Consider the following 57,443-nt stretch of genomic DNA (forward strand, 5'->3'; position numbering starts at 1 on the left):
TAGCTGCAAGTGGGGAGAGGTATTTTGATACGATGAAATAAAGGAGGATGATGCTAATAGATATCATAACAATTAAGGCTATAACTTGTATATATGCTGCTTTAAATATAGGTTTATTTATAATATCAGCACTTTCGGTAATACAAGCTGTATAAGCAAAGACTTTAGTACAAGCTCCAAGTCTTTCTTCATTATTTAACTTATAAGAGAAGAAGTTGTTATCACCATGAGCTTTATATGCATTTAGAACAGGAGAATGGTCTACCGAAGGATCTAATAAAGCTTCGTTGGTGGCTGCAAAAATTTTATCTTTATTATCAAAAACAAAGGTATTGCCTGGAGTTCTAGCGATTTGATCTTGTAAACTAGTTAATAAAATATCAATTCCTAAAACACCAATAAATTTACCATCCTTATAAAGAGCTTTAGAGTAAGTAATGCAGTATTCATTACTAATAGCATCAATATAAGCTGGGGTTATATAGATTTGATTACTATTTCTAGCTTCTTTATACCATTCCCTAGTAGTTGCATTATAGTTGTTGGCTTTTCCATTTATAGTTATATTAGTATTTTTTTTCTCGCTTAGATCACTACTCATGATATTTTCACCATTATCTAAACCAATATAAACAGCAAGCAAATTTCCACTATTGCGGTAGTATTTTAATATGGCCCCTACATTATTAACTATGTTATCTTGAGAATTTAGTGCTTCATAGGGTAATTTTAATATATCTTTTTCAAGAGTATTAAGCAAAGATATATTTCTGGATCTAAAATCCTCTATAGAAATTTGTGTTGCTTTAAGAAGTTCTGTTTCAGTATAAAGCGTACTTTGATACAAAGAATCTTTTGTAAAGTAAAAGCTAATGATGCTCAAAATACTTAAAGCAAAAATTGCAATTGAATTTGCAATAACAGAAAGTTTTATTTTGATATTATTCATATTTTTCCTTTTAAATTTAATTAATTTTTGTAAAAGAACTTTTAACATTAATTTTATAAAATATAAAATAATGCTAAATTTTCTTAAGAATTATAAATTAAAAAATCTAAATTTTTACTTAAATATAAAAGTGATAAAAAATTTCATTTAATAAATATTAAATTAATTTATATTTATTATTTTTATTTAAATAAATATCGCTTCGAAAATTCTATGTATTAAGCTTAATATCGTTATAATTTAAAAAATTTATATCGAAGGAAATATTTTGAAAAAAATTCTATTATTTATTTTATCTTTAGGGATATTTTATACTTTCACACAAGCTAAAAATTTAGAGCAAGAACAAAATACTAGTAGCAATTTAGTTAGTGTCAGTATAGCACCTCAAGCATTTTTTGTTAAAAAAATAGCTGCAAATACTCTAGATGTCAATGTTATTTTGCCCCCAAATAGCAATGAGCATAATTTTGAATTTAAACCAAGTACTATGAAAAAACTTGAAAAAAGTGATATTTATTTCACTATAGGCTTAGAATTTGAAAAAGTTTTTACGGATAAATTTAAACAAAATTTTTCAAAACTTCAAGTTGTAAATATGCAAAAAAACATAGCTTTGATTCAAACTCATGATACACACGAACACTCTCATGAGCATGAACACCACGAACATGAGCATTTTGATCCTCATACTTGGCTAGATCCTATTTTAGTCCAAACTATGGCTTTAAATATTTATGACACCTTGATTCAAAAATATCCACAAAATGAAAATTTATATAAAGAAAATTTAGATAAATTTTTAGCAGAATTAGATAGTTTAAATTTACAAATTGCCTCAAAATTAGAAAAATTAAAAAATAGAGAATTTGTAGTTTATCATCCTTCTTGGACATATTTTGCAAAACGCTATAATCTTACGCAAATTCCTGTAGAAATTTTAGGCAAGGAACCAAAAAGCAAAGATTTGCAAAAACTTATCACTCTAATGAAAAATAAAAATTTAAAAATCATTTTTGTTCAAAATGGTTTCCCTGAAAATGCAGCAAAAACACTTGCTAAAGAATGTGATGCAAAAATTTACAAAATAGATCATTTATCTTATGATTGGGAAAATGAGCTTTTAAAAACTGCTGATGCCTTTTCTCATAATTTATAATCAGGTTTTTTGATGCTTTTTTTTGAAATTTCTAATCTAAACTACGCTTATGATAATGAAATCATCTTAAAAAACATCAATCTTAGCTATGACAATAAAGACTTTCTCTCTATCATAGGTCCAAATGGTGCAGGAAAATCAACACTCGTAAAACTTATCTTAGGACTTTTAAAATCCAAAAACGAAATCCATTTCAAAGCTCTTCAAAGAAAAGAAATAGGCTATGTTCCTCAACACACTCTAGCCAATCCTAATTTTTGCCCAAGAGTACTTGAAATCGTTCTTATGGGACTTGTAAGTAAAAAAATTTTTGGTTTTTATGGGAAAAAAGATAAAGAAAAAGCTATGCAAGCTTTAAAAAGTGTAGGAATGGAAAAATTTTGGAACAAAACCATTGATTCTCTAAGCGGAGGACAAAGGCAACGTGTTTTTATCGCAAGAGCCTTAGCTAGTGAATGCAAAATGCTTATTTTAGATGAACCTACCGCAAGCGTTGATAACAAATCTGCTATACAAATTTTTGAACTTCTAAGCTCCTTGCACCAAAAAGGCATGGGAATTTTACTCATTTGTCACGATATCAACCTTGTATTAGCTTATAGCGATAAAATTGCACATTTAAACAAAGAACTTTTCTTGCATACCAACACTAAAGAAAAAGAAAAAAGTTCATTTTTAAAACATTTATACGAAAACCACTCTCATTTTTGTGATGTAGAAATGAGTTTAAATACTTGTTTTTGCGATGAAGAAAATTGCGATAGTAAAAAACTATGCGAACAAGAATTTACAAGAAGAAATTTGAAAAAAACAGAATTTAAAAAAGAAAATTTTTGTTTAAAATTTTCAAAGGAAAATAATGCTTGAAATTTTAAATTTCACCTTTTTTCAAAACGCTTTACTAGGAGCGATTTTAGTCAGTATAGCTTGTGGGATCATAGGCACTTTGGTGATGATAAATCGCCTTTTTTCTATGGCTGGAGGTATAACACATGGGGCTTTTGGTGGTATAGGTATAGCTTTTTATTTCTCTTTGCCTATTTTATTAAGCACGGGAATATTTACTTTATTTTTGGCTTTTTTAGTAGCTTTTTTAGCTAAACACTATGAACACAGAAGTGATAGTATTATCGCTGTAATATGGGCTTTTGGAATGGCTGTTGGGATTATTTTAATCGATTTAAGCCCTAGTTATAACACAGATTTAATGGCTTATCTTTTTGGGAGCATTTTGGCTGTAGGAACACAAGATTTATGGCTTATGGCTTTGGTTGATAGCGTGGTGGTACTTTTGATCTTTTTATTTTATAGACAATTTGAAGCATTAAGCTTTGATGCGGAATTTGCAAAAGTTCGTGGTATCAATACAAGTTTTTTTCATTATCTTTTAATCGCCCTTATGGCTTTTTGTATAGTTATTTCTATACGCCTTGTAGGGCTTATTTTAGTTATGGCTTTACTTAGTATCCCAAGCTTTATTGCTGAAAATTTTACTAAAAGACTTGGCTTTATCATGATTTTGGCAAGTTTTTTAAGTATGATTTTTTGTGTTTTAGGACTTATACTTAGCTATTATCTTAATCTCTCAAGCGGTGCTTGCATCATAGCTGTAGCTTGTTTTGGTTTTTTAGTGCATTTGATAGGCAAATTTTTAAAAAGGTAAGGGTGCGAAAAACACTTGCACTTTTATATCTTTTTGCCCTTGTTCTTTAAAATACAAATGTTCGCTTGCCTTAAAAACAAAAAATTTTTCTGCGATTTTTCTTTGTAAATCTTGAGTTTTTTCACATAAAGGATACACAAGTTTAATATCATAAATTTTAAATTTGCAAGCATAAGCAAACATTTGATACAAATCGCTTTGTTCTATACCCTGTTTTTTCTCATCTTCACTATCATTTGGAATTTTCCATTTGGTATCTAGGATCATTTTATTTTCTATATATAAATCAGGCTTTAACATGAAACAATTTTCATCATTTTTTGAGATTAAATACTTTCCATTGTTTTGAACTTTAATATCTTGAGCTGGATTTACTTTTTTTAGCATATAAGCTACATAATCTTCAAAAATTTTCTCCATAGGAAAAAGCAAAGCAAAAGCTTCATTTTTACCATGATAAGGCATAAAACTTTCATTTTTTAAGAAAATTTTACACCACAAAAGCAAGTTTTCATAATAATCAAAATGTCTTGAAATTTTATAACTAAAATCTTTTTCATAATTTTTAGAAAATTCTACCTCATCGAGAATTTGCATAGATTTTATAAGTCTAAATTTATTCAAACTTGTTTTTGATTTTAAAAAATTTAGCGTTGATTTTATCAAACGATTGGGTGCTATATCTAAAACAAACTCATCATTGCTTGTAAAAAATCTTTCTTTGTGTATCAAATTTCGCTTGATATGCTCGTTAAATAGTAATTTTCCCTTTAAAAAAGCCCTATTTTCTTCGCAACTTAGATAAGATCTCATCAAGCCTTTTTTATATACGCTATCAAATTCATCTAAAAACATAGTGATAAACACTTCAAATAAAGGAATTTTAGAACTTTGCAAAGATGAAATTTGTGATTTTTTAAAGGGGGAGTTTTTTAAGGTTTTTAGCATATTTATCAAAAGATTTTTAGGATTAAATTTAAAATCTTTTTCATAAAAATCATTATTTTTAGAAATATTGTCTAATTCATAACATCTTCTTAGTTTTTCTTTGTCATGATTTGAAGAACTATCTTCTTTTTTATAACTATCTAAATTCGTGCATTTTGGCAAAATCTCCAAAACCCCGCTTTTAGTCTGTATAATGCCGACATAATTTTTAGCTTTTAAGGAATTTTTGTTTTTAAAGCCTAGAAGATTTTCATTATTTTTTGCAAAGTCTTCTAGCTCTTTATAAAACCCTTCGGCCTTTTCTTTGAAAATTTCTTTTAAATCTTCTTTAGAAAAAGCTTGGTATTCGATGATGGAAAAAGTATTACTTGTTTTCATTATTCATATATTTTTATAAAAGTATCTTTACTCCAATTATTACTATCACTAAATTTATAAACAATCTTATCGCTTTCTATAAATTCTGTCATATTTTTTAAATAATCTTTATTTTCAACACTAATTTCCAACATACCATTTTTATTTAAAACTGCGTCAATCAAAGCATAGTCATTGTAAAAATACTCTTGCAAAAGTGGGATGATTTTATTTTTAAAAACCTTTTTTAAATCTTCTAAATTTTCAACACTTATAAAAAATGCATGACCTATGGTTTTTTCTCTATCTAGTAAATATTCTATACGAGTGTTTATAGCTTTTAATAATTCTTGTAAATTAATACCTTCACAATCCATAGATAATTTGCTCACATCAGGCATCATCTCAATAAATTCAAATCTTCTTCTTAAAGCTGTATCAAGAGAAGTTATGCTTCTATCGGCTGTATTCATAGTGCCTATGATATAAACATTTTTAGGTACTCCAAATTCTTTGCCACTATAAGGCAAAGTCACTTTTAACTCTTCTTTTTCACCTATCCTTTTGCTAGCTTCTATCAAGGTTATAAGCTCACCAAAAATCTTACTTACATTACCACGATTGATTTCATCGATGATGATTATATAAGGTAAATTTACTTTTTCATCTTTTTCTTTGTAATCTTCTAAACCCTGCAATTTTAAATAATTTAATATAGCTCTAACATATGCTGAATTATATATTTCATCTATATTAGAAGTTTTATATAATTTTTCTATATTATCTATACTTACTGGATAATCTTTATGATTTTTACTCATATCATCAAATTTAATTCTAAATGTTTTTCCATTTCTATATTGAATAGAATATTTAGTATTTGGTAATTCAAAATATTTTTCTGGATTATTATCATCTATTTTTACTTTTTCTTTTAATTTATCTATATAAAAATTAAAATTTTTTATACTATCCCTATTTTCTAAAGCTTTTTCGCAAAGTTCTTTAAAAATTCCATCTTTTATTTCATATTTTATTTCTTTAGAATTTTCTTCGCTATCTATGTGAGGCTTTATACCTTCTACAAATTCTTCATATCCATAGCTTTGATGAAAAGTAGTAAATACTATTTGTCCATTTTTTACATACTCATCAAATTTAGCTTTTTTCTCATCTCTACTTTCTAAATTTTCACCCAAGATTTCCAAAGCCTTATCTATAGTATGATAAGTTTTTCCTGTCCCTGGAGACCCATAAAGAATTTGGTTTAAGGATATATTATTATTTATATTATCCTTTATAATTTTAAAATCATCTTTAGAAAATGTATTTTTTGGTATAGCAAAAAATTTGCAATTTTTATAATATCTATAAAATATTTCTCCATCTTTACTCATAGTTTTTAAATAATTAAGAATAGAAGAAGTCCATTTATCACCTTGACTTTTTGTGTGAAATTCATCTATAAATTTACCTTCTTGATAAACATACACACTCATACCGCCATTTTTTACAACTGCTTCTTTAAATTCATCTTCATCTTTTGGAAAATAATAATACACATTACCATTTTGATCTGCCTTACTTATTTTCCAATCACATTTATTTTCTAACATTGCATGCCTTTTGATTTTTTGTTTTTATTTTAATTATATAAAAAAATCTAAATTTTTACCATTGTATGAAGGTTCTAGCTTTTTTTATATCATTAAAATTTATAGTAGTTTTTTCTTTATTTTCTAAATTTTCTAAAGTGATATTTTCATCATCTACAGCAATGATTTTTGCTTCGAATTTTTCTTTTTCATTGGTTGTGATCTTCACAAGTTCACCTATACTTTTAGCAAAGTGTTCTATCTTGCTAAGTTTTCTTTCAAGTCCTGGTGAAGATACTTCTAAAAAATACTCCCCATTTACAGGTGGCTCTACATCAAAAATAGGCGATAAAATTTCACTAAGCCTTGCACAATCATCAAGATTTACCCCGCCTTCTTTTTGCACATAAATTCTATAAATTTTTCTGCCATTTTCACTTACTAGCTCATCATCATAAAAGCTAAGCTCTGCTTCTTTGCAAAGGGCTTCAAGATTCATTTTTATCCTTTTTTATTTTTTCAAAAAGTGCATCCATATGGTTTTGATACTCAAGCCTATCATCAAATTTAAAATGAAAATTCGGACACCTATACCAACCCTGCTCACTCATGCAGTAATTTTGCAAAGCTCTACTTGCCTTTTTTAAAGAAGATAAAATTTTTTCTTGCTCATGAACATTAAAAAACATCTTATCAAGATACACAAAAGCATCATATCTGCCTTTTTTACACTCTACATCCACTACACACAAATTTTTCAAATTTTCATCATCTAAATTTGCTAAAGCTTCAGGGATTAGCTCTTTTAAGATACTTTCAGTGCGTAGTTTTTTAATCTCACTTGGGTTCATAGACTTGCTTGTTCCTCTACTTCTTTATAGCTTTCTATATAATCACCCACTCTCATATCATCACACCCTTCTATACCTACGCCACACTCATAGCCTTTTGCCACTTCTTTAGCATCATCTTTAAAACGTTTAAGCGAGCTTACATTTCCTTCATAAACCACAACTCCATCACGGATAAGGCGAATTTTAGCTCCACGGTTAATCACCCCTTCAGTTACTATACAACCTGCGATTTGTCCGATTTTTGGCACATTGATCACTTGTCTAATCTCTGCTTGTCCTAATTGCTCTTCAGAAATAATCGGACTCATCATACCACCAAGCAAGGCTTTTACATCATCTAAAAGATTATAAATCACATTATAGGTTTTAATTTCTACGCCTTTATCCTTAGCACGCTCTTTAACTTCCCCTGTTGGGCGTATGTTAAAACCTAGTACCATAGAGTTTTCACTCGCACTTGCAAGCTCTATATCACTTTGTGTGATCCCTCCTACCCCGCTATGAATGATATTCACTTTAATCTCATCATTTCTAAGTTTTTCTAAACTTGCTTTTAAGGCTTCTAAAGATCCTTGCACATCAGCTTTTAAAATAACAGGCAAGGCTTTTAGATTGCCTTCTTTGATCTTAGCTCCAAGCTCATCAATGCTAACTTTAGTGGATTTGCTAAGTTCTTTTTGGCGGTTGTATTCGTGGCGTTTATTAGCATATTCTCTTGCTTCTTTATCGGTTTTTACTGCGATTAAAATTTCACCTGCATCTGCTACTTCACTAAGCCCTACGATAACCCCACATTCGCCTGGTTTAATTTCTTTTAAGGCTTTACCTTGATCATCGCTCATCGCACGCACTTTTCCATAAGCCTCGCCTGCAACCACGGTACTTCCTACAGTAAGTGTTCCATTTTGCACGATGATAGTAGCCACCGCACCACGCCCTTTTTGCACAGAACTTTCTATAATGCTTGCTTTAGCAAAACTTTTTGGATTGGCTTTAAGTTCTAAAATATCAGCTTGTAAAAGCACGATTTCAAGCAAATCTTCAATCCCCATTCCTGTTTTAGCCGAAACTCCTACAAATTCATAAGATCCGCCCCATTCTACTGGCATGATTTCCATTTCTGCGAGTTGAGTTTTTACCATATCGGGATTTGCTGCTTCTTTATCCATTTTATTAATAGCAATAATAATAGGCACACCTGCTGCTTTAGCATGATTTATCGCTTCTTTGGTTTGTGGTTTTACCCCATCATCTGCGGCTACAACGATGATTACAATATCAGTGATACTTGCACCCCTTGCACGCATAGCAGTAAAAGCTTCGTGACCTGGAGTATCGATAAAAGTAATTTTACGCCCGTTTTTTTCTACCATATAAGCACCCACGTGCTGAGTAATACCCCCTGCTTCACCACTTGCAACGCGTGATTTTCTAATATAATCTAACAAAGAAGTTTTACCATGATCAACATGCCCCATGATGGTAATCACAGGTGCTCTAGTCACTAAATCTTTTTCATCAGTCTCTTCTTCATAGTCTTTTACATAATCAAACTCATCAGCCTCGTTAATGATATTGATCTCTATACCAAATTCAGCAGCCAAAATTTCAATCGCATCTTCATCTAAGAAATCATTTTTTGTTGTCATCATTCCAAGCATGAAAAGTTTTGAAATCACTTCACTAGTGCTTTTTCCTATCTTATCAGCGAATTCATACACACGAATTTCTTTAGAAATAGCAACGCTACCTACTTCTTCTACTTCCTTTTTTTCAATCTTTTTAGATGGTTTTTTACGACTTCTTCTTTGAATTCCACCTTCAAACCCAAAACCCGCAGAATTTCCAACAGCTTGTCTTATAAAATTAGGTTGTTTTTTATTGATATTTTGTGGTTTTTCTTGTTCTTTTACACTAAAATCAGGTAATACTACCTCATCTTCATCATCTAAAGAAATATCACCAAAATCATGTTCATCTAAAAAATTCATTTTTTCGGTACTTTCTTTTTTACTCGCAACAAAAGATTTTTTTTCTTTTTTCTTTTTCTTTAAACTCTCATCAGCATTTGAAAACATAGTTTTTAAACTTAAGCGCTCTTCATTATTGATAGATATATCATTTGAATTTTTTACTTCTTCTTTTTTAACTTGAATTTCTTCTTCGTCTTTTTTCTTTTTAACAATAACAAGTCCGCGTCTTTTGGCTAAAGTTGCACTAGCAAGGCTTTGTGGCTTATGAGCATCAATAATTTCTTGTTTTTCTTCCTCTTTTGCATTTTCTTTTTCAATTTTTAATTCTTCTTTTTTAACTTCTTGTTTAAGCTTTTCTTCTTTTTTAGGTTCTTTTTTTTCAGATTCATTTAGCTTTTCTTGTTCTTTTATATTTTCTTTTTTAGGCTTTTTTGCTGTAGGAGTTTTGATATTTTTCTTAAAAGCTTCTGGAATTTCTCTTGTTTGTATATACTCATAAATAGCTGCCGCAATCTCAGGTTCTACAGCATTTGATGCTGTTTTAATTCCAAGTCCTAATTCATTTGCCTTTTCAATAATTTCCTTACTATCATAACCTAATTCTTTTGCGATTTCATGAATTCTAATCTTTGCCATTTAAAAATATCTCCTTAAGTCCTTGCTGAGTAATTTTAGTATTTAAATTTTTACATATTTTAGAAAATGCTTTTTGTAAGACTTTATCTTCTCTCTCAATACAATTTTGACATAAATATCCGCTTCTTCCATGTTCTGCTTTAGGCACAATATCTCCTAAAACAACTTTAAATCTAAATAACATATTTTGCTCAAAGCGGTTTTTACACACTATGCACATTCTAATTGGTATATGTTTTTTCAAAATTATATCTTTTTTTTATATTTTTTAGCAAATTTCAAAGCCATTATCATCAAATTCTAAATATTGCACACGAAAATCTTTAAATTTTGTTTGTATTTTCTTTGCCAAAGCTAAAGCGTCATCTTTAAAAGCTAAAGAAAAAAAGCTCGATCCCGAACCTGAAAGTGTGCTCATTAAAGCTTTATTTTCTAAGGCAAATTTTTGCACTTCAAAAAGCTCGGGTAAGTTTTTCATACGATTGATTTCATGGAGCTTATCTTGACTTGCAAATTTTAAAAATTCATATTTTTTCTCCAAAAAACAAGCGGTTAAAAATGAAGCATGAGAAAGGTTGAAAACCGCATCATTAAAACTTAAATTTTTGGCCAAAGCTTGGCGTGATTGTTCCGTGCTCATTGCCAAATTTGGGATCACAACCACAGCAGCTAAATCTTTATCAATCTCTTTTTTGATACTATAAACTTTATTTTTTTCAACCAAAGAACACACAAAACCACCAAGAGTAGCTGGAGCGATATTATCTGGATGGTTTTCATAAATTAAAGCTTCATCTAAAATACATTCTTTTTCTACCTTAAATCCACTCATATAATAAGCACTGGCAATAGCTCCAACAATCACAGCTGAAGAGCTTCCTAATCCTCTTGAAAGAGGAATGTTATTTTGAAAAATAAAACGAAAATTATCTTTTTTTCCGCTTAGTTTTTCATAAATTTCATAAAAAATATTTACAAATATATTGTTTTTTTTAAGAAAAATATTATCACTTCCCTCGCCTCCAATACTAATGCTAAAAACACCTGATTTTTGGATTTGAGTTTCATTAAAAAGCTTTAAACTAAGTCCTAAACAATCAAAACCTGGCCCTAAATTCGCACTCGTAGCTGGAACTAAAATTTTCAAATTTCATCCTAAATTGCATCTAAAAAATAAAAGGGAAGATTATCATTATTTAGTTTAAGCTCTTGTAAATTTTTTGGTAAAAAAAACTCTACTGGGATATTTTGCTCTAAACAAATTTCACCTTCCTTATATACAAAACAAAAATTTTTATTTGCACTTATGGGTTTATAGCCATTTAATTCAAAAGCACTCACCGCAAATAAAGGAATATTTTTTACTATACTTAAAGTACTCAAACTTACATAAGAAATTTTAATCCCCATATAAGAACCTGGACCATTAGCATAGATTAAACTTGTAAAATCATATTCTTTAAGCAATTCATCTAAAATTTTTGGTAAAAATTCGCTTGCTTTTTCTTCACTTTTATAAGTTTTTATAAGTTTATCATCTTGATAAATTCCGATCATTAAAGGCTTAGATAAAGTATTAAGTAAAAGAGAAGTTTTTATGCAAATACCTTTTCATAAGCTTTTTGGGTTGTTTTTTCAAGGCTTACAATTTCATAAGCATCTTTATCTTTTAAAACTTCTTTAGTAAGTAAATGATTTAAATGATGACTCCCAGCATATGAAGTATAATCCCCAAAAACACGATATCCAAGTAAGGTTAAATCTCCAATTGCATCTAAAATTTTATGTCTTACAAACTCATCTTTGAAACGCAAACCTTCAGGATTTAAAATACGATTTTCATCTACCACTATAGTATTTTCTAAACTTCCACCTAGTGCTAAATTCATACTCCTAAGAGCTTGAACATCTTTTAAAAAACCAAAAGTCCTAGCCCTTGCTATGTTTTCTATATAATTTTTTTTGCTGAATTCAAAATTGTAACTTTGTTCACCTATAACAGCATTGTCAAATTTAATCGTATAGTTAATACGGGGTTCTTTAGTAGGAGTTAAACGCACAAATTTATTACCATCTCTTACTTCTATAGGCTTTTTAATTACCATAATTTTTTTAGGTGCATCAAGTTCTTTTACCCCTGCTTCATCAAGCATCATACAAAAGCTAATACTTGATCCATCCATAACAGGAGCTTCATTTGCATTTAAAACTATGCGTACATTATCGATTCCATAAGCATTAATCGCACTCATTAAATGCTCTATTGTAGAAATAAACCCTCTTTCATCTCCTAAAACAGTTGCCATTTGAGTATTGATCACATTTTCAGGACTTGCCTTATAGCTTGCATTAAGATCACTTCTAAAAAATACTATACCACTATTTGCTTCTAAAGGCTCTAAAGTAATTTCTATGGGTTCACCCTTATGAAGTCCTATACCTACGCCTTTGACAGTTTTTGCTAAAGTTAATTGTTTCATTAATTTTTTCCTAAAATTATCTTTTTACCATCATTTAAAACATTGTAAATATTATTTTCTATCCATTTTTTATCTTGCCATTGTTCAGGACGCGTTTCAACCCCTTGAACCAAAACTCCAAAATGCAAATGATCGCCTAAGGCTAAACCACTTGTTCCTGTTTTGCCTATAATGCTTTGTTTATTAATCATTTCATCTAAATCAACATTTTTAGAAGAACAGTGCCCATAAAGACTATATACTCCAAAACCATGATAAACAATTAAATTTAAACCATAAATTCCATTTTCAGCAGCAAAAACAACCTTGCCTGCGTTATTACTTATGATAGGAGCTTGTGCTACGCTTGCTAGATCAAGCCCCATATGATAAGAATCACTCACAAATTGCCCATTATAAGAATAATACCTATGATCAGCAAAATCCGCTACTTTCATACCATTTTTAAGAGGTAAAAATAAATTCAAATCAAAATTATCAATTTTTTCCTCAGGTACTTTTGAAGTGATTTCATGGATAAGTTTTTCATTGCTATTTCTTAAAGTTTCATTGACAAACTTAAATTTTTCATAACGATTGAGATTATTATCTTTTGGAGCGTACTGATTTGCTAAATTCTCAATCTTTCCATCTAAAAATTTATCCGTCAGATTGATATTTGAAACACGATATTTACGATTAACAAAATAATACCTTATACGTTCTTTTGAAATATTGCCCGCTTTATCCGTAGCGATAACAAATGCACGAAATTCCTCATCTCTTGCATCCCAAGCAATCAAAGCCGCATAATATCCTTCTTTTACATAAGGTGTGGCTTTAAAGATTTTACCTTTATTTGTTTCTATATACACCTTATCTAAATTAGCATCATCAGCCTTAAAAACAACTGCCCCAGCACCACCTTGCTCGATTTGGTAAGAATTGCTTATGATATTGATTTTTGGAGCCGTATTATCTACTAATACCGCAATTTGTTTTCTTGCTTCATTGCCACTAAAAAAATTCCAAAAACTAGAATCTTTAGCTATCACCTCCAAAACAAAAGATTTTACATTTTCTTTGTAACCAAATTTTGGCAAAGCAACTTGTAAGGTAATATCTTTTAAATTAGAAATCTTTTCATCTGCTATAACCATTGCACTAGTATTGTCGTCTTTATGCAATATAATTTGTACGTTTTTGATAGAACTTTCATCATCTTTAATATGCACTAAAATAGGTTTTTTAAGATCAGTATATACAACATCTGGCATTAAAATTTGAGGAGGATTTTTTTCAAAAATACTTAATCTTGAAATAAAAAAAATCAAAATTGCTATTAAAACTAAAATTAAAACAGATAAATAAGTTTTGCCTTTTCTTTTTGCCATAACCTTCCTTAAAAATTTTCAATGTTTTTGTTGCTTTTAATATAAATTCTATTATATTTTCAGTAAATATCTAGCAAATTTATAAAATTTCTCTTAGGGTATTAGCCTGTTTCATCCATTCTCTTAATTCATCGTTTTTGTCTAATTGTATCATTTGTTTACATCTCTCTAATTCTTGTTGAAAAAAATCAATAGAACTTAATAAGTTATCTTTATTTTGTAAAAAAATACTTTCCCACATTTGTGGCGATGATTTGGCAATTCTGCTCATACCTTTAAAAGATCCTCCGGCTAAATGAACAATATTTCTTTTATCTTCTTCCTTCATTACAAAATTTGCCAAAGAAAAACTTATAACATGAGGCAAATGAGAAATAATAGCAGCATGATGATCATGGGCTTTACTATCCATAAAAACAATTTTCATCCCTAAATGAGAAAAAATTTCTACCGCTCTTTTTTGATGTAAATCATCAGCTATTTCACTATCACAAAGAACACAAACTGCATCTTTATAAAGCTCTTTAAAAGCTGCTTTTGGACCTGAATTTTCAGTTCCTGTCATAGGATGAGCAAAAAGAGTTTGTTTGATTAAATTCTTAGGCAAACTTTCTATAATTTTTCTTTTTGTACTTCCAAGCTCTATAATTGTTACATTAGAAGGCAAATCAACTAACTTTTGCAAAATTTCTATAATAGCATCAACAGGAGTTGCGACAAAAATCATATCACATAAAGCTAAATCTTTAAATTCTATAAGCTCATGAATAAGACCTAATTGCAGGGCATCTTTTTCATTTTCTTTGCTTAAATCCATACCATAAACACAAGAAATAAGCTTATTTTCTTTCAAACAAAGCCCTAAAGATCCACCCATAAGCCCAAGCCCTATAATTGCTATTTTCATACTTTCTACCTTAGTTTTTTTGTTAAATTTTTTTTGCTATTATACAGCTTTTAATAAAGCTTTAGGTAAAAAATCAATGAAAAAACATCTTATTAGTATTTGTGCTTTAGTTGCTATGGCCAATGCAGCAACCATTAAAGATATTAAATTTATTGGATTAAATCATTTATCGAACACAAGCGCTATAAATATCACGGGGCTTAAAATAGGCGAGGAAATAAATCCTGCAAAAATCAACACTGCTATTCTTAATCTTTATAAACAAAATTATTTCGAAAATATTGCAGTAGAAAACAACAATGGAATTTTGGAAATTATAGTTACTGAAAAACCAACTATAGCAAAGGTTACTATCACAGGTATAGCTTCAAATGATAGAAAACAAGTTGAAAGTATTTTAGGGATTAAAAGAGGTACACTACTTGATGAAGGAAGTATAAAAGAAGCTATTGAACGCATTAAAGCTTATTATGAAGCAAAAAGTTATTTTGATACTATTGTAGAATACAAAAAAAAGACTTTAGAAAATACTGATGGACTAGAGCTTGAATTTATAGTAAATCGTGGTGAAAATATCATTATTGATAATGTTCATTTAAGTGGAGCAAAGAAATTTTCATATTCTGATATAGAACCTGCTGTTGTTAACAAAGAAAAAGAATTTATGGGATGGATGTGGGGACGCAATGATGGAAAATTAAAAGTTTTTGAACTTAGTAACGATAGTTCAAGAATTGCTGATGAATATATGAAAAAAGGATATTTAGATGTTCAAGTATCCTCCCCTTATCTTAAAACCTACACAGATACTTATCAAGCAAATTTGACTTATTTTATCAAAGAAGGAAAGCCTTATAAAATTAAAAGTATAAGCATAGAAAATCCTTTATTTGATGATAAGCAAAATGCACAAACCGTAAAAGATTTAAGATCAAGCGCTGGCAAAACTATCAATATCGAAGACATTAGAAAAGATGTTAAAACCATAGAAACACAAAGTGCTGATTTGGGTTATGCGTTTGTAGAAGTCTATCCTGATATTCAAAAAAATGATCAAACTCAAGAAGCCACCGTTGTATTTAAAGTAATCCCTCACGATAAAGTTTATATAAGAAATGTTATTATTTCAGGAAATTCACGCACCGTAGATCGCGTCATACGCCGAGAATTATATATAACAGAAGGTAATTTATACAATAGAACAGACTTAAGCGAGTCAAAAAATGCTTTAAAAAGAACTTCTTATTTTGACGATGTAAATATCAAAGAAGAAAAAGTTGATGATACACATATTGATTTGATTGTTGATGTTAAAGAAGCTTCTACAGGAGCTATTTCTGGAGGCATTGGCTATGGATCAAGCGATGGTATTTTGCTTAACGCTTCTTTATCGGATACAAATATCTTTGGTTCAGGAATAAAAAGCTCTGTAAGCGTAGATAAAAGCGATGATACTTTATCGGGAAGGATTAGTCTCGTAAATCCACGCGTTCTTGATAGTCAATATAGTCTGGGTGGAACACTTTATTCAAATGACTATGAATGGGATAATTATTCAGAAAAAAATTACGGCTTTGATATAACAGTTGGACGCCAATTTGCAAGATACTATAATGTAAGCTTAACTTATAATCTTGAACAAAGCGATATATATCACTTAAGTCCAACTCTTTTAAGAACAGGATATGAACTTGGCAAAAGTATTAAAAGCTCTATAACTCCAGCAATCACCTTTAACAATACAGATGATTATTATCTGCCACGATCAGGTATTATTGCTTCAACTAGTTTAGAATACGCTGGACTTGGCGGAGATCAAGAATTTATTTCATCAAGCTCTAAATTTAACTTTTATCAAGGTTTGCAAGACTATATAGGATATGATCTTATTTATCGCTATAAAGCGAGTTTTTATAAAGTATGGGATGAAGGTTATTTACCAATTAACCAAAGAATTTATTTAGGTGGTATTAGATCGATACGCGGTTTTGAAAGCAGAACAGTAAGTCCTAAAAATCAATGGGGAGATGAAATAGGCGGAACCATAGCTTTTGCCAATTCCGTAGAACTTAGTTTTCCTTTGATTGATAGAATCAAACTTCGTGGTAGCGTGTTTTTTGATTATGGTATGATAGGGCGTAAAAATTTAGATGAAATAAAAAGAATGAGTACAGGTATAGGCATTGAATGGATTACACCTATTGGACCTTTACAACTTGTATTTGCCAAACCTCTTAATGATAAAAAAGGTGATGATACTAATAGTTTTGAATTTAATCTTGGAACACGCTTTTAATGAAAGAATTTTTAGATGCTTGCTTGAATGCAAATTTGCAAATACGCAAGTATCTAAACAATATCCCACAAAATGATCTTAAACTTTGCTCTAAATTAGGCTATGATAAAAATCAAGGCTATGAGCTTGACTTAAAATGTGAACAAATTTTCATAAAATATCTTAGTTGTTTTGGACAAATTTTTTCTGAAGAAAGCGGATTGATCGGAAAAGCTAGCCCAAAACAAATGATTCTTGATCCTTTGGATGGAAGTTCAAATTTTGTTTCTAAAATACCATTTTATGGGACTTCTATAGCTCTTATGGAAAAAGATCAGGCAAAAAGTGCTTTTGTTTGCAATCTTGTCAGTCAAGAAATTTTTGCTTTTAAGAACAATCAAGCTTTTAAATCTAATCTTTCCGATCCAAAATACTCACCCTTAACACCTAATCTATTTCCTAAAATAGGTATAGTTGAAAAAATTTCATTTTATCCAGAACTTCTCGATTTTTTAACAAAAAATCAATTAAAATTTCGCTCTTTGGGTGCAACAGCCTTAAGTCTTGCTTATGCTTCGTATTTTAGTTTTGTATTAATTCTTGGAAAAACACGAATTTTTGATACAGCAGCTGCTTTAGCAATTCATCAAAATTTATATATAGAAAAAAATGAAAATTTCCTTCTCCTAAGCCAAGACAAAAAAATTTTTGATATAATCTTAGAATTTTTAAAAAATAATTAGGTGAATATATGAATTTTGCAGATATTTTTTCAAAAATAAGAAGACAACAACCTAGTATTAAAGAAGCTCCAAATCACTGGGTAAAATGCCAAAGTTGTCATGCTTTGATGTATTATAAAGAAATAGAATCTTGTTTTAATGTTTGTCCTAAATGCAATTATCACATGAGAATTTCAGCTGATGAACGTATTAAACTTTTAAGCGATGAAGGCAGTTTTATTGAGTATGATGCAAATTTAGAAGCTATAGATCCTTTAAAATTTGTTGATAGCAAATCCTATAAAAAACGCCTTAGCGAAGGTGAAAGTAAAACAGGTAGAAAAAGTTCTGTCATCAGTGGAGAATGTGAAATCAATGGTTTAAAAACCCAACTTGTTGTATTTGATTTTTCTTTTATGGGCGGATCTTTAGGTTCTGTTGAAGGAGAAAAAATCGTTAGAGCTATACAAAGAGCCATCACAAGTAAAACCCCTCTTGTCATCGTAAGTGCAAGTGGTGGAGCTAGAATGCAAGAAAGCACTTATTCTTTGATGCAAATGAGCAAAACTAGTGCCGCACTTAAACTTCTTAGCAAAGAAAAACTTCCTTATATTAGCATTTTAACTGATCCTACTATGGGTGGGGTAAGTGCTTCTTTTGCTTGGCTTGGAGATTTAATCATCGCTGAACCTGAAGCTTTGGTAGGTTTTGCTGGTGCAAGAGTTATCAAACAAACTATAGGAGCAGATTTGCCTGAAGGTTTTCAAAAAGCAGAGTTCTTGTTAGAACATGGACTTATAGATGCCATAGTTGAAAGAGGAGAGCAAAAACAATATCTTAGCGATGTACTAAAATTTTTTAGTGGAAAATAATTTGCAAGTTAATATCTTTTGTATTCAAAAAAATGATGAATTTAAAACTTGTAGTGAGAAATACTCTAAACTCATCTCCAAATACGCCACTTTAAAAGAAATAAATGTTTTTAATAAAAAAATAGCCTTAGCTCAAAATTTAAATGCCATAGAAGCAAAAAAAAGCTATGAAGAAGCTTTTATGCCTTATAAAAAAGGCTATTGTATCGCTCTTGATGAAAAAGGGAAAGATCTTACAAGTATAGAATTTGCAAAACTCATCCAAGATAAAAATGAATTAAGTTTTTTTATAGGAGGTGCTTATGGTTTAAGAGAAGAATTTAATCAAAGTTTGGATTTTAGACTATCATTAAGCAAACTTACTTTAGCACATCAATTTGTTAAAACCTTACTTTTAGAACAAATTTATCGTGCATTTTGCATCAACAACAATCACCCTTATCACAAATAGAAAGTTTTAAAATGAAAAAAAATGAAATACAAAATTTCAAAAATATTTTAGAAGAAAGAAAAAAAGCTATCTTAGAAAATTTGCAAAGCAATTCAAATGAAATCGAAGCTCTTCACAATAGCGTCCCAAGCGATAGTGTAGATTTTTCTGTCATAGAAACAGGCTCTCAAATTGACTTTGCTATCAGCACCAATCTCAAAGAAGAACTTATAGAAATCGAAGATTCTTTAGATAAAATCAAAAACGGCACTTATGGAATTTGCGAATCTTGCGATGATGAAATCGACTCTCAAAGACTAAAAGTCAAACCTCACGCAAGATATTGTATCACTTGCCGTCAAATTGCAGAACAAGGAAAAAAACATGAAAATTAAACTCTTCTTACTTGCAAGTTTTATTTATATAGCACTTATTTTTGCCTTTGCTTGGCATCTAGAACTAGGAAGCTATACTCTAAATATCAGCACTTATACCTTTGAACTACCTATTATGATATGGCTTGTTATTCCTTTATTTATTTATATGATTTTAGCCGTTTTACACATAGCATTTTATGGATTTTTGCGTTATTTAAAATTTAAGCATTTTTTTAAAGATGCAGCTAAATTTGAAGCTTATACTCAAGATTTACTCCTTGAAAAAGATCTTAAAACCACTTTTCAAACAAAAGAATTTAGATCTGTAGCACAACTTTTTAAAACCATAAAAACACATGAAAAAATTCCACACTCAAATAAAATCAATGAAATTTTAGATCTTATTGATGGTTTAAATAAAAACGAATTTTTTAACCTTAGCAAATTTAAACTCGAAAATAACAATGTTTTATATTTGCAAAATGAAAAAAATCATCTCAAAAATGATGCAAATTATGCCTATAACAAACTTAAAAACCTTAATGAAATCAAAGATGAATTTGAAGAAATTGCTTTTAACACTCTTATAGAAAAAGCTAGTTATGAGCAAATTAAAAATGTAAAAATCCCTAAAAAGCCTTCTGAAGTTCTCACACTTATCAAGCGTTTTAAAGAAGGAAATTTAGAACTTAGTGTAGCAGAATATGAAGTTTTACTTTCACACAACATATTAAGCGAAAAAGACTATCTTAATGCAGCAAAACTAAGTACTAAACTTTTAAATCCTGATGCTATTTTAGGAATTTTTAACAAAATTAAAAATGAAAAAAGCGAAGCTTTAAGAGCATATTTATATCTTTTGGCTGAATTTGGACTTTTAGATGAGTTAAGAGAACAAATTCACAATGATGATAAAAAATTTAATGATTTTAAAGCCTTTTTAGCCTTGCGTGAAAAAAATATCAAAATCGATCTAAATCAACTCATACAATGATAGATTTTAGCAAAAAACCCCTGTTTTTAGCCCCTATGGCAGGTTTTTCAGATCTGCCTTTTCGTAATGTAGTAAAAAAATTTGGTGCTGATATTACCATAAGTGAAATGATAAGTTCTAATGCCTTAGTTTATGAAAGTTCTAAAACTTTACATATGCTAGAAAGAGCTGAATTAGAAAATCCCTATATAGTCCAAATTGCAGGTGGAGATAAAGAAGTGCTAAAAAAAGCAGTGCAAATGCTAAATGAAATGGATTTTGTAGATGGGATCGATTTTAATTGCGGTTGCCCTGTAAATAAAGTTGTTAAACAATGTGCTGGCAGTGCTTTGCTAGAAAATTTAGAGCTTTTTAAAAATCTTGTAGGAGTGATTAAAGAAAACAATAAAAAAAGCCTTACAAGTGTGAAATTTCGACTAGGATTTAATGAAAAATATCCTGAAAAAATGGCTAAAATTTGTGAAAGCTTGGGGGTGGATTTTATAAGTATCCACGGACGCACAAGAAAACAGCTTTATAGCGGAAAAGCCGATTATGGATCCATTGCTAGTGCTAAAGCGAGTGTGAAAATTCCTGTGATTGCAAATGGCGATATTAACGCACAAAACGCTAAAGAAGTTTATAAAATCACAAAATGTGATGGACTCATGATAGGGCGTGCAAGCGTAGGAAATCCTTGGATATTTTATGAAATCAAAAGCGGTAAAAGTGTAGATGAAAAACTCAAAAAAGAAATCATACTCACTCATTTTGATGAAATGATAAAACACTACAAAGATCAAGGCGTAAGTATATTTCGCAAGCATTTACACGAGTATTCTAAAGGGCATAAAGACGCTTCAGCCTTTAGAGATACCGTTAATCGTATCGACAATGTCGAAGAAATGCGAAAAAAAATAGAAGAATTTTTTAGTTTAACTTGATTGATTTTTATAATTTAAAAAATCTTAAGCCTTAATATCTATAATTTTTGCTGAAGTGTTTTGAGAAAGAATTTTATTAAATTCCCCTGCATTATCATTGCTAAAATTCATACCAAAAAGAATTTCTAGCTCATCGCTTGTGCCAAATTTAGTTTCTAGTAGTTTTCTTAAAAGCTCATTCATTTTATTATCATCTTTGTAGGTTTCGCTTTTACTTTCTACTTGTATAGGTTTGAAAGCTTTTTTGTCTTCTTCTGAAGTTTCTTGCAGTTTTTTCTGCGATGAATCAATATTGTTAAAATCAACAAAATATTTTTTTTGAAGCTCAAGATATTTTTCTTTAAATTCATCTATACTTTTGCTTGTGTGAAAAATTTTAACATAAGCTTCATCATAACTCACGCCATCAATATGCATCCAACGAGGGTGTTTAGCATTTTCATCCATCCATTGAAATAAATTTTTAACTTCTGATTCTGGTAATTCATTGTTTCTAAGCTTATCTTCTATTGAACCCTCGACTAATTCTATTTTATCGCTGAATTTTTTAGAAATCTTATACAAATCTATCAAATCATTACCTAATTCTTCTCTTTGTTTTTTTGTAAGCTCGGGATTTCCATTTTCAATACTTTCATCTCTTATTTTGGTAAGTGTTTGCAAAGGATTGTTTCCAAAATATCTATTAAAAGAGCTTAGAGGAAATACTATCATCTTTATCACCTTGGAATAAATTTTATTCTAAAGTAAATCGGCAAAAATGATTTTTTTTAATATTTTTACTCATATATTTAAAATATAAAGCGCAAGTCTTCTAGCCCTTGAAAAAAATCTTACTTAATCTTCCAAAGTCCTTACAATCAAACTTTTAGGTAAATTAAAATGCTCTATAAGTTCTTTCTCTTTTTCTCTCATTTCTCCATTATCATTTTCATGATCAAAACCTAACAAATGAAGCATAGCGTGGATAAAAAGCAAGCTTATTTCTTCTTCATAGCTATGCCCTAACTCTTTAGCCTTTTCTTTTGCCAAATCCACATTGATCACAACAGAACCCAAAGGCAAACTCTCATCGATATTTTCAAGTGGAAAAGAAAGTACATCAGTGGTTTTATCTTGTTTTCTTTGCTCTAAGTTAATTTCTTGCATTTCTTTACTATCCACAAAGACAAGCTCCACATCTTTAGGACTTAAAAAACTTGCTATAGATTCTAAAAAATCACATTTTTCATCACTTAATATCATAAACCTTCCTTAATCAAATGATATAAATTTTCTATTTCTTCATCATCAAAAATCGCACAATTTTTACTACTATAAAATTGTTTTAGTTTTTTCTCTTCAAACTCAAATCCTAAAGCACATTGAGAATGCGAAGGTAAAAAAGCCCTTAGCAATGTAATGGAATTTTGAATTTTCTCATCACAGGCAAAACAAAAAAAATCTTTATGCAATCTTCCTTCAAATTCCAAAATTTTTAAATAAGCATCAACAATAACACGCTTTGGATTTTGTTTTTCAAACCTTTTCACACACTCATCAAGTAAATCAAAATAAAAACTATCAAGCTCTTCTACATCTTTTAAGTGCCTATATAAAAGACGGATAAATTCTTGCCAAATAAGCATTTTATCCCTTTGCATAATCCATAAAAATCCCAAATGCAATACATCTTTAAGTCTTGGTAAAAAACTAGGATTTTCTTCTAAAGCAAAGTCGATTTTATAGCCGCTTAAAATACTAGAATGTCTAAGTCCATAAAAACGATAAGCCTTAATAAGCATTTTAGGACTTAAAATATAAACAATCAAATCCTCATCTTTAACTTTTTGAGTATGAAGTATAAAGCCTTGCATTAAACAATTTCAATACCATAAGCCCTAAGTATATCAAAAGCGGATTTTTCTAAATTTTCATCAAAACTTGCACTTAAATTTTGGTGTAAAATTATCCTTGCATTAGGCTTAGCACCAAAAGCTAAAATAATATTACAAAACACACAAATATGAGAAACAAGCCCTGCAAAATGAAGTTCTTCATAATCACTTTTTTGTATGAAATTAGCTAATTCTAAGCTACCAAAAGTATTTTTATAAAAAATTTTATGAGCTTTTTGTAAAAAAGGTTCAAATTCCTTTGGCATTTGCCAACCCAAACTCTCTTTAATGCAATGTTTTACAGGTAAATTTAAACCTTCTTTACTTTGTAGATAATGCTCATCATGCGTATCATAGGTTAAAAGCAAATGCGTGTTATTAAAATCGATTTGATTTAAGGCTTTAAGAATATTTTCTTTAATCTTTAAAGCTTTATTAAAACCTAAGCTTCCATCAATAAAATCATTTTGATAATCTACTAAAACAAAAGCTTTTTTCATAATTTTATGCCTTTTGAAGCCAAAAACTCTCTGTGTGTAGATTGGCAAAAGCGGTTTTTAAACTTGTAAAAAGCTTAGGGTGTTCTTTTTCTAAATTTGCTAAAAGCTGCTTGGCTTCTTCTCTGGCGTGTGGAAATTTTACATTTTTTTCACTCAACTTCATACCAGGGCAAAATTCATTTCCTATCACACTAAGTTCATTTTGCGTAGCATTATCCCTAAGCTGTCTTTCGCGCACAAAAATCAAAGGGCGTATCACAGTTATACCACGTTTACTTTGATAAATAGGCGCTAAGGTTCTTAAAGCTCCATTATAAATAAAATTCATAAAAAAGCTTTCAGCCGCATCATCTAAATGATGTGCTATAGCAAGCTTGTTAAAACCTTTTTCAAGGGCGTAAGTATATAAAGCTCCACGACGCATTCTTGAAAAATAACTACAAAAACTCGAATTTTCTCTTATAGTATCGCCTGAAACTTTATAAATATTTGAATCAAGCACACTATGTTTAATACCGTGTTCTTCACAATGTGCATGAAGATGAGAATAATCCTCACCCATACCATAACTTAAAGTTATTGCTTCAAGTTCAAATTTAAAAGGAGCATGTGCTTGCATACGATTTAAAAGATGAACCAAAGCTAAAGAATCTTTTCCACCACTAAGCCCTAAAAGAACTCTATCTCCATCTTTAATAAGTCCAAATTTAGCATTGGCTTGTGCGACTTGACGTATAAGTTTCTTGCTAAGATTTATCATAATTTCTCGCACATTTTAAGCACAAAATTAGCTGAAATTTTAGCCGAATTGATCACAAACTCATCAAAATCAAATTCAGCCTTTTCCCCTGCTTTATCACTCATAGCTCTTAAAATAAAGCAAGGTACTTTTAAAGCATCACAAACCAAAGCCACACTTGCACCTTCCATTTCACAAGCATCGGCATTGAAAATTTCTCTAACTTTTGCTTTTTTTGCTTCATCACAAATAAACTCATCGCCTGTTGCAATAATACCTGCACGAAGTTTGATATTTAATTCTTTAGCAACTTCTAAAGCAAGATTATTTAATTTCTCATCAGTTTTGATAAAAATTTCATTACCCGGAACAAAACCCAAAGGATGACCAAAAGCGGTAATATCAAGATCGTATTGAGCTAATTTTGTCGCATAAAGCAAATCGCCGATTTCAAGTTCAGGATTAAAAGCACCTGCAACGCCCGTAAAAAGCAACACTTGTGCGCCAAATTTTTCTATCATCACACTTGCACTAAGAGTAGAATTTACTTTGCCAATTTTAGAATACGCTAAAACAAGTTCATGGTTTTTGTAATTTGCAAAATAATAAATATTATTAGCGTGTTCCACTTTTGTATAATCTTTAAGTGTTTCAAGTAAAGGAGTGATTTCTTCACTCATGGCTCCTAAAATTGCTATTTTCATCATATAACCTTTAAAAATTCATCAATATCATTCATATTTGTTAAAGCATAAGTTTCTTTTGAAGTGATTTTTTTGTTCAAACCTTTAAGCACGCTTGCACCAAATTCTATGAAATAATCTACTTCATTTTCACATGCCTTAATGCTTTGTTTATAAAGCACAGGAGAGATAAGTTGTGCTTTTAAAAGCTCAAGGGCTTCTTCTTTTCTTGTATAAATTTTGGCATTTGCATTAGAAATTACGGCTTTAAAATTTGGTTTTAACACCTTTTCAAGCTCCACACAAAGCTTAGCTGAAGCATTTTCCAAAAGAGGACAATGACTTGCCACGCTCATATTTAAAAGCATAGCTCTTTTAGCTCCTGCTTCTTTAAATACACTTTCATAACTTGCTAAATCAGGTTTTAAACCTGCTACAACGATTTGTCCATCGCAGTTATAATTTGCAGCGAAAATTTGCTTGTTTTCTTTTTGTGCTTTTTGACAAAGCTCTTCAACCTTTTCATCGTCAAGCCCCAAAACCACCATCATACCTGCTTCAACTTTTGCACAATCTTCTTGCATGAAAAGCCCTCTTTTATTAACCAAAGAAAGAGCCTCTAAAAAATCAAAAGCACCATTGACAGCTAAGGCTGAAAATTCTCCCAAAGAATGCCCTAAAGCAAATTTCGAACTTAAATCAGGTTTTTTTTCAAGTAAAACACTATAAGCCATTAAGGAATTTAAAACGATGGCGGGTTGAGTAAATTCACTTTGATTGAGTTTTTCGTTTTCTTCAAAAAGCAAATGTTTAAAATCAATCTTACAAAAATCACTTGCGTTTTGAAGGAGTTCTTTGGCTTTTATAGAGTTTTCATAAAAATCTTTTCCCATGCCAAGACTTTGAGAGCCTTGACCTGGAAATATAAACGCAGCATTCATTAATGACAACCGCAACCGCTGCCACCACAGCAACCGCCGCCACCATGTCCATGTCCGTGATGATGATCGTGTCCATGTCCGCTTCCACAACCACAACTATGACTTCCTGCGATAATACCTGTAAGAATTTCATCTTCACTCGCAACTCTAGCATCTACGATATTTAAAGAAAAAAGCAAATCACGACCTGCATAAGGATGATTATAGTCAATTGTCACATCATTTTCACCAATTTCTTTTACAGTTACACGAACGGTTTCGCCATTTTCACCTTCGCCAAAAAGCTCCATACCTACTTTTAAATCAATACCTGCAAATTGCTCTTTTGGTAAAGTTTGAACGGCATTTTCATCGTATTCGCCTAAACCTTTTTCTTTTTTAATTACCACATCAGCATTGCTAGGACAATCAAGCTTCATCACTTCTTCTTCTAAGCTTTCTAAAATCTGACCTTTGCCTAAAATAAAAGAAATAGGTTGAGAATATAAATTTGATTCTAAAACTTCATTTGTATTTGCATCTTTTAACTCATAAAACATTGAAACTACACTATTTTTTTCTATAGCCATTTTATCTCCTTAATTTATTTTCTATTAGGTGAAGCTTTTGCTTCGGGTGAATTTGGATAATTAGTTTTTAAAGCTTTATAAAAACCATTTGCTGTTTTTGTATCACCTGTTTTATCCAATGAAATGGCAGTATGATATAAAAGTTTTGGGAAATAATCTCCTTTTGTACTCAAAGAAGAACTTTTTTTATAATAAACAATAGCATTGTTATAATTTTTTTGTTTATACTCGATCTCCCCTAACCAAAAATTTGCTCTTGCAGGTTTATACTGCTTTGTTATGAGAAAATTTAATTTTGCTTTGGAATCTTCAAAAGCATTTTTATCAACATCTTTTATCGCTAATTCTAAAATTTCATTATTTTTTTTCTTTTTCCAAGATTCATCAATTTGTTTTGCTTTATCATCTTGGGTATTTTGAGTATTATTGTTTTCAATGGTACTATTTGAATCTGTAGTTGAAACAACAACACTAGGTGTAATAGTTTTAACGCTTAAATTTGCATCATTTAATTCGTTTTTAGAAACATAATTTGCATTAATAGCATCTACTAAAAAACTAAGTTCGGCTAAAACTTTTTTTACTTGCTTATTATTAGCTTCTTGAATTTTTCTACTTTCTTCAACATAAGCCTTTAATTTTTGAATTTCACTAGTAAAATTATTTTCAATATTTTGATTATTCTCTTCAACTTGACTTAATCTAGAATTTGATTTGGCATATTGAGAATTTATACCTTCTAAAGTGCTTTGTAAACCCTCGATTCTTTCGTTAATTTCATTAATTCTAGCATTTGTTTGTATATTTTCATTATTTAAATTATCTAACTTTTCTTTAAATAATTTTTCATTTGAAGTTAAACCATAAGAAGAATTGCTTGTTATATCTCCTGCACCAAAAGCTGAGCTTTCTGCATAAAGTAAAGTAGCTCCAAGAAGAGCTACTGTGAATATTTTTTTCATTAATTATCTTGATAATTTAAATTCAGCACGTCTGTTTTGCGCATCGCAAGCTTTAGTTTTTTCAGTACACACAGGATTTGTTTCTCCATAGCTTTTAACAGCAATTCTATCAGCATTTACACCTTTAGCGATTAAAGCTTCTTTTACAGCTTTTGCTCTTTTTAAACCTAGAGCTTGGTTATATTCATCGGTTCCCCACTCATCGCAGTTTCCTTCAACAGTAATACTTACACCGCTTACTTCAGTGTTAAAAATATTAGCATTTGTGCTTACAACATTTTGCATATCAGGACGAATGTTGAATTTATCAAAATCAAAATATACTTTATTTAAAGTATCATTAAGTTGAGAAATTTTTGAATCAATATCCCAACCATCACTTCCACCTGAACCACGATTTGAATCAACACTACTATCACCGCTTACGCTAGTGCTTTTTGTGCTACAACCACTAATAACAACTGCAAGAGCTGCGATTGAAGTAAAAAGAATTTTTTTCATTTATGACCTTTCAAAGTTAATAAATTCTTATTATTATATCTAATTTTTAATTAATTTTAACCTAAAATTGAAATTTTTACCAATCAATTGATTGAATTTTTCCAACCCTAAGAGGAAAATAAAAAGTCTTATTTGCATTTACACGAATAACACCCAAAGCACTTTGCGCACCTAAATATTTGATAAATACTATACTTCCACCATCACTAGAAAATCTTGGAAATAAATTTTTTCCATTTGCTGTAAGTTGACGAATATAATCACTATTAATTGACATCAAATAAATATTAAAAACACCTGCTTGATTTGGTTCACGACTTGAATAAACCAAAAAATCTTTATAAGTCGAAACAGCCGAATTGTTTCTACCATGAAAAACAACTTGTTCAGCACTATTGCTATTTAAATCTTGCATAAAAATATTAGGATATCCTAAACGATCGCTTACAAATACCACTTTACTATCATCTGAGCCAATAAAATTTCCATTAACATCAATACCAGAATAATTAGTTAATTGTGTTAGATTTTTGGTATTTAAGTCATATAAATAAACATCAGGCTGATCTTTTGGAGCCATGGTAACAAGTAGTTTACTTCCATCTACACTCACATCACTTGCTACAACCATACCGCCACTTGATAAAATTTTACTAGCTTTATTGGTATTTAAATCATAACGGTATAAAGTTGGCTTATCATGATCATAAGCTGTATAATAAAATAGAGTTTGTTCTTTATTTCCCCATTTTGGAAATAAATTAAGCCCACCATCAACAATAACTTTTTGATAAGTTAAAGTATAATCAGCCATAATAATTTGACTTTTTTTAGAGCTAGAATTTCTCGCGATCAAAATTTTATGATCCATCCAATCAACAGGTGCAAGTCCTAACGCATTTACAGAAGCTTTGACGCTTTTATGTGCCAAAAATGGATATTGCTCTAAACCATTTAAAGTATAAGTTTGCTCTGACTTATCAGAACCGCCAGCTTTTATTTTTACATTTAAACTCAAAGTGTTACCATTTTTATTTAAAGTGTATTCAAAAGTATAATTACTTGTCTCAGTTGCATTAGCAACAACTTCAAAGTTTGAACTTACTTTCAAATCGTTCACAATGATATTATAAAAGCTTTTCTTTAAATTCTCATCACTTAAATTTGAATTATCTTTAACGATAATCTTTGGTAAAACCACACCAGAATTAACAACATCAATAACCGGATCTTCTGCCCAAAGACTTCCTAAAAAGACTAAAAAAATTGCTACAATTTTTTTCATTTTGTTCTCCTAATCATTTTTAACTTTTGCTTCATCTCTTAAATTCATGGTAATGCTTATATTTTTATTTTGCGGAGGATAAGTAATAAATTTACCTTTTTGACTTTCTAAAAATTCAGCCACTTTAGCATCATATAAAGGATTCCCACTTTTTTCAACTGAAGTATAGCCAAATTTTCCATTTTCATCAATAAAAATTTTTACCTTAACAGAAATTTTTTCACTATTTGGATAATACTGAGTCCATCTTTGAGTGATAATACGCACGACTTTCCCTAAAAATTCATCATAAATTCCAATTTTTTGTGCCTTTGTACTTTCACCTTGTGTTGAACTTTCTTCTTGAAGCAAGCTATCATTAAGTTGTTTTACAAGTTCAGAAGCTTGAGGTTTTGGGGCACTAGAAGCTCCTGATTTAGCACTTGATTGAATTTTTGTAGTCTTTTCTTCTTGTATTTCTTTGATATTTCCAAAAAGCTCATTAAAATTACTCGCCTTTTGGTCAATATCTTCTGTTTTAACTGTTTTATTTGTAGTCTGAGCAAAAAGCTTTTCTATATCAACTTGCTCTGTTGGTTTTTGTATTTCTTTAGGAGTGTTGCTTTGAGTAATAACTTGTTTTGATGGTTCAGCAAGTTCAATATCTACAAAACTATCTTTTATATCGGTATATTGTATAGCAGGTTCAACCTCGCTTACAAGTCTAAAAAAAACAAGAATTACTATACTAATATATATTGCTAAAGCAAGTAAAAACGAATTTAAATTACTCAAACCATAATTTTTCATGATTATTCAGTCTGTAAAGCAACTTTATTAAATCCTAAATTTTTTACACTTCTTAAGACTGAAATAACATCGTCATATTTTAAGCTTTTATCAGCGCGTATAAAAACCGGATCTTCGGTATTAAATTGTGCTTTTCTTTGAGCAATATTGTCAGCAAAACTTATAAAATCGTATTTTTCTTGATTTAAAAAAATTTCTTTTTTTGCATTAATACTAATAATTAAACTCTTAACAGTTGGAGCGCTAGTATTTTTTTGACTACCTTGTGGAAGATTAATTTTTTCTTCATAAGTAATGCTTGGAGCTGTTACCATTAAAATCGCAAGCAATACAAGCATAATATCTACTAAAGGTGTGATATTAAGCTCAGGTTTTTCATCATCAAATGGCATTTTTAACCTTATTTACTCGAACTTATAACTTTAATCTCGCTATCAATAATGCTTAAAAGTTCGAAAGCTTTTCTTTTAATGATGAGATGAAATGTATAAGCAGGAATTGCTACTAAAATACCACAACCTGTAGCAACTAAAGCCTCGCTGATTTTAGGAGCTATGATACTTAAAGAATTTTGAGTTCCAAGCCCACCAAAAGTTTCAAGTATAGAAATAACTGTCCCAAAAAGACCTATAAAAGGTGAAGTTGAAGCAATAATACTAAGCCAAGTAAGTCCAGCAGAAGCGCGGCGACTTGCTAAATTTTTATAGATTTCTAAATGATTTGAAGTTGTATCATTGCATTTTCTTAAAATCGAATCAGTACGACTTAAATCCTTCTCACCCAAGAGCAAAGTTTCTAAACTTTCTTTTTCTTTATTTCTCCATGTAGCCAAATAAGTCAATCTAGCAAACAAAATACTAAATGCTAAAATAAAATATAAAGAAAGCCATAATAAAACTATATAAGTAATAATACTTGAACTATTGAAAAAATAAAATATAGCTTCAAAATTCATTAATGCATCCTTACATTATCAAGTTTTGAAAAAGTTGCTGCTAAAGCTGCATTATCAGAACTCATAGATTTAATCAAATCTTTTGCTTGAGCAAGATTTTTTTCAATCTCACTTTCATCACTTCCACAAACCCAAACCGCACCCTTTGCTAACACGCAAATCTTATCTTCATCTACCTTTGCATGTCCAGCATCAATAGCAATTAATTCATGGTTTAAATCAGCTTTTTCAATATCAATTACTCCAGATTTTAAAGAAGAAACCAAAGCAGCATGTCCTTTAAGCACGCCAAATTCTCCTTCACTACCCGGTAAAGTAACAGATTTTACTTCTCCTTGATAGATTACACCCAAAGGCGTAACTATCTCGAAATTAATCAAATCGTTCATAAATTAACCTTTTAATTTATCCGCTTTTGCAATAGCTTCATCTATATTTCCAACCATATAGAAAGCATTTTCTGGTAAATGATCATATTTACCTTCTAAAATTCCCTTAAATCCTGCTATTGTATCTTCAAGGCTTATATATTTTCCTGGGCTACCTGTGAAAACTTCTGCAACGAAAAATGGTTGTGATAAGAATTTTTCAATCTTTCTTGCTCTTTCAACTACAAGTTTATCCTCTTCGCTAAGCTCATCCATACCTAAAATGGCGATGATATCTTGTAAATCTTTGTATTTTTGAAGCACTGATTGAACACCACGAGCAACTTTATAATGTTCTTCTCCAATGATATTTGGGTCAAGCATTCTTGAAGTTGAGTCAAGTGGGTCAACTGCAGGATAAATACCCTTTTCAGCAATAGCTCTATTTAAAACCGTTGTAGCATCTAAGTGAGCAAAAACAGTTGCTGGAGCTGGGTCGGTTAAGTCATCAGCTGGAACGTAAACAGCTTGAACTGAAGTGATTGAGCCTTTTTTAGTTGAAGTAATTCTTTCTTGGAATTTACCCATTTCACTTGCTAAGGTTGGTTGATAACCCACAGCTGATGGAATTCTTCCTAAAAGTGCTGACATTTCAGAACCTGATTGTGAAAATCTAAAGATATTATCAATAAACATAAGCACATCAAGACCCATTTCATCTCTAAAATACTCAGCCATTGTTAAACCTGTTAAAGCAATACGATTTCTTGCCCCTGGTGGTTCATTCATTTGTCCATAACATAGAGCAACTTTGTCTAAAACATTACTTTCTTTCATTTCATTATAAAGGTCATTTCCTTCACGAGTTCTCTCACCCACACCTGCAAATACAGAATAGCCGCTATGCTTAAATGCAACATTGTGAATAAGCTCCATAATAATAACAGTTTTACCAACACCTGCACCACCAAAAAGACCTACTTTACCACCTTTTGCATAAGGAGCAAGTAAATCTACAACTTTAATCCCTGTTTCAAAAATCTCACTTTTTGTGCTTTGATCTTCAAAAGCTGGTGGATCTCTATGAATTGCCCATTTTTTATCAAAAGAAATTTCTTCACCTTCATCGATCAAATCTCCAGTAACATTGAAAATTCTTCCTAAAACTTTCTCACCAACAGGAACACTAATAGGAGCACCTAAAGCCTCAGCTTTTAAGCCCCTTACCAAACCATCTGTCATATCCATAGCAATAGTTCTAACTCTATTATCTCCTAAATGAGCTGCTACTTCTAAAACAAGTTTATGTTTTTTTCCTTCGCTTTCAAAATTTACAACAATTGCTTCATTAATTTGAGGTAAATAGTCGTTAAAATCTACATCAACAACCGGACCTAATACCTGTGAAATAAATCCTTGCATTATTTATCTTCTCCTTAAAATTTACTATTTCATTGATTCAACACCACTGATAATTTCTATAAGCTCAGTGGTAATAGATTCTTGTCTTGCTTTGTTATAAGCTAAATTTAGTTGTTTCACTCTTGCCTTTGCGTTATTAGTTGCATTATCCATAGCTTGCATTCTTGCACTATGCTCTGCCGCCAAAGAATCGATTAACGCATAATACATATTATACTCAAAATATGTTTTCATTAAATCTTCTAAAAGCTCAGTTCCTTCTGGTTCAAGCTCTAAAAGAGAATTATGAGTCTGTTCAATACTCTTTGGTTCAACTGGAATAAGATGATTAATTTTAAGTTCTTGGGTAATCATATTTTTATAACCATTATGAACTAAAATCACTTCATCTGTATTTCCATTTAAAAAATCATCTACAGCAGCATGAATTACTTCACATGCTTTCTCATAATCAGGACTAGAACTAAGATGGAAATATTTCTCTAACAATTCTATTTTTTGAAAATTAAAATATTCAATCCCAGTTTTACCTATAGCTCTAAGACGAATATTAATATTTTTTGCTTCATATTCTTTTAGCATTTCACTTACTGTTTTTAAAGTCTTAATATTAAAACCACCGCATAAGCCTTTATCTGCAGTGATAAATATTAAATCTACGGTTTTAATTTGTTCTTTTTTATGAAACAAAGATAAACGCACATCATCTTCATTGTGAACAATTTTATTGATCTGAAATGAAATTTCACTCAAAATTTCATCGATTTTTTGTGCATAAATTTTTGATCTTTTAGCTGCTTCTTCTGCTTTTTTTAACTTAGCAGTAGAAACTAGCTTCATAGCATTTGTAGTCTTTTGAGTGTTATGAACACTTTTAATTTTTCTTTTAATTTCTTTTAAATTAGACATAAAAGACCTTATAAATGATTTGCTTTAAACTCATTAATGGCTTTAGCTAGTTTTTCTTCCAAATCAGAATCTAAAGCTTTTTTAGAGCGAATTTGCTCAAAAATATCTGGATGTTTTGCCTCAATAAAAGGATAAATTCCATCTTCAAATTCCTTAATTCTAGAAACAGCAATATCATCTAAGAAACCTTTGGTTCCTGCAAAAATTAAAACTACTTGTTTTTCAACGCTAAGCGGAGAATAAGGTGGTTGTTTTAAGAGTTCAACCATTCTTTGTCCACGTTCAAGTTGTTTTCTACTTGCCTCATCTAAATCACTAGCAAATTGTGCAAAAGCTTGAAGCTCTCTATATTGAGCAAGGTCAAGTCTTAATGTGCCTGAAACTTGTTTTGTAGCTTTAATTTGAGCAGCCCCACCTACACGAGATACTGATAAACCAACATTAATTGCAGGACGAATTCCTGAGTTAAATAAATCAGTTTCTAAGAAAATTTGTCCATCTGTAATTGAAATAACATTAGTTGGAATATAAGCAGAAACATCTCCTGCTTGTGTTTCAATTATCGGCAATGCCGTCAAAGAACCAGCACCTAATTCATCATTTAGCTTGCTTGCTCTTTCAAGCAATCTTGAATGAAGGTAAAAAACATCGCCTGGATAAGCTTCACGACCTGGAGGACGACGTAAAATCAAAGACATTTCGCGATAAGCTACAGCATGCTTGCTCAAATCATCATAAACAATTAAAGCATGTTTTGCGTTGTCTCTAAAAAATTCACCCATGGTTACACCAGTATATGGAGCTAAGTACTGTAAAGCCGCAGGATCTGAAGCACCGGCATTTACAACAATAGTATATTCCATAGCACCATGTTCTTCTAGTCTTTTAACCACTTGTGCCACTGTACTTTGCTTTTGACCAATTGCAACATATATACAGATAACTCCTTGGCCTCTTTGAGATATAATAGTATCAACAGCAACAGTAGTTTTACCTGTTTGTCTATCACCTATGATAAGCTCTCTTTGACCACGACCAATTGGCACAAGCGCATCAATAGCTTTAATTCCTGTATGTAAAGGCTCATGAACACTTTTTCTCGCCATAATACCTTTTGCTTTTTCTTCAACAAAACGATATTCATTAGCATTGATCACACCTTTAGCATCAATTGGCTCACCTAAAGCATTTACAACACGGCCAATCAAAGCCTCACCTACTGGAACTTTAAGTAATTTCTTAAGTCTTTTTACAGAAGCACCTTCTTTTAAACCTTCTCCTTTTCCAAGTATAACAATACCTACACTCGACTCTTCAAGGTTTAAGGCCATTCCTTTATCACCATTTTCAAATTCTACCATTTCTCCAGCCATAATATTCTTAAGTCCATATACCTTAGCAACACCATCAGCTACAGAAATAATCTTTCCTGTTTCTTCAATTTCAAGATTTAAATCAAAATTTTCAATTCTTTCTTTGATTATTGAACTGATCTCATCAGCTTTAAATTTCATTTACTTTTTCTCCTTAGATAATTTTCAATATATATTCGTTTAGCTTATTTTGAAGAGCTTTCATAGAAAAAGAAAGTTCATAACCTAATTCTTCTAATTCTATTTTAACACTATCATCTTGACTGATTTTATTATTTAGTTTAATATTTGCATCAAATTTTTTGTTAAGTTTGACTTCAAGATCTTTAAGATTTTCTTGACTTAATTTTTCTTTAGAATATACAATACCAACAAAAATATTTTCTTTAAAAGCTTTTTGTCTTTCAAGTTCTTTAACTATTTGAGGAATGCATTCTAATCTTGAATTTTCAATCAAAAGTCTTAAAAAATTTTGAAAACTAGAATTTTTAATATCAAAAAAAGAATCAAGAAATTCCATTTTTCTTTCTTTTTTAATCTCATTAGATTCTATAATATTTTTAAATTTTGGCAAAACAAAAGCAGAATTTAAAATACACAAATTCTGATAAAAATCATTTATATCAGCTCTTGAAGCTATCGCTTTTGCATATCTTCTTGCAATTATATTTTCCATATTTAAGATACCTTCTTCATCATAAGTTCTATTATTTCACTCTGTTTTAATGTCATATTTGGATCAGAAAAAATTTCATTTAAAGTATTTGATACTAATTCTTTTTCCATTTTTCTAAATTCATAATCTTTTTGTTCCTCAAAATGTTTTTGAAGTAAATCTAACTCATCTTGAGTTTCTTTCTTAATATTTTCAACTAAGATTTCAGCTTCTTTTTTTGCTGTAATTAAAGCGGCAGCAGCACTTGCCTTAGCTTCTTCAAGTTTTTTCATTGTATCTAATTTCTTAGCTTTACTTTCTAAAAGTTTTTTTTGAATTTCATCAAGTTTAGAAGAAATTTTTACAATACGGTTTTTGTAAAAATTTTTAAATGGAGTTGCAACAAAATAATACAATATACCCACAAAAATTAGAAAATTAATAGTCCTTGGAATAATATCATATTCTCCACTACCGTTTGATGCACCAAAAGCATACAAAGGTAGCAAAAATATAATAAATAATAACTTACTCATTTCTCTCCTCTTAAATTTTCTTTATGTTATTTTGCAAAGCTTGCTTAAGCTCAGGTAAATGTATGTTTAAATGTTCTTGTAACTCTTTTTTTTGAATAGCTAAATCTGCATAAAAGCTGGCCATTTTTCTTTCTAATTCTTCTTTCTTGCTTCTAAGAATTTGCTCTGCCTCTTCTTTAGCAGCAGCTATAGCACTTTGTTTGATTTTTTGAATTTCTTCTCTAGTGTTAATATGAATAACTTCTAATTCATCATTCACACATAAAACTTCTTGAGAATTTTCTTTTACTTTATTCTCATCATTTTTTATAGAATCATTTCTTTCATCCATAAATTTTAAAAGCGGCTTATACAGCATACTATTTAAAATAACTATCATAGCCAAAAAAATAGCTATAGTAGCAAGCATTATGGAAGGATGCATATCTTCAAACATAATTCTCCTTGGTTAGAATTTTTGAAGGACTATTTTACCATAAAAAAGCTAAGATTTTGGTTAAAACTTTTCAAGCATTTTGATTAATTTTTTAATTTTATCAATATTTTCTAAATGAATTACAAAATCATTATTTTTATTTTTGCAGTCAAATCCAAAGCGATTTAGTATTTGTTTTAATTTTTTTATTTCATCTTCAAATTCTTGATTAGGTAAGCTTTCATTATTTTTTATTTTTTTAACTATTTTTTCAGTATCTCTAACATTAAGTTTTTGACCTATTATGCTATCAACTAACATTTTTTCATCTTTTTGATCTAAACCAACCAAAACTTTAGCATGACCCTGAGAAATTTTTCCAGAAGCAATCAACTCTTGAGTTCTAATATCTAAATTCAGAAGTCTTAAAGTATTTGTTATTTGAGTGCGAGACTTATGAATAAGTTCTGCTAAATTCTCTTGAGTAATTTTATGAACTTGCATTAAATCCTTATAAGAATTAGCAAGCTCAATAGGGTTTAAATTCTCTCTTTGTATATTTTCAATAAGAGCCAATTCTCTAAGCTTATTCTCATCAATATCAGCAATAAAAGCTAGAATTTCTTTTTTTCCTAATGCTTTCACTGCTCTTAAGCGACGTTCTCCAGCAATTAAAATAAATTTATTATTTTTTTTAAATACAATAATAGGCTGAATAAGTCCAAATTCTTTGATAGAATTAGCAAGCTCATCTAAAGCTTCTTGATCAAAATTCTTTCTTGGCTGAAATGGATTAGGTGAAATTTGATCAATTTCTATCATAGTGCTTTGATTTTTATCAAAACCCAATTCTTTACTATAAACAGTATCCATATCACTGATTAAACTACTTAAACCCCTATCTTTATTTAACCCCATTATAATTATCCTAATATAGAATACGCCAAATTTTGATAAGCAACAGAACCTGGTGATTTAATATCATAAAGAATTATAGGCTTTCCAAAACTTGGACTTTCTGCAAGTTTTACATTGCGAGGGATCACAATAAAATCATCTTCGTTTCCATTAATAGTAAAAAGTTGTTTTTTAAAATTTTGTTTCAAATCATCTACAACATCTTTAGAAAGATTATTTTGAGAGCTATACATTGTCGGTAAAAATCCACGAACCCTAAGTTTAGAATTAATAGTTTTTTTGATAATTTTAATTGTATTTAAAACCATAGCTACACCCTCAAGCGCATAAAATTCACACTGTATAGGGATAATTACACTATCGCTTGCTGCAAAAGCATTTATAGTAATACTTCCAAGAGCAGGTGGAGAATCAATAATAATAAAATCATACTCATCAATCACTTCTTGAATTTGATTTTTAAGAAGCATTTTTTTCTCATTATTTTCACCTTTAGCAAGCTCTTGTTCTATACCTACAAGACCTATATTTGAAGGAGCTAAATGAAGTTGTGGCAATTCTGTTTTTAAAATAATATCTGAAAGCTTTTTTCTTCCTATAAAAACATGGTAAATATTATACTCATAATTATTACGATTAAAACCAAGTCCTGTAGTCGCATTAGCTTGCGGATCAACATCAATCAAAAGTACTTTTTTTTCAGCCACAGCCAAAGAAGCGGCTAAATTTACTGCTGTTGTAGTCTTTCCTACTCCACCTTTTTGATTTGCTATTGTAATAATTTCGCTCATCTTAAACTATACACCCTTTTATCGCCTAGTAAAATTGAACCATCTTCATACAAAAAAGAATTTTCAAGTGAAAAAACTTTACCTTCATGATGGACGCTAAATTTTCTTGATTTTTCGAATTCTAACATATACTTGCTAAAAATATTCTTCCATAAAATTTTTTTTTCTACTTTTTGCAAAAACTCACTCACTAAATCTTTAAGCGAAATTTCTATATCGCATAAAGCTGTATTTTGGGGTGCAAATTTCAGATTTAAACCCATACCGCCTATGATAAAATTTGAAATTTTAGCACTTATAACCCCTCCAGCTTTTTTATCATCTAAATATAAATCGTTAGGCCATTTAAGCCAAATTTTAGAACCTTTTTCTTGTAAAACTTCTTTAAGTAAATAAGCAAAATAAATACTCACAGAAGCTAAAGGTAAATCTTTTGGCAAGTCTTCTTCTTTAATACAGAAAGAAAGATGTAAATTTCCTTTAGAGCTCTGCCAAGAATTTTCCCTACTTCCAACTCCATTTATTTGTTCTAAAGCATAAATAGCAAAATTTTCATCAATCTTTCCATTGCGTATTTGCTTGCATAAAAAAAGATGAGTTGAGTCTATACTTTCAACACAAACTATCTTCACTTTTAAGCCTTTTTCCATTTAAATAAGTCCTACCATCAAGAGCTTTTTTTCCACTTTCTTGAAGTTTTTTAATACGCAAAACTCCTTGTTTGCAAGCAAGCAAAAAACTTTCTTTTTCTAATTCTAAAATTTCACCCATCTTAGCATTTTGTTTTAATTCATCCACAAGTTCAAGTTCTAAGAATTTAAGTCCATTTTCCAAGAAAACTCCAGGCCAAGGGGTGAAAGCTAGATATTTTTGATAAAGTTCTCTTGCATTTTGCAAATTTATAAGCCCATCTTCTTTTTTGATTTTTCTACAAAGCGTTGCTAGACTTTCCTCTTGTTTTTTAGGGGTGATTTTATCAAAATTTAAAAGAGTAGAGAGGATCAGCTTAGCGGCCAAATTTGCTAAAAGTTCAAAAACTTCACTTGAATTTTTATCTTTTATATCACATTCTAAGCTTTCAAGTATAGCACCTGTGTCAAGCCCTTCTTCCATGAGCATGGTGCAAACTCCACTTTTTTCATCTTTATTTAAAATTGCACTTTGGATCGGACTGGCACCACGGTATTTTGGAAGTAAAGAAGCGTGCAAATTCACACAAGGCGCTAAATCCAAAATGGCTTTAGGTAAAATTTTTCCATAGGCAGCAACCACGATAAAATCAGGATTTAAATCCTTAATCTCTCTTATAATATTTTTATCTTTTAAAGAACTTGGAGTAAAAATAGGAATACTAGGATAATTTTGACTTAAAAAAGCCTTAGTATCACTTGGAGTTAAAATTTGCTTTCTACCTACGGCTTTATCAGGCTGAGTAAAAAGTGCTACGAGTTTAAAATTTTCATTTTCTACTAGTGCTTTTAAAATACAAGTTGCGTAAGATGGAGTGCCCATAAAAATAATTTTTTTCATTTTTTCGCTTTGTGTGAAATTAAAAGTTTTAATTATAGCTTATTTGATTTTAAAAGAGAATTTAATAAATTAATCACTCAAACAAAGTTCCACCTATTTGTTTATCTTCTAATAAAAATGTCTTTGCCACACTTAAATCAAAGCCACTTGCTAAAAACATTTTTTTATTGTGTTCAAGTAAAAATTTAGCTGCCTTAAGTTTGGTTACTATGCCACCTGTTCCGTGCTCACTACCTGTTTTTATGGTTGCTTGTAGCCATTCTTCTTTAATATGAGTGATTTTTTCTAAACGCTTTGCATCACTAAATTCACTAGGATTTTTATCATAAAATCCATCAATATCGCTTAAAATCACAAGCAAATCCGCATCAAAAAAATGCGTAGCATAAGCACTTAAGCTATCATTATCACCAAAGACAATTTCTTCTATAGCTGTAGCGTCATTTTCATTGATAATAGGTAAAATTCCTAAATTTATCATCATATCGATAGCATTTTTTGCGTGTTTGGTAGCTTTTCTAGAGTCAAAATCCTTACCTGTAAGTAAAATTTGTCCACCTAGTTTATTAAATTTGGCTAAAAGCTCGTTATAAACACTGATTAAAAAAGGTTGTCCAATAGCGGCTAAAACTTGTTTATTGATGAGATTTTTTCTATCGATATCTAGTTTGGTGTGTCCTGCTGAAATAGCCGCTGAAGTTACTAAAATCACTTCATATTTTTCCATGAGTTTAGCTAAAAATGCGACTAAATTTTTAAGACGCTCAAAACTTAAAGTGTTTTCTTCGCTAATCACATGAGAACCCACTTTAACAACTATTCTTTTCATGCTTATTCCTTGAAAAATTTTTATAATTTTAGCCAAAATTTCATATAAACTAGTTATTTTTTGAAAAAATAGGGAGTGTTTGAAATTTTTAATATAAAACACTTCCTAGATTGTTAAAATTTTTATTTATTATTTCTTAAAGTTTTAATTTCTTCTAAAAGCATGAATTTAAGTTCTTTAAGTCCTGTTTTTTCAAGGCTTGAAACTTTGATTAAAAAACTTTGTGGGTTATTTATTTCTTTGAGATAATTTTCTAACTCATTAATGTTTAAAGTAATTTGCTCGGCAAATTCTTCTCCTAAATTCACACTATCACTTTTTGAAATCATGATGCCAAATTTACGCCCAAAAAGTTCATTGGAAAATTTTTCAAGTTCTTTTCTTAGTACTATAAATTGTTCTTTTAAAGGCATTTGCCTCATAGGATCTAGCACGAAAAGTAAAAAGCTCGTTCTTTCTATGTGCTTTAAAAAGGCAAGTCCTAAGCCTTTACCCCCACTTGCTCCTTCGATAATCCCTGGAATATCAGCCATAACAAAGGAATTATACTCATCTACATCTACGAGTCCAAGTTTTGGAGTAAGGGTGGTAAATTCATAATTTGCAATTTCAGGTTTTGCATTTGAAACAACGCTTATAAGAGTAGATTTTCCCACATTTGGAAAGCCCACAAGCCCTACATCGGCAATAAGTTTAAGTTCGAGTCTGACCAAGCGACTTTCTCCTTTTATACCAGGTTGTGCGTAATCGGGGCGTTGATTGGTGGCGTGTTTAAAATGGGTGTTGCCAAGTCCACCTTTTCCACCTTTTAAAAAAAGCTCTCTTTGTCCTTCTTTGGTAAGATCAAGTAAAATTTCATTGGTTTGTACATCGATAACTTGCGTTCCTTCGGGCACTATAAGTTCTAAATTTTCACCCTTTTTGCCATTTTTATTGCGTCCCATTCCACCAGCACCATTTTGCGCGCGTAATTCTCTTTTGCCTTTGAAATTTACAAGAGTGTGGGTATTATTATCACATACGAAAATAATATCACCACCATTTCCACCATCTCCTCCATCAGGGCCACCAAGTGGAACATGTTTTTCACGGCGAAAACTTACAGCACCTTTGCCACCATCGCCTGAAGCTAAAGTAATTTTAACACTATCAATAAACATTTAAATTGCCTTTGACTTTAAATTTATAAAGCTAAATTTGAGTAAATAAAAGAAGTTAAATTTATAAATTTAAAGTTTTCAAGACGCTAAAAAGCGTCCTAAAAACTTATGCAGGATATACAGAAACTTTTTTTCTATCTTTGTCTTTTCTTTCGAATTTTACAAAACCATCAATTAGAGCAAAGATAGTATGATCTTTTCCCATGCCTACATTGTTACCTGCATGAGTTGCAGTTCCTCTTTGGCGGATGATGATATTTCCAGCTCTAACAAACTCGCCACCAAATTTTTTAACACCTAAACGACGACCTATGGAATCGCGGTTATTTTGAGTTGAACCTTGACCTTTCTTGTGTGCCATTCTTTACTCCTTAAGCTTTGATATCTTTTACTACAACGCGAGTAAATTGTCTTCTAAAACCGCGTTTGAGTTTAGAATCTTTTCTGCGTCTTTTTTTGTAAATCACAACTTTTTTATCTTTTCCGTGATTGATCACTTCCAAAACAACTTTTGCACCTGCTACGAAAGGTGCACCTACCTTTAATTCTTTATCATTGATAGCAAGAACTTCGCTTACTTCAATATTTGCTTTGCTTTCAGCTTCAAAGTGATCTAGTTTTAGCTCATTGCCAACACTTACTTTGTATTGCTTTCCGCTGTGTTTGATAATAGCATACATTGCTTTTCCTTATAAATTGGTAGTACCATAAAGCACCGCAATAACGGATTTAAAAGCTTTAGTGGTTTAATAAAATTTCGATTTTACAAAATTTTTCTTTAATTTTTGATGAATTTAAGAAAGGATTTAGAGTTTGAGAAAAATCAAACTCTAAAAATTTAAAAGCCTAGATTTACTCCGCCACCTTCTTGGGTTTGATAATTTGCATCACGACCTATAGTGTAGCCATTTCCACTATTGCTACCGATTAAAGGTCTACAAATATCGCCTACTTTTACACTACCTTCTGTGATTTTTGCATAAGAAAGTTTAGGGCTTGTGCGAGTGATTTCAATACTTCCTGTTTTGCTTTCTACTCTTCCTGTATTTTCTTTTGTATAAGTATCTTTTATAACCTTCCCAAGAGCAAAACATTCATAAACATCACCTTGATTTAAGCTTTGAGAAAATACTACTTCATTGTTTTCAACGCTTGCAACTTTCAAAGGATAAATTGCATTTAAAATATCTCCTGCAATACGATTTGCAATTTGTTTGAGTGCAGCTTCATTGGCGCTAAGACTATTGTCTTTAAGATTGACTTTCATACTTAAAGTATTAGAAAATTTAATTTGTCTTGTAGCAAATAAAAGCACACGATAATCTACGATAACTTCAATTTCAGTTTTGCTTTTTCCTGTTAAATTGCTTGTTTTTTGTTTACCTTCAAGTCCTGAAATAGAAAACAATAAAATATAATCAGTTGCTAACACATTTTTAAGTTTATAAACTTCATCACTAGCTGCGTCACCACTTTTGATTAAAGCTTTTTCCATTTCATAATAGCCACTAAAATCACGGTCTAAAACATTAAATTTACGACTTTGCAATAAATCAGAAATGATTTTTTGTTGTAAAGCTGAGCCTATGCCTCTTTTTGCAGCATCTGGAGTAGAATCAAAAACAGTAATACTTCTTCTATTATCTGCACTTAAACCTGGAGCTTGATACTTTTTTGTTGTTGTGGTTTTAAAAATCGTTACATTGACTGTATATTTACCATTTGTATCTTGTTCAACACTATTGATTTCATAAGTATCGGCTCTACCTTTGGTGGCTTTTGAAATTTGCTCGCTGTAATTATCTTGTATGTTTGAACCTGAATTATCAGTTGAAACGCTAGTGTTAGATTTCTTAAGAGAATTGATGCTTACTCCGCTCATTTTTCCTATAGCCTCTATAATGGCATTGTTTATCGCATCTTCCCTGGTCAAGCCTGTGCCTTCACCTGTGCTTGATTTTGTTGAAGTTGTGGTTATAACTTTAGCATTAAGACTTAGGCTTAAAAATAAGCCTAAAAAAAGAATTTTAATTATTTTCATCTTTTACCTTTAAAAATCATCCATGCTATTTACAACATTAGAACTTCTTTGTATGCTAGAAGATTTTTTAGCTTCATTTTTTGTTGCATTTGACTTTGAATTTAAAGCCTCATTTGTGTTAGTTAAATTTTCATAAGAATAAAATCTCACAGCTCCTACATGTTCAATACCATTTTCACTTGTATAGCTCCATTTTTTAAGAGTACGAATACCACGAATTTTACCGCTTGCGCTTGCTTTTATTTTACTATTTACTTTATCAATAATATTTGTTACGTTTTGAGTTTGTTCTTGAGTGGAACTATCATTAACATTAATACTTTGTTTGATGATTTCCTCGTAAGTATCACCAGTTGTTCTTTCATCTTTAAGACTTAAATTTGTATTAATAAACTCTATAATAGCAGCATCAGCCATAGTAAGTGCTGTTTCTTTGGCTCTATCTTCTAAAATATTTGTTTTTTTAGCATTACTAGGATCTGCTACATAACCCCAGTTTCCATAACTTAAAATAATAGGTGCACCATTTTCATCATAAACTAAGCGAATTCCATATTCATTTAAAAAGCCTTTTGTATCTTTTGGCAGATACTCACTTATTGCCTTGCCTTTACCCTTAATAGCACTCTGTCTTGCTAGTGCCATATCTTTTGCTAATTGGCGAGTTTTATTGGAAATAACAGCAATAACACCTACATCATACTCACCTCTTCTTTGTGTAACTATAGTTTGCACAGGAACAAGTCCACTCATAGAACCTATGGCATTTGTCATAGTTTTATTAAGAAATTCTTGCTTTAATAAAGTCTTTTTTCTGTCTTCGCTTAAAGAATTTGTATCTATACCTAAATCTTTTAATGCCTTATCAAGCTGAGCACCAGCTAATTGTGTAAGTTTATTTAAAATTTGATCAACCTTATCACCTTTTGGCAATTCATCAAATTCCTTAGCATTAGTAGAATTGTCTGCTTCATAATTTTGAATCTTGCTTGTAGCAATTCTTCCAAAAGCATCTCTTATAAATTCGCTTTGCAAATTTAACATTGCTTTTTGGTAAGCATTTTGTAAAGCTTGTGCAAATTGTGGATCAGTATCATTTACAGCAACAGTACTTTTTCCTGTATAAAAAGTTTTTCCATCTTTGGTTATACCATATTCTATACCGAAATTATCCGCAAATTCTTCAAAAAAATCTTCAATTGATTTTGGGGTAATATCCTTAGTACTTGCGTCAGACATTTCATTTTGAGTATTTATATCTTGTTGTGTAATTTCTACAGGCTGGGAACCTTGTGCATAAAGTAAACTTGCCATAACTAAAGAGCCGATAAATAATATTTTTTTCATTTCGTATCCTTTTAAAAATCATAAAAAAAGCCCAAGCTAAACACTTGAGCTAAAAAATTTTATTCATAAATTAATTTTTATTTTACCAAGTAACTGATTTACTAGAACCGGTTTTATCAATAGTTTGTTCATCTTCCCAATAAACTAAACCTGATGTTAAATCAGTAAGTCTTAACAAGAAAAAGTATTCTACTTGAGTTTTACCATTGCTAAGTTTTACATTATCTTGTCTAATTTTACCCGCAAGAGAAAAATCAGGCGATACCAATGTCCCTTTTTTTGCTATGGTTTTTTGATTAAACTCATCATTATCTCTTAATTCTCTTACATCTTCACTCATGCTATCAAGTGCTCCGCCTGCAGCAACTGCTGAAGTTAGAACAAATTTACCTGATTTTCTTAATGCAGAAGTGATTTTTGCGGTGAGTTTTTCAGTATCGATTCTTTGCGGGGTATCATTCACAACCCTACCAATAGCAATAACCTTTCTTGTACCTGGTTTAATATTTGCAAAAGCAGGATCGCTTAACATACTATTTATCATAGTTTCAGCTGCACTTTCAAAATCTTGTCTATCAAGACCCAAGGTTAAAGCATCGCCTTTTTTTATCTGACTTGCCTTTCCATCTGTATAAGCTGTTTGCGCACAACCACTAAAAAGCAAAGCTCCAATAAGAGCTGTTCCTAAAATTTTTGTTTTTTTCATGATTTATCCTTCCTAAAATGAGATTAATTTTTTGCTTTAATTTCTAATCTAAACTCCTTCGCTCTTGTATCAGATACAAGTTTACGAAGAATTACCTCTTGTCCTGCTGGAATTCTAAGGGCTTGATAGTCCTCATTTAAAACATCTCTTAGCACAAAACCATCTTTATCTAACCAATCTACTTTATAAATTACATCTTTAGCAAAAGTACTGCGCAAAATCACTTCAAATTCTAAATAACCATTGCTATTTATACGCTTTTGAAATTGTTTTACTAAACTTTTTGGTAAATTTGAACCTAAAATTACAGTATTTTGATTTGAATTTATTTGATAACTTGGTGCACAAGCACTAAGTAAAAACATTAAAATAAATAAAATATTTTTTTTCATCTTTTAGCCTTATTTTTCCATGATAGCAACACTTGCGGGTAAATACGGAGCAAAAGAACGCACTATCACAAGAGCATTTTTATTTTTATCCAATGATTTTTGAAACAAAATATTGCCTTGTGGATCTTTGATTTCTAAATTTCCGTCGTTTTCTATTGTTGCTATGGCAATACTTTTTGGTAAACCTCTCCAAGAACGCACATCAGCTTTATTGGTTGCAGCAGTTGCTACTGCTGTTGCAAGACTTAGCCATCCACCTGTAGAGTCATTATTTGCAACAGCTACATTTAAAGTGGTTTTAATTATAGTTTGAGCTAAGGCTTTAGCAATCATTGCAGGCATATTTATTTTAAATTCAGTAGCGACAATATTGTCTAAATCTACAAAATCATTTGTATTTTGACCATTTATATTTAAATTTGCAAAAGAAGCTTCCCTTTTTTTTAAGGTTTGTAAAGCAATATTTGTGCTAATAATTTTTTTATCCACTATAAAAGGTAAGGTTAAAGCAAATTCATCCTTAACTACACCAAATCCATTTTCATAAACTACAAAAACATATTTTTTAGCTTTTTTAACTTTTATTTTTGTGGCATATTCTTTAAAAATTTTAGCCTCTTTTTTGATAGTTTTGTTTTTTGGATAAATAATAGATACTTCTCTAAATAAATCTGCAGCTTTTCTATAATCTTTATCCATAAAGAAAAATATTGAAGCAAGATAAGTCGCATAAGGATTTATGAAATTTTTTGTTGTATCAAATTCTTTAAATAAGTTATCATATTGCGCTTCTATAACTTTTGAATTTTCATTCATATTTTTATCATAATTTTTATCTTCTTTTGCCTTATCTAAATCAGCACGATTTTTTTCAATTTCTTTAGCAAAATATTCTTTTGCCTTATCTTGACGCATTAAAGCACGATTAAACTCAACTCTTGCATTTTCATAATCATCTTCTTCCATATAGTTTAGAGCTTTATATATATTAACCATAATTCTTTCATATAAAGAACCATCATAATCTACTATATTATCATTAAGCAAGGTTGTACCAATAAATTTAGCTGCTTTAGGGCTTACATTTTCTAAATCCACATCATATTTATAAGATTCTTCTACAGCATCAAAAAATACATTACTTTTATTAAAATCACCACAATTTCTAGCAATCAAACCTGCATTTAATCCTGTATAAATGACATCATCATTTTTTTTAATTTTTTCTAAATTTTGATTGAAAAAATCATCACCACAATATTTTTGTGTTAAAGTATTTTCAAATGTTGTATTTTGTTTAACCTGATTAACACAAGCTGTTAAAAAAAGGCAAGCAATACCTGAAAAAATCAACCCAACTTTTATCTTCATTAAATTCCTTTCTTAAAGAAAATTAAAAATGAATATTATAGCGTAGTATATACTTAAAAACTAATGAAAAAATTTTAACCCTAGGAGAGAAAAACCTAGGGTTTGATTTAAATAAGCATAGGAGCTAATACAAAGCCTAATGCTACAGCAATTGCAATAGCTAAAACCCCTGGTATAAAGAATGAGTGATTAAATATAAATTTACCAATTCTAGTCGTTCCTGTATCATCCATTTGCACAGCACCAAGTAAGGTTGGATAAGTTGGAAGCACAAAAAGTGCCGAAACTGCTGCAAAACAAGCTACAAGCATATAAGAATCATGCGGATTTGCTGCTGAAATTCCTAAAGCGGTGATAATTACAGGTACAATGGCCTTTGCGGTTGCTGCTTGAGAATATAAAAGCATGCTTGCAAAGAAAAATGCAACTGCTAACATAGCAGGGGTTTGTTTAACCCAGTCGCCTGCTACTTCTTTAATAGAAGCTTCGTGTCCTGCAACAAAAGTATTTCCAAGCCATGCTACACCAAAAACGCAAACACAAGCAGTCATACCACTTTTAAATACACTGGTATCAAGAATTTTACCTGGTTCAACTTTACAAAGCCAAGTGATCAAAGTTGCTGCAGTAAGTAAAAAGCTCATAATAGCTGCATCTCTTGGAACCACAACAGGATCAATCCATTTAATATTGCTTGAAATTGCGGTTGCATAAAGTACAACTGCCAAAACAGTGATCAAGAAAATTACCACTGAAAGTTTAGCACCTGGTTTATCTTCACCATGTAAAATAGCTCCTGCATCTTTAACAAGTCCTGCTTTTAAGCGTTCTTGATAAACGCTATCTTTGCTTAAATCCATAGGAGTGATTAAACTCACTATAAAAGCTGTAAGCATACAAGCTATAAAAGTTGTGCTAATCCAAATTCCAATTAAAGTTGGATAATTCCATCCTAGTGGTTCTAAAACCCCGCTCATATAAACCACAGCTGCACTCACAGGAGAAGCAGTGATTCCAATTTGCGAAGAAACAACCATTAATGAAAGTGGAACACTAGGTTTTATATTTTGAGATTTTGCAACATCAACTACAACAGGCATTAAAGAAAATACTGCATTTCCTGTTCCTGCTAAGATAGTAAGCAACCATCCGCAAGCTGGAGCTAAATAATTTATAAATTTAGGGCTTGATCTTAAAATTTTTTCTGTAACCCTAACCATATAATCAAGTCCACCTGCTTGTTGCATAGCAGAAATTGCTGCAATAGCTGCGGCAATAATTAAAATAACATCCCAAGGAATATTACCAGGTTTCATTCCCAAAACAAGTCCTAAAACAACAACACCAAGTCCTCCTGCATAGCCTATAGCAATGCCGCCTAGGCGAATACCGATAAAAATCGCCCCAAGAAGGACGATTACTTGCAAAATTATCATTATTGTATCCATGGTTAAGCCTTTATATTATTTTTTAGCTTCCATATGTGGATTTAACATATTTGCAGGAGTTAAAATTTCATCAATTTGTTCTTTACTTAAAAGCCCTCTTTCAAGCGCAATATCAGCCACTCTTTTTCCAGTGTTCATTGCCTCTTTAGCTATAGAAGCTGAATTTTCATAACCAATATAAGGATTTAAAGCTGTTACTATACCTACTGAATTATAGACAAAGTCTGAACAAATTTTTTCATTTGCGGTAATACCATCTATACATTTATCAGCTAAAGTATACATTGCTTTTTCTAGCATTACAACAGAATTAAATAAGCTATATGCTACAACTGGTTCAAAAACATTAAGTTGCAATTGTCCACCCTCACAAGCAAAAGTTACAGTTACGTCTGCTCCAATAACAAAATAACAAACTTGATTAACTACTTCAGGAATAACAGGATTTACCTTACCTGGCATGATAGAACTACCTGGTTGCATTTTTGGAAGATTAATCTCATTAAGACCACATTTTGGACCACTACTTAAAAGTCTTAAGTCATTACATACTTTAGAAAGTTTTGTTGCAACACGTTTTAAAACACCTGAAATTTGTACATAAGCTCCCGTATCTTGAGTCGCCTCGATCAAATCCTCAGCCACAGTATATTCAAAACCTGTCACTTCTCTTATTTTTCTTTCTACAACCTTCGGATAATCAGGATGAGAATTAATTCCCGTTCCAATAGCAGTTCCACCCAAATTGATCTCTAAAATCAATTTTCTAGCTTCTAATACTCTTTGTATATCTTCACCTATCATTACGGCAAAAGTTTTAAATTCACGACCTAAAGTCATAGGTACAGCATCTTGCAGTTGGGTTCTACCCATTTTAAGAACATCTTTAAATTCTTCAGCTTTTCTCTCATAAGCTTTTTTTAGATGTTCCATAGCTTTTGCCAAATCACTTAAATAATCATGCAAGGCAAGGTGTAAAGCTGTAGGATAAGCATCATTAGTACTTTGGCTTAAATTAACATGATCATTTGGATGAAGATATTGGTATTCACCTTTTTTATGACCCATAAGTTCAAGTCCTATGTTCGCTATAACTTCATTAGCATTCATATTTGTACTTGTTCCAGCACCTCCTTGGATCATATCTACTACAAATTGATCATAATACCCGCCTTCTAAAATTTTATCGCACGCTTTAATAATCGCATCTTGGATATTTTTATCCAAAAGACCTAATTCATGATTTGCCATAGCTGCAGCTTTTTTTACTCTAGCCAAAGCTCTAACAAAGCGAGGAAAATCTTTTAATCTATCATGAGAAATATCAAAATTTTCAACAGCTCTAAAAGTTTGCACTCCATAATAAACCTCATCAGAGATTTCTAATTCCCCAATAAAATCATGTTCTTTTCTTGTTCCCATTTTAAACCTTTCATAAAAGTATTTTAATTTAAAATCAAAAATTTTTGATTTAAATCATAAAATAATGATATTGCATTTTTAGTTAATAATTGGTTAATAAGAAAACTACTTTCAAATACAATAAATTAAGTATTTTTATATCCTATTATGTCTTTATATTTAATTTTTATTAATATAAAAAATTTTATTTACTTCAAAAAAAATTAATATATTTTTGCAAGCTTTTTTGTTAGAATAAAATTTTTAATAATTTAAATAATTAGGGATAATATGGAAGAAATTACAATAAACATAGATAAGATTAAAATAAATGATGACTGGAAAGAATTTTTAAGAGACGAATTTCAAAAAAAATATTTTCTAGAAATCAAAAAACAATACCTAAATGCGATTAATCAAAATATAGTTATTTATCCGCCTGCAAATTTAATCTTTAATGCTTTTAATTTATGTCCTTTAAAAGAAATTAAAATTATTATCCTAGGACAAGATCCTTATCATCAACCAAATCAAGCAATGGGGCTTAGTTTTTCGGTTCCAAAAAATGTAAAAATCCCACCAAGTCTTAATAATATTTTTAAAGAATTGCAAAATGATTTAAACATCACTCCAGCAAAAAGCGGAGATTTAAGCTCTTGGGCAAAACAAGGAGTTTTGCTCTTAAATTCTATTCTTAGCGTTGAAGCAAATAAAGCAGCTAGCCATAGTTCGTGGGGTTGGCAAGAATTTAGTGATGCTATAATACATAAATTAAGTAATGAAAAATCAGGGCTTGTTTTTATGCTTTGGGGAAATTACGCAAAAAACAAGGAGATTTTGATTGATAATACTAAGCATTTGATTTTAAAAGCAGCTCACCCAAGTCCTTTAGCTAGAACAGGATTTTTAGGTTGTAAGCATTTTTCAAAGGCTAATGAATTTTTAAAAAAAGTTGGTAAAATTCCTATAGATTGGAAAATAGTTTAAAAAATTATTTTAAACTTTAATAAAAATATTAAAATATATTTATTTATTTAAAAATAAATCATATTTCTATGAAATATATTGTAATAAAACGACTCAAAAATTAATTCTTAAGGAGAAAAATGAAAACCATTGGTATTATAGGCGGAATGAGTTTTGAAAGCACTATTACTTATTATAAAACAATAAATCAAGCTATAAATGATAAATTAAAATCTTTAAATTCTGCAAAAATTTTACTTTACAGTGTTAATTTTGAAGAAATAGAAAATTTACAAAGCCAAGATAAATGGCAAGAAGCTGCACAAATTTTGACTCAATGTGCTAAAAAATTAGAACTTGCAGGGGCTAATTTTATAATAATTGCAACTAATACTATGCATAAGGTTTTTGATGAAATTCAACAAAATATAAATATCCCTATTTTACATATTGCAAAAAGTTCTGCTAAGGCTTTAAAACAAGAAAACATACAAAAAATTGGTTTATTGGGTACTAAATACACAATGACGCAGGATTTTTATAAAAAAGTGCTTATTGAAGAAAATATTAGCGTTATTATTCCTAGCGATGAAGATATAAAAATCGTTAATGATATTATTTTTAATGAGCTTTGTAAAGGTGAAATCAAGCAAGAATCTAAAGAAAAATATTTAAATATTATAAAAAAACTACAAGAAAAAGGGGCAAAGGGAGTGCTTTTAGCTTGCACTGAAATTGGTTTATTAATATCCAAAAATGATACAAATATCAAAATTTTTGATACAAGTCTTATTCACGCCCTTGATGCTGCTAATGAAGCTTTAAAAGATTTATAATTAAAAGATGCCCAAAAATGGGCAAATTGCAATATTTTGAAAAGATTTATACTTATATCGGTTTAAATCTTATCTTGCTTTATAGTTTGCTATCTTTTTCTAATTGATTGATATTTAGCATGATAAATTTATAGCTTAGATAAATTACTAAAGGCCAAGCCAATAAAAACAAAGCATGTAACATTTTTTCTCCTTAATATGCGTGATCATCGTTTGCGATTTCTTCGCGTGTGATTTTTACTTTATCCATTGCATTCCAAACATAGATAATATAAGCTAAAACAAAAGGTACAAGTAAAGACACATAAGCCATGACGCTTAGAGTATAATAGCTTGAACTTGCATTTTTTAAAGTTAAAGAACTTTGCAAATCACTTAAAGATGGGTAAAAAGCACTTTGACCTAAACCAATGCTTGATAATAAAGCAAAAACTGTTAAAACCGTTCCAAGTCCTAGGGTAAAAATAGCTTTAGAGCAACCTTTTGCTCCTTGAACCATACCTAAAAGCACTAAAATCACACCAACAACAAGCAAGATAGCAAAAATCATTTGATTTAAGAAATTATATAAATACAAATTCGCACTCATGCTTACAACTCCATTTGCATCTACACTAAAACCATCTTTTAAGAAAATCCACACTAAAAAACCTAAGAAAAAAGGTAAAAATAAAATGCTATTGACCATGAGTTTTTTCATAGCTCTTATTTTGATATTCTCATCATTGATATTGTTCATAAAATACGCTGCACCTAAAAGCCTTGCTAAAAATACTAAAGCTAAGCCTAAGAGATAATTAAAAGGATTAAGTAAAAGTTCTAAGCCATGCAAAGGATTTTGCCAAGAAACAAAATTATGCTCATTTAAGATAAATTCAGAGCCGCTAAAAAAGCTACTTACCGCAACTCCGATTAAAAACACACCTAAATAGCCATTGATTTTAAGAAAAATTTCATAGGTTTTAGAGCCATAAACATTATTTTCTTTTTTGCGATATTCATAAGCCACAGCTTGTAAAATAAAACAAAATAAAATACAAAGCCAAGCCCAATAAGCACCGCCAAAACTTGTACTATAAAAAAGTGGAAAAGCCGCAAAAGCTGCTCCACCAAAAAGTACGAGAGTTGTAAAACCAAGCTCCCATTTACGCCCTAAAGAATTGACTAGCATGGTTTTTTCAAGCTCATCCTTGCTAAGCTCATCGATTAAAGTCTGTCCACCTTGGACAAAAAACATAAAAACCAAAAGTCCGCCGAGTAAACTTAAAATCAACCACCAATAAATTTGCAAACCTTCAAGTTCTAAACCAAAAAACATTATTTTTCTCCTTTGCCCATAAGTGGAGTATGTCCTGCATGTGCGTCAAAACCTTTTTTAATCTGAGTAAGCATGATTTTAACTTCTGCAATCAATAAGGCTGTAAAAAGTACTGCAAAAATCCAAAATGAAATTTGAACATTGACTTTTCCAAGTTGTGTTGCTGCGATATGTACAGGAAGCAAGTCTTGAATTGCCCAAGGTTGTCTGCCTACTTCAGCAACAATCCAACCTGCTTCAGCGGCAATATAACCCAATGGAATGGATAACAAACACACCCAAAGTACTTTTCTAAATTTCTCAATATCATTTGCCATGGTAAGATAAAGCGTAACGATGAAAAGTAAAAAGAAAAAACTTCCTAAAGCAACCATGATATGAAAGCTATAAAAAGTTAAAGCCACAGGTGGAATAGTATCGCTTGGTTTTTCTAAATATCCATAACCAAAATCTTTAAAATGAGTTTCTAAAATGGATTTGTGATTTGCCATAGCTATTGTATCATTGTTTTCTTTAGCAAGTTTATAGTCTTTTAGAGCTTGTATAGCGATTTTTCCTCTATCGATACGATTTTGCATAGGTTCTATACCTTTGCTTTCATTTCCATAGATCAAATCTTCAATTCCTGGAACAAAAGAATTTGGATCACGGTTTCCTAATATAGAAAGAGCGTAAGGTATAGTAATGTCAAATAAAAACACACTTTCGTTATTATCTATGGTTTTTTTAGGATTTAAAATTCCAAAAGGTACAAGTCCTGCACGATGTTCACCTTGATAAACCCCTTCCATAGCTGCAAGTTTCATAGGTTGAGTTTGAGTTACACGGTAAGCGCTTTCATCTCCGCTGAAAAACAAAAAGATTGAACAAACCAAACCAAAACTAGCTCCTACAACTAAGCTTTTTTTAGCCTCGATAATATGGCGTCCTTTTAACATAAACCAAGCTGAAATTCCCATTACAAATAAAGCTGAAATCACATAACCACTGCCTATGGTATGTAAAAATTTTGAAATAGCTACAGGAGAAAGTGCTACTTCAAAAAAGCTTTGCATTTCATTTCTTGCTGTGTCAGGGTTAAAGCTCATTCCTACAGGATATTGCATCCAACCATTTGCCACTAAAATCCAAAAAGCAGAAAGATTACTTCCTATAGCCACACACCAAGTTGAAAGTAAGTGAAAACCCTTGCTTACTTTATCCCAGCCAAAAAACATAACTGCAAAAAAAGTAGCCTCTAAAAAAAATGCCATAATACCTTCAACCGCCAAAGGTGCACCAAAAATATCACCCACAAACCAGCTATAATTTGCCCAGTTTGTTCCAAATTCAAATTCCATTATAATGCCTGTAGCTACACCGATAGCAAAATTTATAGCAAATAATGAAAGCCAAAATTTGGTGATTTTTTTCCATCTTTCATTTTTAGTTTTTACATAGATGGTTTCCATGATAGCGATCATAAAAGACAAGCCTAAGGTTAAAGGCACAAACAAAAAATGATAAAGTGCAGTTAAAGCAAACTGCGCTCTTGACCAATCAACGCTACTAAGTTCGTTCATTTATTTTCCTTCGAGTGTAAGATTTTTGAGTACAAAAGTGCTTTTTTCTTTGTCGCTTTTAAAAATAGAATTAAAATTTACATCAAAAACAAAAAGTTTTAAAATCACAAACATAACAAAAAGTTTGATAAAAATAATTTTCCAAAGGGTCTTTCCAAGAGTTAAATTTTTAAAACCTTCTTTGTAAAAATTAAAAATTTGAGAGATGCTAAAATATAAGTGTTTAAGATACATGTAAATTCTACCTTTAAAAACAACAAAATAAAACATTTTTAAAAAGCGGAAAATTATAATGAAATTTATGTTATTATTTTCTTAAAAATTTAAATACATATCAAGGTTTTTAATGCAAAAAATTATAGTTTTTATTTTATGTTGTTTTATGACTTTTTTTCTTTATGCATGTTCTTCTAAATTTGAAAATGTAAATCCTTTGGGGCGTTCATTTGGCGAATTTGAAGATACTGATCCTTTAAAACTAGGACTTGAACCTACTTTTCCTACCAATCAAGAAATTCCAAGTTTAATTAGCGGTGCTGATTTAGTACCTATTACTCCTATTACCCCACCTTTAACTAGAACAAGCAATAGTGCCAACAATAATGTAGTAAATGGGATCAATCCTCGCTTTAAAGACGAAGCTTTTAATGATGTTTTAATTTTTGAAAATCGCCCTGCGGTTTCTGATTTTTTAACCATTTTAGGCCCTAGCGGAGCAGCTTTAACGGTTTGGGCTTTAGCACAAGGAAATTGGATTTGGGGCTATACTTTAATCGATAGTAAAGGATTTGGCGATGCTAGAGTTTGGCAACTTTTGCTTTATCCTAATGATTTTGCAATGATTAAAAATGCCAAAACCAATACTTGTCTTAATGCTTATGGTAATGGAATTGTCCATTATCCTTGCGATGCAAGCAATCACGCACAAATGTGGAAACTTATCCCTATGAGCAATACAGCGGTTCAAATTAAAAATTTAGGAAATGGAAAATGCATACAAGCACCTATTACAAATCTTTATGGTGATTTTCACAAGGTTTTTAAAATTTTTACCGTAGAGTGTGCAAAAAAAGATAATTTTGATCAACAATGGTTTTTAACTACTCCGCCTTTTACTGCAAAACCTTTATATCGCCAAGGAGAGGTACGATGAAAAAAATTATATGTTTATTTTTATCTTTTAACCTTGCTTTTGCAAATTTAGAAAATTTTAATGTTGGCACTTGGAATTTGCAAGGCTCATCCGCAGCCACAGAAAGCAAATGGAGTGTTAGCGTAAGACAACTTGTAAGTGGAGCAAACCCCTTAGATATCTTAATGATACAAGAAGCAGGAACTTTACCAAGAACAGCCACTCCAACAGGACGCCATGTGCAACAAGGTGGAACACCTATTGATGAATATGAGTGGAATTTAGGAACTCTTTCAAGGCCTGATAGGGTTTTTATTTATTATTCTCGCGTTGATGTAGGAGCTAATCGTGTAAATTTAGCTATAGTTTCAAGAATGCAAGCTGAAGAAGTGATTGTTTTACCTCCACCTACTACAGTTTCAAGACCCATTATAGGAATTCGCAATGGAAATGATGCTTTTTTCAATATCCATGCTTTAGCTAATGGAGGAACAGATGTAGGAGCAATTATCACAGCTGTAGATGCACATTTTGCAAATATGCCTCAAGTTAACTGGATGATAGCAGGGGATTTTAACCGTGATCCTTCTACTATAACAAGTACAGTGGATAGAGAATTAGCAAATAGAATTAGAGTGGTTTTTCCAACTAGCGCAACTCAAGCAAGCGGAGGGACTCTTGATTATGCAATTACAGGAAATTCAAATAGACAACAAACCTATACTCCAC

The 57,443-nt window shown here is 30.6% G+C and carries 65 protein-coding genes (1 of these 65 running past the window's edge); 14 read left to right on the forward strand and 51 right to left on the reverse strand.

The annotated features are described in order from the left end of the window. Window positions 1-949, reverse strand: a 949-nt coding sequence (locus FBF15_RS08355; protein ID WP_002867927.1) for a cache domain-containing protein, incomplete at its 3' end; no start/stop codon positions are given. 268 nt (window positions 950-1,217) lie between these two features. Here FBF15_RS08355 and FBF15_RS08360 point away from each other — a divergent pair. The 3 genes from FBF15_RS08360 to FBF15_RS08370 are packed head-to-tail and all read left to right on the forward strand — an operon-like array spanning window position 1,218 to window position 3,771. After that, window positions 1,218-2,108 (forward strand): zinc ABC transporter substrate-binding protein, encoded by an 891-nt coding sequence (locus tag FBF15_RS08360; RefSeq protein WP_002924263.1) that lies wholly within the window; start codon window positions 1,218-1,220, stop codon window positions 2,106-2,108. A gap of 12 nt (window positions 2,109-2,120) precedes the next feature. Further along, entirely contained in the window at window positions 2,121-2,975 is an 855-nt protein-coding gene (locus FBF15_RS08365; RefSeq protein ID WP_002872247.1) for a metal ABC transporter ATP-binding protein, read from the forward strand. Then, window positions 2,968-3,771: a metal ABC transporter permease gene (locus tag FBF15_RS08370; protein ID WP_002903408.1), complete on the forward strand. Its 804-nt coding sequence runs from the start codon at window positions 2,968-2,970 to the stop codon at window positions 3,769-3,771. Before FBF15_RS08365 ends, FBF15_RS08370 begins: the two co-directional genes overlap by 8 nt. Here FBF15_RS08370 and FBF15_RS08375 read toward each other — a convergent pair. The 11 genes from FBF15_RS08375 to FBF15_RS08425 all read right to left on the reverse strand — a co-directional run bounded on the left by FBF15_RS08375 (window position 3,760) and on the right by FBF15_RS08425 (window position 14,894). Next, window positions 3,760-5,097 (reverse strand): McrC family protein, encoded by a 1,338-nt coding sequence (locus tag FBF15_RS08375; protein ID WP_002877223.1) that lies wholly within the window; start codon window positions 5,095-5,097, stop codon window positions 3,760-3,762. The genes FBF15_RS08370 and FBF15_RS08375 overlap by 12 nt on opposite strands. Continuing rightward, window positions 5,097-6,692 (reverse strand): AAA family ATPase, encoded by a 1,596-nt coding sequence (locus FBF15_RS08380; RefSeq protein ID WP_002859356.1) that lies wholly within the window; start codon window positions 6,690-6,692, stop codon window positions 5,097-5,099. Before FBF15_RS08380 ends, FBF15_RS08375 begins: the two co-directional genes overlap by 1 nt. A 55-nt stretch (window positions 6,693-6,747) precedes the next feature. Beyond that, window positions 6,748-7,170: a ribosome maturation factor RimP gene (gene rimP, locus FBF15_RS08385; RefSeq protein ID WP_002872131.1), complete on the reverse strand. Its 423-nt coding sequence runs from the start codon at window positions 7,168-7,170 to the stop codon at window positions 6,748-6,750. Next, window positions 7,160-7,522: a 30S ribosome-binding factor RbfA gene (gene rbfA, locus FBF15_RS08390; protein WP_002778650.1), complete on the reverse strand. Its 363-nt coding sequence runs from the start codon at window positions 7,520-7,522 to the stop codon at window positions 7,160-7,162. Before rbfA ends, rimP begins: the two co-directional genes overlap by 11 nt. Beyond that, window positions 7,519-10,134: a translation initiation factor IF-2 gene (infB, locus tag FBF15_RS08395; protein ID WP_165434633.1), complete on the reverse strand. Its 2,616-nt coding sequence runs from the start codon at window positions 10,132-10,134 to the stop codon at window positions 7,519-7,521. The genes rbfA and infB overlap by 4 nt, the downstream gene beginning before the upstream one ends. Then, window positions 10,121-10,378 (reverse strand): YlxR family protein, encoded by a 258-nt coding sequence (locus tag FBF15_RS08400; RefSeq protein WP_002859353.1) that lies wholly within the window; start codon window positions 10,376-10,378, stop codon window positions 10,121-10,123. Before FBF15_RS08400 ends, infB begins: the two co-directional genes overlap by 14 nt. 24 nt (window positions 10,379-10,402) lie before the next feature. Further along, complete coding sequence (gene thrB / locus FBF15_RS08405) at window positions 10,403-11,281, reverse strand: homoserine kinase (protein ID WP_002888538.1); 879 nt, start codon at window positions 11,279-11,281, stop codon at window positions 10,403-10,405. Between the two features lie 8 nt (window positions 11,282-11,289). Then, window positions 11,290-11,691, reverse strand: coding sequence for a tRNA (adenosine(37)-N6)-threonylcarbamoyltransferase complex dimerization subunit type 1 TsaB (locus FBF15_RS08410; RefSeq protein WP_002859352.1), 402 nt, complete (start codon window positions 11,689-11,691; stop codon window positions 11,290-11,292). Between the two features lie 38 nt (window positions 11,692-11,729). Further along, on the reverse strand, window positions 11,730-12,614 hold the full coding sequence (gene lpxC / locus FBF15_RS08415) for a UDP-3-O-acyl-N-acetylglucosamine deacetylase (protein ID WP_002851689.1): 885 nt from the start codon (window positions 12,612-12,614) through the stop codon (window positions 11,730-11,732). Continuing rightward, window positions 12,614-13,987: a M23 family metallopeptidase gene (locus tag FBF15_RS08420; protein WP_002858680.1), complete on the reverse strand. Its 1,374-nt coding sequence runs from the start codon at window positions 13,985-13,987 to the stop codon at window positions 12,614-12,616. Before FBF15_RS08420 ends, lpxC begins: the two co-directional genes overlap by 1 nt. 79 nt (window positions 13,988-14,066) lie before the next feature. Beyond that, window positions 14,067-14,894 (reverse strand): prephenate dehydrogenase, encoded by an 828-nt coding sequence (locus tag FBF15_RS08425; protein ID WP_002851653.1) that lies wholly within the window; start codon window positions 14,892-14,894, stop codon window positions 14,067-14,069. A gap of 76 nt (window positions 14,895-14,970) precedes the next feature. Here FBF15_RS08425 and bamA point away from each other — a divergent pair, with 76 nt between their 5' ends. The 7 genes from bamA to FBF15_RS08460 are packed head-to-tail and all read left to right on the forward strand — an operon-like array spanning window position 14,971 to window position 21,487. Beyond that, the gene (bamA, locus tag FBF15_RS08430) at window positions 14,971-17,190 is read left to right on the forward strand and encodes an outer membrane protein assembly factor BamA (protein ID WP_002885413.1); all 2,220 of its coding nucleotides are present in this window, start codon (window positions 14,971-14,973) and stop codon (window positions 17,188-17,190) included. Beyond that, entirely contained in the window at window positions 17,190-17,912 is a 723-nt protein-coding gene (locus tag FBF15_RS08435) for an inositol monophosphatase family protein (protein WP_002859348.1), read from the forward strand. Before bamA ends, FBF15_RS08435 begins: the two co-directional genes overlap by 1 nt. A gap of 8 nt (window positions 17,913-17,920) precedes the next feature. Continuing rightward, window positions 17,921-18,763 (forward strand): acetyl-CoA carboxylase, carboxyltransferase subunit beta, encoded by an 843-nt coding sequence (accD, locus tag FBF15_RS08440; protein ID WP_002857277.1) that lies wholly within the window; start codon window positions 17,921-17,923, stop codon window positions 18,761-18,763. Window position 18,764: 1 nt separating this feature from the next. Next, window positions 18,765-19,214: a 23S rRNA (pseudouridine(1915)-N(3))-methyltransferase RlmH gene (locus FBF15_RS08445; protein ID WP_038817151.1), complete on the forward strand. Its 450-nt coding sequence runs from the start codon at window positions 18,765-18,767 to the stop codon at window positions 19,212-19,214. Window positions 19,215-19,225: 11 nt separating this feature from the next. Then, a complete protein-coding gene (dksA, locus tag FBF15_RS08450) occupies window positions 19,226-19,588 on the forward strand; it encodes a molecular chaperone DnaK suppressor DksA (RefSeq protein ID WP_002851949.1) in 363 nt (120 codons plus the stop codon). After that, the gene (locus FBF15_RS08455) at window positions 19,578-20,564 is read left to right on the forward strand and encodes a hypothetical protein (RefSeq protein WP_002851806.1); all 987 of its coding nucleotides are present in this window, start codon (window positions 19,578-19,580) and stop codon (window positions 20,562-20,564) included. The genes dksA and FBF15_RS08455 overlap by 11 nt, the downstream gene beginning before the upstream one ends. Then, complete coding sequence (locus tag FBF15_RS08460; RefSeq protein WP_002823485.1) at window positions 20,561-21,487, forward strand: tRNA-dihydrouridine synthase; 927 nt, start codon at window positions 20,561-20,563, stop codon at window positions 21,485-21,487. Before FBF15_RS08455 ends, FBF15_RS08460 begins: the two co-directional genes overlap by 4 nt. Before the next feature lie 24 nt (window positions 21,488-21,511). Here the strand turns inward: FBF15_RS08460 and FBF15_RS08465 are convergent, their stop codons facing one another. From FBF15_RS08465 to aspA, 36 genes are all read right to left on the reverse strand, one after another. Continuing rightward, window positions 21,512-22,201: a hypothetical protein gene (locus FBF15_RS08465; RefSeq protein ID WP_002851870.1), complete on the reverse strand. Its 690-nt coding sequence runs from the start codon at window positions 22,199-22,201 to the stop codon at window positions 21,512-21,514. Window positions 22,202-22,324: 123 nt separating this feature from the next. Further along, window positions 22,325-22,732, reverse strand: coding sequence for an rRNA maturation RNase YbeY (gene ybeY, locus FBF15_RS08470; protein WP_002851664.1), 408 nt, complete (start codon window positions 22,730-22,732; stop codon window positions 22,325-22,327). Then, window positions 22,729-23,343 (reverse strand): recombination protein RecO, encoded by a 615-nt coding sequence (gene recO, locus FBF15_RS08475; RefSeq protein ID WP_002851895.1) that lies wholly within the window; start codon window positions 23,341-23,343, stop codon window positions 22,729-22,731. The genes ybeY and recO overlap by 4 nt, the downstream gene beginning before the upstream one ends. Further along, window positions 23,343-23,864 (reverse strand): cysteine hydrolase family protein, encoded by a 522-nt coding sequence (locus tag FBF15_RS08480; RefSeq protein ID WP_038817152.1) that lies wholly within the window; start codon window positions 23,862-23,864, stop codon window positions 23,343-23,345. The genes recO and FBF15_RS08480 overlap by 1 nt, the downstream gene beginning before the upstream one ends. A 4-nt stretch (window positions 23,865-23,868) precedes the next feature. Next, entirely contained in the window at window positions 23,869-24,624 is a 756-nt protein-coding gene (locus tag FBF15_RS08485; RefSeq protein ID WP_038817153.1) for an ATP-binding protein, read from the reverse strand. Continuing rightward, window positions 24,621-25,310 (reverse strand): aminodeoxyfutalosine nucleosidase, encoded by a 690-nt coding sequence (gene pfs, locus FBF15_RS08490; RefSeq protein WP_165434634.1) that lies wholly within the window; start codon window positions 25,308-25,310, stop codon window positions 24,621-24,623. Before pfs ends, FBF15_RS08485 begins: the two co-directional genes overlap by 4 nt. After that, window positions 25,307-26,179: an ACP S-malonyltransferase gene (locus FBF15_RS08495; RefSeq protein ID WP_230100289.1), complete on the reverse strand. Its 873-nt coding sequence runs from the start codon at window positions 26,177-26,179 to the stop codon at window positions 25,307-25,309. The genes pfs and FBF15_RS08495 overlap by 4 nt, the downstream gene beginning before the upstream one ends. A gap of 47 nt (window positions 26,180-26,226) precedes the next feature. Next, window positions 26,227-26,796 carry a peptidylprolyl isomerase gene (locus FBF15_RS08500; protein WP_038817156.1) on the reverse strand — a complete coding sequence of 190 codons (570 nt, stop codon included), beginning with the start codon at window positions 26,794-26,796 and terminating at the stop codon, window positions 26,227-26,229. A gap of 14 nt (window positions 26,797-26,810) precedes the next feature. Further along, entirely contained in the window at window positions 26,811-27,758 is a 948-nt protein-coding gene (locus tag FBF15_RS08505) for a tetratricopeptide repeat protein (protein ID WP_002869947.1), read from the reverse strand. Window positions 27,759-27,761: 3 nt separating this feature from the next. Beyond that, window positions 27,762-28,259, reverse strand: a complete 498-nt coding sequence (gene pal / locus FBF15_RS08510; protein WP_002851617.1) for a peptidoglycan-associated lipoprotein Pal — start codon at window positions 28,257-28,259, stop codon at window positions 27,762-27,764. A 76-nt stretch (window positions 28,260-28,335) separates the two neighbouring features. Continuing rightward, window positions 28,336-29,544, reverse strand: coding sequence for a Tol-Pal system protein TolB (gene tolB / locus FBF15_RS08515; protein ID WP_002860589.1), 1,209 nt, complete (start codon window positions 29,542-29,544; stop codon window positions 28,336-28,338). A 9-nt stretch (window positions 29,545-29,553) separates the two neighbouring features. Continuing rightward, the gene (locus FBF15_RS08520) at window positions 29,554-30,333 is read right to left on the reverse strand and encodes a TonB C-terminal domain-containing protein (protein WP_002873446.1); all 780 of its coding nucleotides are present in this window, start codon (window positions 30,331-30,333) and stop codon (window positions 29,554-29,556) included. Window positions 30,334-30,335: 2 nt separating this feature from the next. After that, window positions 30,336-30,725, reverse strand: a complete 390-nt coding sequence (locus tag FBF15_RS08525; protein ID WP_002892562.1) for an ExbD/TolR family protein — start codon at window positions 30,723-30,725, stop codon at window positions 30,336-30,338. An 8-nt stretch (window positions 30,726-30,733) separates the two neighbouring features. Then, window positions 30,734-31,288: a MotA/TolQ/ExbB proton channel family protein gene (locus tag FBF15_RS08530; protein ID WP_002899766.1), complete on the reverse strand. Its 555-nt coding sequence runs from the start codon at window positions 31,286-31,288 to the stop codon at window positions 30,734-30,736. Next, on the reverse strand, window positions 31,288-31,677 hold the full coding sequence (gene atpC / locus FBF15_RS08535; RefSeq protein ID WP_002899764.1) for an ATP synthase F1 subunit epsilon: 390 nt from the start codon (window positions 31,675-31,677) through the stop codon (window positions 31,288-31,290). The genes FBF15_RS08530 and atpC overlap by 1 nt, the downstream gene beginning before the upstream one ends. Before the next feature lie 3 nt (window positions 31,678-31,680). Beyond that, window positions 31,681-33,078, reverse strand: a complete 1,398-nt coding sequence (gene atpD / locus FBF15_RS08540) for a F0F1 ATP synthase subunit beta (protein ID WP_002852005.1) — start codon at window positions 33,076-33,078, stop codon at window positions 31,681-31,683. 24 nt (window positions 33,079-33,102) lie between these two features. After that, complete coding sequence (gene atpG, locus FBF15_RS08545; RefSeq protein WP_002860587.1) at window positions 33,103-33,987, reverse strand: ATP synthase F1 subunit gamma; 885 nt, start codon at window positions 33,985-33,987, stop codon at window positions 33,103-33,105. A gap of 8 nt (window positions 33,988-33,995) precedes the next feature. Beyond that, window positions 33,996-35,501 carry a F0F1 ATP synthase subunit alpha gene (atpA, locus tag FBF15_RS08550; RefSeq protein ID WP_002851836.1) on the reverse strand — a complete coding sequence of 502 codons (1,506 nt, stop codon included), beginning with the start codon at window positions 35,499-35,501 and terminating at the stop codon, window positions 33,996-33,998. A 13-nt stretch (window positions 35,502-35,514) separates the two neighbouring features. Beyond that, on the reverse strand, window positions 35,515-36,036 hold the full coding sequence (locus FBF15_RS08555) for a F0F1 ATP synthase subunit delta (RefSeq protein WP_002851861.1): 522 nt from the start codon (window positions 36,034-36,036) through the stop codon (window positions 35,515-35,517). A 2-nt stretch (window positions 36,037-36,038) separates the two neighbouring features. Next, a complete protein-coding gene (locus tag FBF15_RS08560) occupies window positions 36,039-36,551 on the reverse strand; it encodes a F0F1 ATP synthase subunit B (RefSeq protein ID WP_052774611.1) in 513 nt (170 codons plus the stop codon). Window positions 36,552-36,561: 10 nt separating this feature from the next. Further along, window positions 36,562-36,987 carry a FoF1 ATP synthase subunit B' gene (locus FBF15_RS08565; RefSeq protein WP_002859779.1) on the reverse strand — a complete coding sequence of 142 codons (426 nt, stop codon included), beginning with the start codon at window positions 36,985-36,987 and terminating at the stop codon, window positions 36,562-36,564. 60 nt (window positions 36,988-37,047) lie between these two features. Continuing rightward, entirely contained in the window at window positions 37,048-37,884 is an 837-nt protein-coding gene (locus FBF15_RS08570; protein WP_002859778.1) for a ParB/RepB/Spo0J family partition protein, read from the reverse strand. A 5-nt stretch (window positions 37,885-37,889) separates the two neighbouring features. Continuing rightward, window positions 37,890-38,675, reverse strand: a complete 786-nt coding sequence (locus FBF15_RS08575) for an AAA family ATPase (protein WP_002851697.1) — start codon at window positions 38,673-38,675, stop codon at window positions 37,890-37,892. Beyond that, a complete protein-coding gene (locus tag FBF15_RS08580) occupies window positions 38,672-39,325 on the reverse strand; it encodes a biotin--[acetyl-CoA-carboxylase] ligase (protein ID WP_002858812.1) in 654 nt (217 codons plus the stop codon). The genes FBF15_RS08575 and FBF15_RS08580 overlap by 4 nt, the downstream gene beginning before the upstream one ends. Continuing rightward, a complete protein-coding gene (gene fmt / locus FBF15_RS08585) occupies window positions 39,288-40,205 on the reverse strand; it encodes a methionyl-tRNA formyltransferase (protein WP_002859775.1) in 918 nt (305 codons plus the stop codon). Before fmt ends, FBF15_RS08580 begins: the two co-directional genes overlap by 38 nt. 73 nt (window positions 40,206-40,278) lie before the next feature. Beyond that, entirely contained in the window at window positions 40,279-41,034 is a 756-nt protein-coding gene (gene proB / locus FBF15_RS08590) for a glutamate 5-kinase (protein WP_002851769.1), read from the reverse strand. Window positions 41,035-41,156: 122 nt separating this feature from the next. Beyond that, entirely contained in the window at window positions 41,157-42,194 is a 1,038-nt protein-coding gene (obgE, locus tag FBF15_RS08595) for a GTPase ObgE (protein ID WP_002878631.1), read from the reverse strand. Window positions 42,195-42,300: 106 nt separating this feature from the next. Then, window positions 42,301-42,555: a 50S ribosomal protein L27 gene (gene rpmA, locus FBF15_RS08600; RefSeq protein WP_002800974.1), complete on the reverse strand. Its 255-nt coding sequence runs from the start codon at window positions 42,553-42,555 to the stop codon at window positions 42,301-42,303. A 10-nt stretch (window positions 42,556-42,565) separates the two neighbouring features. Continuing rightward, window positions 42,566-42,874: a 50S ribosomal protein L21 gene (rplU, locus tag FBF15_RS08605; protein ID WP_038816676.1), complete on the reverse strand. Its 309-nt coding sequence runs from the start codon at window positions 42,872-42,874 to the stop codon at window positions 42,566-42,568. A 158-nt stretch (window positions 42,875-43,032) separates the two neighbouring features. Further along, window positions 43,033-44,235 carry a CsgG/HfaB family protein gene (locus FBF15_RS08610; protein WP_038816677.1) on the reverse strand — a complete coding sequence of 401 codons (1,203 nt, stop codon included), beginning with the start codon at window positions 44,233-44,235 and terminating at the stop codon, window positions 43,033-43,035. A gap of 9 nt (window positions 44,236-44,244) precedes the next feature. Continuing rightward, entirely contained in the window at window positions 44,245-45,582 is a 1,338-nt protein-coding gene (locus tag FBF15_RS08615; protein WP_038816678.1) for a DUF6844 domain-containing protein, read from the reverse strand. Between the two features lie 82 nt (window positions 45,583-45,664). Continuing rightward, window positions 45,665-46,288, reverse strand: a complete 624-nt coding sequence (gene lpoB, locus FBF15_RS08620) for a penicillin-binding protein activator LpoB (RefSeq protein WP_002868402.1) — start codon at window positions 46,286-46,288, stop codon at window positions 45,665-45,667. A gap of 23 nt (window positions 46,289-46,311) precedes the next feature. After that, window positions 46,312-46,680, reverse strand: coding sequence for a YcfL family protein (locus FBF15_RS08625; protein ID WP_038816679.1), 369 nt, complete (start codon window positions 46,678-46,680; stop codon window positions 46,312-46,314). Between the two features lie 9 nt (window positions 46,681-46,689). Beyond that, the gene (locus FBF15_RS08630; protein ID WP_038816680.1) at window positions 46,690-48,051 is read right to left on the reverse strand and encodes a COG3014 family protein; all 1,362 of its coding nucleotides are present in this window, start codon (window positions 48,049-48,051) and stop codon (window positions 46,690-46,692) included. Between the two features lie 107 nt (window positions 48,052-48,158). Then, window positions 48,159-49,499, reverse strand: a complete 1,341-nt coding sequence (locus FBF15_RS08635) for an anaerobic C4-dicarboxylate transporter (protein WP_052804008.1) — start codon at window positions 49,497-49,499, stop codon at window positions 48,159-48,161. Between the two features lie 15 nt (window positions 49,500-49,514). After that, window positions 49,515-50,921, reverse strand: a complete 1,407-nt coding sequence (aspA, locus tag FBF15_RS08640) for an aspartate ammonia-lyase (RefSeq protein WP_002860578.1) — start codon at window positions 50,919-50,921, stop codon at window positions 49,515-49,517. Window positions 50,922-51,191: 270 nt separating this feature from the next. On the opposite strand from aspA, the gene ung reads away from it, so the two are divergent. Together ung and FBF15_RS08650 are read left to right on the forward strand one after the other, a co-directional pair. Continuing rightward, window positions 51,192-51,887 carry a uracil-DNA glycosylase gene (gene ung / locus FBF15_RS08645; RefSeq protein WP_002859767.1) on the forward strand — a complete coding sequence of 232 codons (696 nt, stop codon included), beginning with the start codon at window positions 51,192-51,194 and terminating at the stop codon, window positions 51,885-51,887. Between the two features lie 119 nt (window positions 51,888-52,006). Then, window positions 52,007-52,702 carry an aspartate/glutamate racemase family protein gene (locus tag FBF15_RS08650; RefSeq protein WP_002868441.1) on the forward strand — a complete coding sequence of 232 codons (696 nt, stop codon included), beginning with the start codon at window positions 52,007-52,009 and terminating at the stop codon, window positions 52,700-52,702. A gap of 193 nt (window positions 52,703-52,895) precedes the next feature. Here FBF15_RS08650 and cydB read toward each other — a convergent pair whose 3' ends face one another. Genes cydB through FBF15_RS08665 form a run of 3 tightly spaced genes read right to left on the reverse strand, consistent with a single transcriptional unit; the run spans window position 52,896 to window position 55,816 of the window. Further along, window positions 52,896-54,020: a cytochrome d ubiquinol oxidase subunit II gene (gene cydB / locus FBF15_RS08655; RefSeq protein WP_002867829.1), complete on the reverse strand. Its 1,125-nt coding sequence runs from the start codon at window positions 54,018-54,020 to the stop codon at window positions 52,896-52,898. Further along, window positions 54,020-55,582, reverse strand: a complete 1,563-nt coding sequence (locus FBF15_RS08660; protein ID WP_002859765.1) for a cytochrome ubiquinol oxidase subunit I — start codon at window positions 55,580-55,582, stop codon at window positions 54,020-54,022. The genes cydB and FBF15_RS08660 overlap by 1 nt, the downstream gene beginning before the upstream one ends. Next, window positions 55,583-55,816 (reverse strand): DUF4492 domain-containing protein, encoded by a 234-nt coding sequence (locus tag FBF15_RS08665; protein WP_002851632.1) that lies wholly within the window; start codon window positions 55,814-55,816, stop codon window positions 55,583-55,585. 112 nt (window positions 55,817-55,928) lie between these two features. Between FBF15_RS08665 and cdtA the strand changes: the two genes are divergently transcribed. Then, window positions 55,929-56,735, forward strand: a complete 807-nt coding sequence (gene cdtA / locus FBF15_RS08670) for a cytolethal distending toxin subunit Cj-CdtA (RefSeq protein ID WP_002859763.1) — start codon at window positions 55,929-55,931, stop codon at window positions 56,733-56,735. Next, window positions 56,732-57,443 carry the 5' portion of a cytolethal distending toxin nuclease subunit Cj-CdtB gene (gene cdtB / locus FBF15_RS08675; protein ID WP_002851847.1) on the forward strand. 86 nt of this gene lie beyond the right edge of the window, so only the first 712 of its 798 coding nucleotides appear in the window; the start codon lies at window positions 56,732-56,734; its stop codon lies off the right edge, out of view. Before cdtA ends, cdtB begins: the two co-directional genes overlap by 4 nt.

Origin of the sequence: Campylobacter sp. CFSAN093233, from assembly GCF_011068165.1 — a bacterium.
In the GTDB taxonomy this organism is placed as follows: domain Bacteria; phylum Campylobacterota; class Campylobacteria; order Campylobacterales; family Campylobacteraceae; genus Campylobacter_D; species Campylobacter_D jejuni.

Bases quoted from the DNA above. Each gene is read 5' to 3' on its own strand.
- FBF15_RS08610 (WP_038816677.1), bottom strand. From the start codon at position 44,235: ATGAAAATAATTAAAATTCTTTTTTTAGGCTTATTTTTAAGCCTAAGT.
- lpxC (WP_002851689.1), bottom strand. From the start codon at position 12,614: ATGAAACAATTAACTTTAGCAAAAACTGTCAAAGGCGTAGGTATAGGA.
- FBF15_RS08570 (WP_002859778.1), bottom strand. From the start codon at position 37,884: ATGGGGTTAAATAAAGATAGGGGTTTAAGTAGTTTAATCAGTGATATG.
- FBF15_RS08465 (WP_002851870.1), bottom strand. From the start codon at position 22,201: ATGATAGTATTTCCTCTAAGCTCTTTTAATAGATATTTTGGAAACAAT.
- infB (WP_165434633.1), bottom strand. From the start codon at position 10,134: ATGGCAAAGATTAGAATTCATGAAATCGCAAAAGAATTAGGTTATGAT.
- dksA (WP_002851949.1), top strand. From the start codon at position 19,226: ATGAAAAAAAATGAAATACAAAATTTCAAAAATATTTTAGAAGAAAGA.
- cydB (WP_002867829.1), bottom strand. From the start codon at position 54,020: ATGTTTTTTGGTTTAGAACTTGAAGGTTTGCAAATTTATTGGTGGTTG.
- FBF15_RS08370 (WP_002903408.1), top strand. From the start codon at position 2,968: ATGCTTGAAATTTTAAATTTCACCTTTTTTCAAAACGCTTTACTAGGA.
- atpA (WP_002851836.1), bottom strand. From the start codon at position 35,501: ATGAAATTTAAAGCTGATGAGATCAGTTCAATAATCAAAGAAAGAATT.
- FBF15_RS08485 (WP_038817153.1), bottom strand. From the start codon at position 24,624: ATGATAAATCTTAGCAAGAAACTTATACGTCAAGTCGCACAAGCCAAT.
- ybeY (WP_002851664.1), bottom strand. From the start codon at position 22,732: ATGATATTAAGTGATGAAAAATGTGATTTTTTAGAATCTATAGCAAGT.
- FBF15_RS08410 (WP_002859352.1), bottom strand. From the start codon at position 11,691: ATGATCGGAATTTATCAAGATGATAAACTTATAAAAACTTATAAAAGT.
- rimP (WP_002872131.1), bottom strand. From the start codon at position 7,170: ATGAATCTTGAAGCCCTTTGCAAAGAAGCAGAGCTTAGCTTTTATGAT.
- FBF15_RS08560 (WP_052774611.1), bottom strand. From the start codon at position 36,551: ATGAGTAAGTTATTATTTATTATATTTTTGCTACCTTTGTATGCTTTT.
- FBF15_RS08530 (WP_002899766.1), bottom strand. From the start codon at position 31,288: ATGAATTTTGAAGCTATATTTTATTTTTTCAATAGTTCAAGTATTATT.
- fmt (WP_002859775.1), bottom strand. From the start codon at position 40,205: ATGAAAAAAATTATTTTTATGGGCACTCCATCTTACGCAACTTGTATT.
- FBF15_RS08480 (WP_038817152.1), bottom strand. From the start codon at position 23,864: ATGAAAAAAGCTTTTGTTTTAGTAGATTATCAAAATGATTTTATTGAT.
- cdtA (WP_002859763.1), top strand. From the start codon at position 55,929: ATGCAAAAAATTATAGTTTTTATTTTATGTTGTTTTATGACTTTTTTT.
- proB (WP_002851769.1), bottom strand. From the start codon at position 41,034: ATGAAAAGAATAGTTGTTAAAGTGGGTTCTCATGTGATTAGCGAAGAA.
- atpC (WP_002899764.1), bottom strand. From the start codon at position 31,677: ATGAACGATTTGATTAATTTCGAGATAGTTACGCCTTTGGGTGTAATC.
- accD (WP_002857277.1), top strand. From the start codon at position 17,921: ATGAATTTTGCAGATATTTTTTCAAAAATAAGAAGACAACAACCTAGT.
- FBF15_RS08380 (WP_002859356.1), bottom strand. From the start codon at position 6,692: ATGTTAGAAAATAAATGTGATTGGAAAATAAGTAAGGCAGATCAAAAT.
- tolB (WP_002860589.1), bottom strand. From the start codon at position 29,544: ATGAAAAAAATTGTAGCAATTTTTTTAGTCTTTTTAGGAAGTCTTTGG.
- atpD (WP_002852005.1), bottom strand. From the start codon at position 33,078: ATGCAAGGATTTATTTCACAGGTATTAGGTCCGGTTGTTGATGTAGAT.
- FBF15_RS08460 (WP_002823485.1), top strand. From the start codon at position 20,561: ATGATAGATTTTAGCAAAAAACCCCTGTTTTTAGCCCCTATGGCAGGT.
- rbfA (WP_002778650.1), bottom strand. From the start codon at position 7,522: ATGAACCCAAGTGAGATTAAAAAACTACGCACTGAAAGTATCTTAAAA.
- FBF15_RS08425 (WP_002851653.1), bottom strand. From the start codon at position 14,894: ATGAAAATAGCAATTATAGGGCTTGGGCTTATGGGTGGATCTTTAGGG.
- rpmA (WP_002800974.1), bottom strand. From the start codon at position 42,555: ATGGCACACAAGAAAGGTCAAGGTTCAACTCAAAATAACCGCGATTCC.
- FBF15_RS08435 (WP_002859348.1), top strand. From the start codon at position 17,190: ATGAAAGAATTTTTAGATGCTTGCTTGAATGCAAATTTGCAAATACGC.
- FBF15_RS08615 (WP_038816678.1), bottom strand. From the start codon at position 45,582: ATGAAAAAAATATTATTTATCGGCTCTTTAGTTATGGCAAGTTTACTT.
- FBF15_RS08630 (WP_038816680.1), bottom strand. From the start codon at position 48,051: ATGAAGATAAAAGTTGGGTTGATTTTTTCAGGTATTGCTTGCCTTTTT.
- FBF15_RS08375 (WP_002877223.1), bottom strand. From the start codon at position 5,097: ATGAAAACAAGTAATACTTTTTCCATCATCGAATACCAAGCTTTTTCT.
- lpoB (WP_002868402.1), bottom strand. From the start codon at position 46,288: ATGAAAAAAACAAAAATTTTAGGAACAGCTCTTATTGGAGCTTTGCTT.
- FBF15_RS08495 (WP_230100289.1), bottom strand. From the start codon at position 26,179: ATGGGAAAAGATTTTTATGAAAACTCTATAAAAGCCAAAGAACTCCTT.
- FBF15_RS08580 (WP_002858812.1), bottom strand. From the start codon at position 39,325: ATGGAAAAAGGCTTAAAAGTGAAGATAGTTTGTGTTGAAAGTATAGAC.
- FBF15_RS08635 (WP_052804008.1), bottom strand. From the start codon at position 49,499: ATGGATACAATAATGATAATTTTGCAAGTAATCGTCCTTCTTGGGGCG.
- FBF15_RS08565 (WP_002859779.1), bottom strand. From the start codon at position 36,987: ATGTTTGAAGATATGCATCCTTCCATAATGCTTGCTACTATAGCTATT.
- FBF15_RS08500 (WP_038817156.1), bottom strand. From the start codon at position 26,796: ATGGCTATAGAAAAAAATAGTGTAGTTTCAATGTTTTATGAGTTAAAA.
- FBF15_RS08520 (WP_002873446.1), bottom strand. From the start codon at position 30,333: ATGAAAAATTATGGTTTGAGTAATTTAAATTCGTTTTTACTTGCTTTA.
- ung (WP_002859767.1), top strand. From the start codon at position 51,192: ATGGAAGAAATTACAATAAACATAGATAAGATTAAAATAAATGATGAC.
- FBF15_RS08650 (WP_002868441.1), top strand. From the start codon at position 52,007: ATGAAAACCATTGGTATTATAGGCGGAATGAGTTTTGAAAGCACTATT.
- aspA (WP_002860578.1), bottom strand. From the start codon at position 50,921: ATGGGAACAAGAAAAGAACATGATTTTATTGGGGAATTAGAAATCTCT.
- FBF15_RS08525 (WP_002892562.1), bottom strand. From the start codon at position 30,725: ATGCCATTTGATGATGAAAAACCTGAGCTTAATATCACACCTTTAGTA.
- bamA (WP_002885413.1), top strand. From the start codon at position 14,971: ATGAAAAAACATCTTATTAGTATTTGTGCTTTAGTTGCTATGGCCAAT.
- FBF15_RS08555 (WP_002851861.1), bottom strand. From the start codon at position 36,036: ATGGAAAATATAATTGCAAGAAGATATGCAAAAGCGATAGCTTCAAGA.
- atpG (WP_002860587.1), bottom strand. From the start codon at position 33,987: ATGTCTAATTTAAAAGAAATTAAAAGAAAAATTAAAAGTGTTCATAAC.
- rplU (WP_038816676.1), bottom strand. From the start codon at position 42,874: ATGTATGCTATTATCAAACACAGCGGAAAGCAATACAAAGTAAGTGTT.
- recO (WP_002851895.1), bottom strand. From the start codon at position 23,343: ATGCAAGGCTTTATACTTCATACTCAAAAAGTTAAAGATGAGGATTTG.
- FBF15_RS08660 (WP_002859765.1), bottom strand. From the start codon at position 55,582: ATGAACGAACTTAGTAGCGTTGATTGGTCAAGAGCGCAGTTTGCTTTA.
- FBF15_RS08420 (WP_002858680.1), bottom strand. From the start codon at position 13,987: ATGGCAAAAAGAAAAGGCAAAACTTATTTATCTGTTTTAATTTTAGTT.
- FBF15_RS08575 (WP_002851697.1), bottom strand. From the start codon at position 38,675: ATGAGCGAAATTATTACAATAGCAAATCAAAAAGGTGGAGTAGGAAAG.
- obgE (WP_002878631.1), bottom strand. From the start codon at position 42,194: ATGTTTATTGATAGTGTTAAAATTACTTTAGCTTCAGGCGATGGTGGC.
- FBF15_RS08505 (WP_002869947.1), bottom strand. From the start codon at position 27,758: ATGAAAAAAATATTCACAGTAGCTCTTCTTGGAGCTACTTTACTTTAT.
- FBF15_RS08665 (WP_002851632.1), bottom strand. From the start codon at position 55,816: ATGTATCTTAAACACTTATATTTTAGCATCTCTCAAATTTTTAATTTT.
- pfs (WP_165434634.1), bottom strand. From the start codon at position 25,310: ATGATGAAAATAGCAATTTTAGGAGCCATGAGTGAAGAAATCACTCCT.
- FBF15_RS08365 (WP_002872247.1), top strand. From the start codon at position 2,121: ATGCTTTTTTTTGAAATTTCTAATCTAAACTACGCTTATGATAATGAA.
- FBF15_RS08455 (WP_002851806.1), top strand. From the start codon at position 19,578: ATGAAAATTAAACTCTTCTTACTTGCAAGTTTTATTTATATAGCACTT.
- pal (WP_002851617.1), bottom strand. From the start codon at position 28,259: ATGAAAAAAATTCTTTTTACTTCAATCGCAGCTCTTGCAGTTGTTATT.
- FBF15_RS08625 (WP_038816679.1), bottom strand. From the start codon at position 46,680: ATGAAAAAAAATATTTTATTTATTTTAATGTTTTTACTTAGTGCTTGT.